We start from the raw sequence: 57345 nt of genomic DNA on the forward strand, positions 1-57345 counted from the left end.
GCGGGCCTGCGCCTCGTGGTGCACGATCGTGTTGTAGAGCGCCCCGTGCGGCTTGAGGTAGCGGACGCGCGTCCCGGCCACCTCCGCGAACTGCCGCAACGCGCCGAGCTGGTACAGCACGTCGTCGGTGAGGACGTTCGGCGGCACGTCGATGAAGCGCCGCCCGAAGCCCGTCAGGTCGCGGTAGCCGGTGTGCGCGCCGATCGCCACACCGCGTCGGGCGGCGTTCTCGCAGGTGCGGCGCAGCACCGTCGGGTCGCCCGCGTGGAAGCCGCAGGCCACGTTCGCGCTGGTCACCACCTGGAGCAGGGCCTCGTCGTCGCCCAGTTCCCAGCGGCCGAAGCTCTCGCCGAGGTCGGCGTTCAGGTCGATGCGCATGTCACTTCCACAGCTGGTCGAGGGTGGTCAGCAGGTGCCAGCTCAGGTAGAGGGTGAACGCCCAGGCCAGCACGCCGAGGCTCAGCAGCCACACCGGGTAGCGGTAGCCGCCGAGCATGTCGCGGCGGCGGGCCGCCACCCACAGCAGCACGCCGAGGCCGAACGGCAGGATCAGCCCGTTCAGCGCGCCCGCCGCCACCAGCAGCTTCGCCGGGGCCGTGCCGATCAGCAGGTAGATCGCCGTCGCCACCACGATGAACGCGACCACCAGCCGGTTGCGGTGGCGCTCGATCCACGGCGAGAACGACACGGTGAACGAGATCGAGGTGTAGGACGCCCCGATGACGGAGGTGATCGCCGCCGACCACAGGATCAGTCCGAACAGCCGCTGCCCGACGTCCCCGGCCGCGTGCTGGAACGCCGACGCCGCCGGGTTGTCCGCCGCCAGCTTCGCGCCGCCCGCGACCACGCCGAGCACGGCCAGGAACAGCAGCACCCGCATCAGCGCGGTGATCAGGATGCCCGACACCGAGCTGCGGGTGATGCCCGGGACGTTCTCCGGCCCGGTCAGCCCCGACTCGATCATGCGGTGCGCGCCCGCGTAGACGATGTAGCCGCCGACGGTGCCGCCGATCAGCGTGATGATGGTGAGCAGGTCCACCCGCTCGGGCAGCACGCTCTGCTTCAGGGCGTCGCCGACCGGCGGCCCGGAGATCACCGCCACGTACAGCGTCAGCAGGATCATGACGGCGCCGAGCACCACCACGATCCGGTCCATCGCGACCCCGGCCCGCTTCACCAGGAAGATCGCGATGGCGACCAGCGCCGACACCGCGCCGCCGATCTTGACGTCCAGGCCGAACAGCGCGTTCAGACCCAGGGCGCATCCGGCGACGTTGCCGATGTTGAAGATCATGCCGCCGAGCAGGTCGAGCCCGGCCAGCACGTAGCCGCCGCCGGGCACCACGTCGTTGGCCAGGTCCTGGGCGCGCCGCCCGGCGACGCCGATGACGCGCCACACGTTGAGCTGGATCGCGATGTCCACCAGCACCGACACCAGGATCGCGAACGCGAACGCGGCGCCGAGCTTGGCGGTGAAGGTCGTCGTCTGGGTGATGAAGCCGGGTCCGATGGCGCTGGTCGCCATCAGGAACATGGCGCCGACGAGCACGCCGCGGCCCGCCGGGGGTCGGGCGGGCCGGGCCGGCTCGGCCAGGGTCTGGTCGGTCATGACAGCCCCTCGGGGGTGTGGTGGCTTTCCCTGAGAGTAGGGATTGTTCAACAATCGGGCAATAGCTCAGTTGAACTCCGCTTGCACTACGCTTGACCCGGCCGGGCCTCGGCGCCGCATTCCCACGGGGAGAACAGGGTGACGACGCAGGACGACTGGATCGCCAACCTCAAGGCCGCGAGCGGGGATCTGGCCCGCTCCAGCACCGTCACCCGCGTCGCCGACCTGCTGCGCCAGCAGATCACCGACGGGCACCTGGTGCCCGGCGCGGCGCTCCCGGAGAAGCTCCTGAGCGAGGCCGCCAACGTGTCGCGCAACACGATGCGCGAGGCGTTCCGGCTGCTGGCCCAGGAGGGGCTGGTCGTGCACGAGTTCAACAGGGGCGTGTTCGTGCGCAGCCTCACCCTCGCCGACGTCGCCGACGTCTACCGGGTGCGCCGCATCCTGGAGGGCGCCGGGGTCCGCAACGCCGCCGAGGCGGGCCCGGAGCCGGTGGCCCGCGTCGGCGCGGTGGTCGCCGAGGGCGAGCGCGCCGCCGCCGAGGGCCGCTGGGCCGACGTCGGCACCGCCGACATCCGCTTCCACCAGGCCGTCGCCGCGTTGTGCGGCAGCCCCCGGGTGGACGACATGATGCGCCACCTGCTGGCCGAGCTGCGCCTGGTCTTCCACGTGATGGGCTCGGCGGAGCGTTTCCACGGCCCCTACCTGCCCCGCAACCGCAGGCTGGCCGACCTGCTGGCCGCCGGTGACCTGACGACCGCCGACCAGGAGTTGCGCGCCTATTTGTACGACGCCGAGGCCCAGCTCACCGCCGCCTACACGGCCGTCGAGCCCGCCTGACCTATTTCGGGGCCGAACCGGCGCCGGTACGCCGACGGGGTGATGCCGGTCTCGCGGCGCATCAGCGTCCGCAGGTTGGCGGCCGTGCCGAGCCCGCTGCGTCGCGCGACCATCTCGAAGCGGGCCTCGCCTCGCTCGATCAGGCGGCAGGCCAGGCCGAGGCGTTCGCCGGTGAGCCACGCCAGCGGCGTCGTGCCCAGTTGCGCCTGGAAGCGGCGGTGCAGCGTCGCCGGGCTGACCGCCGCGCGTGCCGCGAGGTCGGCGACGGTGAGCGGCGTGTCCAGCCGCTCCTGTGCCCAGGCCAGGACGGGTGCCAGGGATTCGTCCGGCACGTCGGGCATGGGACGTTCCACGAACTGCCGCTGCCCGCCGTCCCGATGCGCGGCGAACACCAGCCGCCGGCTCACCGAGTTGGCAACCTCCGCTCCGTGGTCGCGGCGGACCACGTGCAGGCCGAGGTCGAGCGCGGCGGCGCTTCCGGCGGCGGTGAGAATGTCGCCGTCGTCCACGAACAGCACGTCCTCCTCGAACTGGACGGACGGGAAGCGCGCCCGGAAGGAGGGTGCCCACTGCCAGTGCGCGGTGGCCCGTCGCCCGTCGAGAACTCCGGCTTCGGCCAGGGTGAACGCGCCGCTACAGAAGCCGACCAGACGCGCGCCGCGCGCGTGCGCACGTCGGATGGCGTCGAGCACGGCCGGACGGCGGGGGACCTCGACGTCGGGACGGTTGGGGACGATGAGGGTGTCCGCGCTGTCGGCCGCCTCCAGGCCGGTGACGCCGGTGAGCGTGAAGAACCCGTCCCGCATCAGCGTGCGGGGCTCGGGAGAGCAGAGCCGGAAGTCGTAGAGGTCGCGGCCCAGCTCGGGGCGACGCAGGCCGAAGACCTCGGTCGCGCAGCCCAGCTCGAAGGGGTTGGAGTTCGCGTCCACGATCACGACGACCCGGTGCGAGGATTCTTGCGCCATATGCGATTCCTAGCACTCACACCGCCCGCGCGGAACCGCCCAGGATGGCCCCATGAGCAACGACCCCGTCTCCCTCGACAAGGCCCTGGCCTCCTTCGACGCGCTGTGGAGCCCCCGCATCGTCAACCGTGTCAACGACTACGACGTCCGTATCGCCAAGGTGGAAGGCGAGCACATCTGGCACGCCCACGACGACACCGACGAGTTCTTCCTCGTGCTCGACGGTGAGCTGCACATCTCCCTCCGCGAGCCCGCCGGGGAGCGCACGGTGACGCTCCCCCAGGGCGCGGTCTTCACCGTCCCCAAGGGCACCGAGCACCGGCCGTACGCCCCGTCCGGCGCGTCCATCCTGATGTTCGAGCCCGCCGGGACGCCCACGGTCGGCGACCGGCACGACGAGGTCCCCGACCACGTGGACGCGACCACTGGCCACGCCCTCGACCTCTGATCCGGCCTCACGCGACGGCGGCGTCCCAGTCGATGTGGTGGCCGTAGGTCTCGCGCGTCTGCCTGCCGTCGGCGGTCATCCTGAGGACCACCGGCAGCAGCAGGTCGCGGAGGACGCGGCCGACCGGCCCCGCCGCCTTGTTGTTGTTCACCCGCGCGGCCTGCTTCACGATGCGCGCGACGCGGGGGCGGCGCAGCGCGTCGTAGGCCGCGAACGCCCGCGCGACGTCGCCGTGGTCGCGCAGCGCGCGGGCCAGCTCCACCCCGTCCTCGATGGCCAGCGACGCGCCCTGGCCCGAGGACGGGGACGGGGCGTGCGCGGCGTCCCCGATGACGATCATCCGGCCGTCGTGCCAGGCGGGCAGCTTCACCATCGCGTGCATGGGGCTCGCGGGCATGATCTCGTGGGCTTGCTCGACCAGCCGGACGGCGGGCCCGCCGTCGCCCTCGAACAGCCGCGCCAGCCGCGCGCGCCACTCCTCCGCGCCGATCGCCTCCACCTCGCCCCGCGCGGGCTCGTCGCGGCGCGGCACGTTCGCGAACCACCACACCTCGCCACCGGGCGCGAGGGCGTAGCCGAAGAACCCGCGCTTGCCGAAGACCATCGAGTAGTCGCCCGGCGCGACGTCCACGGGCACGCCCCGCGTGTACCCGCCGAGCCCGATCAGGCCCGTGTAGGCGGGGGCGGGCGCGCCGGGGTCGATCAGCCCTCGGACGGTCGAGTGCACGCCGTCGCAGCCGACCAGCAGGTCACCGTGTGCCCGTGTGCCGTCGGCGAACGTCGCGGTCACGCCGTCGCCGGTGTCCTCGGCGGTCACCAGGCGCTTGCCCGGCTCGATGCGGACGCCCTGGGCCACGGCCTCGTCGCGCACCGCCCGGTAGAGGTCGGCGCGGCGCAGGGTGCGGCTGACGGTGCCCGCCTCGTCCGGGCCGGTGGTGCTCACCCGGCCCAGCGGCTTGCCGGTGGTGCTGACCATGGCGATGCCCGGCGTCGGGAAGCCGGATGCCAGGGCGGGCGCGTCGGCGCCGATGGCGCGTAGCGCGTCGATGCCGTTGGAGCCGAGGGTGAGGAAGACGCCGACGCCGTCCGCGCCGGACGGGTGCGCCTCGTAGACGGTGGCCTCGACGCCCGCCCGCCGCAGCGCCATCGCCGCGACCGGCCCGGCGATGCCGCCGCCGATGATCAGAGCTCGCATGGTGGTGCTCCTTCCGTGGGATTTATTTAGTTAGATCGAACTAAACACTAGCGCTAGACTACGCCCATGCCAAGTCGTCCCGAACTGGTGGAAGAGGTCCTGCTCGCCGGCCGCAAGTTGTCCACCGCCGCCGTGCTCTTCCACACCGCCCTCTCCGCCCGCCAGGGCCTGAGCGCCACCGAGGAGAAGGCCCTGGACGTGCTGGCGCGGCGCGGCCCCATGACCGCGGGCGACCTGGCCCGGCACACCGGGCTGACCCCGGCCTCGGTCACCGCGCTGATCGGCCGCCTGGAGCGCAAGGAGGCCGCGCGGCGCGTCCCGCACCCCGAGGACGGGCGCAAGGTGCTGATCGAGTTCCGGCAGGACTGGGTGGCCAAGGTGGCCCCGCTGTTCGAGGACCTGGTGCGGTCGCTGCGCGAGTTGTGCGAGGGCTACGAGGACGACGAGCTGGCCACCGTCGCGCAGTTCATGACCGACGCGGCCTGGCGACAGGAGGAGGCCATGCGGCGGTTGTGACCACGGCCGGACTGCCTGGAGCGTCCGGTTTCGCCGCGCGGCAAAGCGAGCATGATGCAAGGAGTCCGATCGACGATCTTGGGGGGAGAGCGCGCCCATGGGCAAGCCCGTCCTGGAAGAACTCGACCGTGCCGAGTGCCTGCGGCTGGTGGCCGGCAGCGCGGTGGGCCGGGTCGCCTTCGACGACGGCGAGGGACCGGCGATCATCCCCGTCAACTACGTCCTGGACGGCGACACGCTGGTGTTCCGCACCACCGTGGGCGGGCGGCTGACCAAGAACCTGTCCACCCACCTGGCCGGAGCCGAGATGCGGATCGCCTTCGAGGTGGACCGTCTCGACACCGATGACCGCACGGGCTGGAGCGTGCTGCTGCGCGGCGGCGCGCGGCCGATGACCGAGCAGGAGGCCGCCGCGGCCCCCGACCCCGACCCGTGGCCCGCCGGGGAGCGCGAGTCCCTGATCGTCTTCACGCCGAACGAGGTCAGCGGCCGCCGCCTGCACCGGGACTAGCCCTTGATCGCCTCCTGGTACCAGGAGGCGCTGTCCTTCCACGTGCGGCGGCCGGTGGGGTAGTCCACGTGGATGAGACCGAAGCGCTTGCTGTAGCCGTGCGACCATTCGAAGTTGTCGAGCAGCGACCAGGCGAAGTAGCCCCGTAGATCGACGCCCGCGGCGATCGCCCCGGCGGCCGCCGCCAGGTGGTCGCGCAGGTAGGCGATCCGGTCCTCGTCGTGGACGCGGCCGTCGGGGGCCACCTCGTCGGCGAACGCCGCGCCGTTCTCGGTGATCATCAGGGGGACGCCCGGGTGCTCGCGGTGCAGCAGCAGCAGCAGCTCGGTCAGGCCGGTGGCGTCGACGGGCCAGCCCATCTCGGTGTACGGGCCCGGCTGCTCGGCGAACACAACGTCCGCGCAGCCCACGAACGGCGTCGCCGCGCCCTCGGCGTGGCCGTGCGCGGCGGCCGGGGCGCCGTCGTCGCGGACCAGCGTGGGGCTGTAGTAGTTGACGCCGAGCACGTCCAGCGGCGCGGCGATGGTCGTCTCGTCGCCGCCGCGCACGAAGGACCAGTCGGTGACGGCGGCGGTGTCGGCCAGCAGGTCGGCGGGGTAGCCGCCGCCCAGCATCGGCCCGGTGAAGATCCGGTTGGCGACCGCGTCCACCCGCCGCACCGCCTCGGCGTCGCCGCGCAGGTGGTGCAGGTTGAGCGTGACCGAGTGCCGGGCCGAGGCGGCGACGACGCCGCGCAGCGCGCCGTTGGCCATGCCGTGCGCGAGGTTGAGGTGGTGGGCGGCGGCGAGCGCGGCGGCGGCGTCGGCGCGGCCGGGCGCGTGCACGCCGGAGGCGTAGCCGAGGAAGGCCGAGCACCAGGGCTCGTTCAGCGTCGTCCAGGTGTGCACGCGGTCGCCGAGCACCTGGCCGACGTGCTCGGCGTACTCGGCGAACCGGAAGGCGGTGTCGCGGGCGGGCCAGCCTCCAGCGTCCTCCAGGTCCTGGGGCAGGTCCCAGTGGTAGAGGGTCGCGACGGGCGCGATGCCCGCCTCCAGCAGGGCGTCCACCAGGCGCGAGTAGAAGTCGAGGCCCGCCCGGTTGGGGCGGCCGTCGGGCAGCACCCGGGACCAGGAGATCGAGAAGCGGTAGGCGTCCAGGCCCAGCGCGGCCATCGACGCGACGTCCTCGGCCCAGCGGTGGTAATGGTCGGTGGCCACGTCGCCGGTGTCGCCGTCGCGGGTGCGGCCGGGGGTGCGGCTGAAGGTGTCCCAGATGGAGGGGGCGCGCCCGTCCTCGTCCGCCGCGCCCTCGATCTGGTAGGCCGCGGTGGCGGCGCCCCACAGGAAGCCTTCGGGGAAGGGGGTCATCGGTGCTCCAGCATGTCGTTTCGGGTGGGGCGGACACGGGGTCGGGCGCAGTCTATGGGAGCGCTCCCACTTGCCGACAGCCCTTGATGCCTTCGGAAGATCAGCCGGACGTGCAGTCGCCGCCGTTGAGGGTGAAGCGTTGCGGTGGGTCGCCCGCGCCGCCTTGGCCCAGGAAGCCGAAGCGGGCCGTCCCGCCGGGTGGCAGGGACAGGTTGTAGCCGGGCGCGGTCACCGTCACCTGCGCTCCGGACTGCGCCAGGCCGCCGTCCCAGAGCTGGGTGACGCGCTGGCCGCCGGTGAACTCCCAGGCCAGCCGCCAGCCGGTCAGCGCTTGGTCACCCTGATTGGTGATCTGCACCTGGACCTGGAAGCCGCCCGGCCAGCGGTTGGTCACCTGGTAGGCGACCGCGCAGCCGGTCGGGCCGGAGGGCGACGCGGACGCGGATGGGGTCGGCGTTGGGGACGGCGAGGGTGCTGCGGCCAGCGGTGGGGCGGGTTGTTTCTTGTCGGAGGAGTCCGGGGCGAGCAGGGCGAACAGTCCGGCGAGCAGGACGAGGCCGCCTATGGCTGCGGCGATCAGCAGAGGGCGGCGGTCCTTGGCGGGGGCCGGGTCGTCGATCAGGATCTTGGTTAGGTGCGGCGGCGGGACGGCGGCTGCTTGTGGCGTGGCCGGGGTGGGAGGTTGCGCGGCCTTTCCTACCGGGACGCCTGACGCGCGTCCCAGGGTCGCGGCGACTTCGCCTGCGTCTGGCCTGGCTTCGGGGCGTTCGTCCAGGCACCTGCGGCATATCTCGATGACTTCGGTTGGAATTTCTGGTCCGACGTCTCCCAGCATTTCTCGCAGCACGATGCCGAGCGAGTACACGTCGGCTGACGGGGCGGGCTCCTCCCCCGTCGCCAACTCGGGGGCTGCGTAGGCGGGGGTTCCCCATACGGGTCCTGTCAGGGACGTGCGCGTGGTGAAGGCGATGCCGAAGTCCAGCACCTTCACGCCGCCGGGTGTCAGGAACACGTTCGCGGGCTTGACGTCCCGGTGCACGATCCCGGCCGCGTGTGCGGCGGCCAAGGCGTCGGCCAGGTGTGCGCCGATGCCCGCCGCCTCCCGCCACGGCAGCGGGCCGCGCGCCAGCCGGGACGCCAGGCTCTCGCCCCGCAGCAGCTCCATCACCACGTACGGCAGCGCGCCGCCGTCCGGCAGCACGGCTTCGCCGTAGTCGTACACGGCGGTGACGCGCGGATGCTCCAGCCCGGCGGCGGCTGCGGCCTCCCGGCGCAGTCCTCCGGCGGCGCGCCGGGGCAGTTTGACCGCCACGGCGCGTTCCAGCACCAGGTCCGTGGCGCGCCACACGGTGGCCATGCCGCCCGCGCCCACCTGCTCCTCCAGCCGGTAGCGCCCGCCGAGCACGGTTCCTGGCGCGGGCTCGGCGGGTGCGGTCATGCCGGAAGTATGCCGAACTGTCAGCGCACCCCGTATAGGTGCTCCAGCGCGAGCTGGTCGAGGCGCTCGAACGCCGCGCCCCGCGCCGCCAGCTCGGCGATGCCGGGGGTGAAGTCGCGGACCGCGCGCCAGTCCTCGCCCTCGGCGAGGGTGGGCCGGGCCAGCTCGTCCACCCGCGCGGCGGCCAGGGCGTCGCGCACCTCGGGATCGGCGCGGAAGGCGCGGACCTTCTCCCGAAGGATCAGCCAGTTGCGCATGCAGGCCCGCGCCGACTCCCACACGCCCGCGTCGTCCTCGGTGCGCGGCGGCTTGAAGTCGAAGTGGACCGGGCCGTCGTAGTCGCTGTTCTCGATCAGGTCCACCACCCAGAACGCGCCGCGCGCGTTGCCCGCGCCGAAGCGCAGGTCCTGGTCGTAGCGGGGGCCGTGCTGCCCGTTGAGGTCGATGTGGAACAGCTTGCCATGCCACAACGCCTGCGCCAGGCCGTGCGCGTAGTTGAGCCCGGCCATCTCCTCGTGGCCGACCTCGGGGTTCACGCCGACCAGCTCGGGGTGCTCCAGCTCCTGGATGAAGGCCAGGGCGTGGCCGACGGTGGGGAGCAGGATGTCGCCGCGCGGCTCGTTGGGCTTGGGCTCGATGGCGAAGCGCAGGTCGTGGCCCTGGTCCAGGACGTAGGAGCCGAGCACGTCGAACGCCTCTTTGTAACGGTCCAACGCGGTGCGCACGTCCTTGGCCGCGCCCGACTCCGCGCCCTCCCGGCCGCCCCAGGCCACGTACACCTGCGCGCCCAGCTCGGCGGCGAGGTCGATGTTGTCCATGGTCTTGCGCAGGGCGAAGCGCCGCACGTCGCGGTCGTTGGCGGTGAACGCGCCGTCCTTGAAGATCGGATGGGCGAACAGGTTGGTCGTCGCGGTCGTGACCACCAGGCCGGTCTCGTCCAGGGCCTTGCGGAACGCGCCGACGCGTTCGGCCCGTTCGGCGGGGGTGGCGTCGAAGTCGAACACGTCGTTGTCGTGGAAGTTGACGCCGTGGGCGCCGAGCGCGGCCAGCTCGCGCACGGCCCGTTCGGCGGGCATCGGCGGGCGGGTGGCGGGGCCGAACACGTCCACGCCCTGCCAGCCGACGGTCCAGATGCCGAACGAGAACTTGTCCTCGGGCCGGGGCGTGAAGCGGTCCTCGCTCATGGGCTCTCCTCGGGGGTCAGGCGTCGCGCAGCGCGGCGTAGCGTGCTCTGATCTCGGTGGTATCGGTGCCGCCGGGCTCGTGCTCGGTGGCGGGCGGGGCGGGCCAGGCCGGGGGTTCGGGGGTTCCGGCGAGGGCCCAGGCGGCCTGGCGGGCCGCGCCGAGCGCCACGTACTCGGCGGGTTCGGGGACGGTGACGGGCGCGCCGAACAGGTCGGGGGCCAGGGCGCGCACGGCCGCCGAGCGGGCCCCGCCGCCGATCAGCAGGACGCGCCGGGGGCGCACGCCCTGCGCGGCCAGGTGCGCGACGGCGTCGGCCAGCGAGCACAGCAGCGCTTCGACGGCGGCGCGCGCCAGGTTCTCGGGGGTGGTGTTGGCGCTGGTCAGGCCGGTCAGCACGCCGGTCGCGCCGGGCCGGTCGGGGGTGCGTTCGCCGTCGAGGTAGGGCAGCAGGGTGAGGCCGCCCGCGCCGGGTTGGGCGGCGAGGGCCAGGCGTGACAGCCCGTCCAGGTCGGAGCCGGTCATGCGGGCGGCGGAGGTCAGCACGCGCGCGGCGTTGAGGGTGCAGACGAGCGGCAGGTAGCGGCCGGTCGCGTCGGCGAATCCGGCGACCGCGCCGGTGGCGTCGGCGGCGGGTGCGGAGGAGACGGCGAAGGCGGTGCCGGAGGTGCCGATGGACACCGCGACGTCGCCCTCGCCCAGCCCGAGGCCGAGCGCCGCGCCCATGTTGTCGCCGGTGCCGGGGGCGAGGCGCGCGCCCCAGGACGTCTCCCCCACCGTCTCGCCGGGGGCGGCCACGCGGGGCACGGCGGGCTGGTGGCCGAGGGCGGCGGTGAGCAGGTCGGGCAGGTAGCGGCCTTCGGCGGGCGACCAGTAGCCGGTGCCGGAGGCGTCGCCGCGGTCGGTGACGTGGCCGTCGGAGCCGAGCTTCCAGGTCAGCCAGTCGTGCGGGAGCAGGACGGCGGCGGTGCGGGCGGCGTTGGCGGGCTCGTGCTCGGCCATCCAGCGGAGCTTGGCGACGGTGAAGGAGGCCAGGGGCACGCTGCCGGTGCGGTCGGCCCACGTCTTCGGGCCGCCGTGCTCGGCGACCAGGGCGCGGGCCTGCGGGGCCGAGCGCACGTCGTTCCACAGCAGGGCGGGGCGGACGGGCGCGCCGTCCTCGCCGAGGGCGACCATGCCGTGCTGCTGGGCGGCCACGGCCACCGCGTCGGCGCGTTCGAGCAGGTCACGGACCTGGCCGAGGGCGTTCCACCAGTGTTCGGGGGCGCACTCGGTGCCGTCGGGATGCGGGGCGGCGGCCTCGGCGACCACGCGGCCGTCCTCGGCCCGGCACAACACGGCCTTGACGGACTGGGTCGAGGAGTCGACCCCGGCGACCAGCATGATCCTCCCTAGGTGCGTTCGTGATCTAGCCGGTGTTCATTGAAGTCCCGGCTCAGGAGGGCTCGCCTGGCGGCTCGCCCTCCTGACCGTGCCTTGACGAGTGCCACATCGCTTCGCGATCTGGCCCGGTGGGACTCGCCTTCGGCTTCGCCCCACCGGGCCAGTTAGGCACTCGCGCGACGGCTGAGGTCTTGGAGACAGGCCCTAGCCCACAACGGCGGGCCGTCCGGCGTCAAGCCGCGGGGAGGACCAGCTCGGCGGCGATCGCGCGGTGGTCGGTGGCCGGCAGGACATGGGTGGTGAAGCGGCGCACCGCCACCCGCCGGTCGGCCAGCACGTGGTCGAGCGCCACGCCCGGCAGCGGGTCGTGGTAGGGGCCGCTCTCGGGCCAGGTGGTGCTGAGGCCGACGCCTGCGACGTCGGCGGCGTCGCGGTAGCCGGTGCCGACGACGCGGCGCAGCCCCGCGTGGTCGAGGGTGGCGTTGAAGTCCCCGGCCAGCACGCGCACCGTCCCACCGGGGTCGGCGGAGGGCAGGGCGCGCAGCCCGGCCTTCCAGCAGCGGGCCGCAGCCGGGATGGAGGGTGCGCACGGGTGGACCGACACCACTTCCACCGGCGGCGCGCCGGGAACGGTCATGGTCGCGCGGGTCTGGGTGAACCCGATCCGGATGGGCGGCTGCTCGCGCAGTGGGTGGCGGGCGTAGACGCCCGTGCCGCTCGCGCCGCGCTCGTCGTGGAGGACGCGGTGCGGCAGTTCCTTGGCGATCCCTGCCTTCTCCAGCGCGGCGACGGCGTCGGGCGTGAGTTCCTGGAGGGTCAGGACGTCGGCCTTGGTGGAGCGCACCAGGTTCAGCAGGTCGGCGGCCGGGACCTGCCCGTAGGCCAGGTTGGACGCGAGCACGCGCAACTCCGGGCCGCGCGCGTCGGGGTTGCCGCCGGTCATGGCGCGCGGCAGGACGGCGGCGGCGAGCAGGGTCGCGGCCAGCGCGGCGACGAGCGCGGCGGGCCAACGGCGCAGCAGCAGCGCGAGCACCGGCGCGGCGAGCGAGGCCATGGCGACGTACGGGGTGAACGCCACGAGCTGGCCCCAGCGGAAGCCCGGCTCCCAGCCGGTGGTGCGCAACGCCGCCCACACCGCGAACGGCGCGACGGCCGTCCAGACCAGGACGTCCACCCAGCGGCGGCGTGCCCGGCGGGGCGGATCGCTCTGCTTCGTCTCCTCGGCCTGCGGTGTCTCGGCGCGCACCCGTCCCCCGTCCGCTCGTCCTCTCAGTAGCAGACGATCACCGGGGCGGCCGGGTTCACGCGGGGCGGTCGATCCGGAACAGTTCCTCGTCGACCAGGTCCAGCGCGAGCCGCAGCGCGCCCAGCGCCACGGCGTCCTCGCCCAGCGTGGACGCCTCGATGCGCACGGGCGTCAGGCACAGCGGCGGCACCGCGCGGCGCAGCGCCTCCACCAGGCGGTCGCCGGGGCGCACGAGACGGCCGCCGACCACGATCATCTCGGGGTCCAGGGCCAGCGCCATGGCCGCGATGCCGCGCGCCATGCGGGCCGCGAGCCGGTCCACCAGCTCGGCCGCTGCCGAGTCGCCGCGCTGGGCGGCGGCGAGGACGCGCTCGGCCGCGCGCTCCACCGGCCCGGCGGTGCCGTCGGAGTCTTCGGCGGGCAGTGTTCCCGAGGGCGCGGCCTCGGCCAGGACGGCGGCGGTGTCGCGCAGGCCCAGCTCGGGCAGCAGCCCGACCTCCCCGGCCGCGCCCCAGCGGCCCCGGTGCAGCCGCCCGCCGATGATCGCGCCCATGCCGGTGTGCGGCCCGGCCAGCACGCACACCATGTCGTCGGAGTCGCGGGCCGCGCCGCGCCAGCGTTCGGCGAGCGCGGCGAGGTTCGCGTCGTTGTCCACCAGGACGGGGCAGGGGAACATGCGGCCCAGCTCGCGCGCCAGCGCCACCCCCTCCCAGTCCGGCACCACCGTGCACAGCGCGATCCTGCCCTCGGGCGACACCACGCCGGGCGTCCCGGCCGCCACCGCCCACAACGCGCCGCGCTCCACGCCCACCGTGGCCAGCAGCTCCGACACCGCCACGCGCACGGCGGCCAGCCGCTCGGTCGCGGAGGCGTTGAGCGCGACGGCGGCGTGGTGCCCGGCGACGACCTCGCCGTCCAGGTCGGCCAGGAAGAGCCGGACGTGGTGGGCGTCGATGTCGAGGCCCAGCGCGTACCCGGCGTCGGCGCGGAACCGGTAGCGGCGGGCCGGGCGGCCGAGGCCCCGGCCCGAGCGCGGCGCGACCTCGGTGACCAGACCCCGGTCGGCCAGCTCGCTCAGCACCCCTTCGGTGGTGGGCCGGGACAGGCCGACCTCGCGGGCCAGCTCGCTCAGCGTGGGCTCGCCGCCGCCGCGCAGGGCGCGCAGGGTGGCGGCGGCGTTGATGCGGCGCAGCACCGAGGGATCGCCGCCGTGCAGGGAGAGTTCGGACACGGCACCTCTTGGGGTCGGCTGGTGCGGCCCATTATTGCCAATCTACTTATGGAACAAGGGTGCGTAATGCCTGGTCGCCGCGGCCGGTTCCGGTCGCGCGGCCACTCCGGACCGGGTGCGCCCGGCATTCCGGCACGGTCGCGGGGCCCGTGGGGACGGCGGATGAGGAGGCGGAGATCACAGAGGCGGGCGGTGGGGGCCTGGCGGGCATCGTCCGGAAGCCCATTGTCCGGTGGATCGCGCTTCTGGACGAGAAGGCGCGGCCGGTCGAGCTGTCCGAGGGCGGCCACCAGAGCTGTTGACTGCTCGTCTAGGAACTCGTTGCCAGAGGGAACGACGCGCGCCCGAGCGCGAGGAGGCGGCTGGTCGATTTGCCCGAGGACGGCTGCCAGACCCGTCGGCCGCTCGTCCGGAACGCGGGCGTCAGGCGGCTCCCGGCTCGGCTACGACGCGCTCGGCGTTTTCGCGCGCGCCCGGTAGGCGCTGGGCGTCAGCCCCCTCCGGCGGACCAGGTGCTGCCGCAGCGAGTCGGCGCTGCCGAGGCCGCTGCGGCGTGCCACCTGGTCCATCGGCAGGTCGGTCGTCTCCAGCAGCTCGCAGGCCCGGTCCAGGCGCTGGTGCAGCAACCATTGCAGCGGGCTCTGGCCGGTCTCGTCCTGGAAGCGGCGGGCCAGCGTCCGGGTGCTGACGCGGGCGTGCATCGCCAGGACGGTCAGCGTCAGCGGTTCGTCGAGCCGTTCCAGCGCCCACGCCCGGGTCGGCGCGAGCGAGACGGTCCGGGGCGCGGGCAGCGGCGTCCGGACGGCCTGCGCCTGGTCGGCCGGGCGCGGCGGCGCGACCACGGCCAGGCGCGCCGCCTGCGCGGCCGCCGCCGCGCCGTGGTCCTCGCGGATCAGGTGCAGGCACAGTTCGACGCAGGCGGCGGCCCCGGCCGACGTCACCACCGGGCCGTCCACGACGTACAGCACGTCCGGCACGACCCGCACCGCCGGGAAGCGGCGGGCCAGGTCGCCGGCCAGTCCCCAGTGCGTGGTGGCGCGGCGGCCGTCCAGCACCTCGGCCTGCGCCAGGACGAACGTGCCGGTGCAGATCGCCGCCATGCGCTTCCCTGCGGCGTGCGCGTCCCGGACGGCCGCCAGCACGCGCGGATCGACGTCGGTCAGGCCGCCCCCGCCGATCACGATGACGGTGTCCGCCCCGGCCACCGCGTCCAGGCCGTGCGCGGCCGGGACCGACAGGCCGTCCACCGTCGCGACCGGCCCCGGTTCGGCCGCGCAGACCAGCACCTCGTAGCCGGGCGCGCCGCCGATCTCGGCCGCGCCGAGCACCATCTGCGCGATGGCCAGGTCGAACAACATCACCGGCGGCACGGCGACGAACGCGATGCGCGGCATGGCGGGAACCTCCGGTCGGTTGGCGATCGTCCCCCTGCCGGTCCCGGTCGCCGGGCCGCAGAGTTGGGGTCATGACCTTCCATGTGATTATCGGCCGGGGCGGCACCGCCTCGGCGACCGCATTGCTGCTGGCCGAGTCGGGCGACCGGGTGCGGATGGTGTCGCGCAGCGGCGGCGGCCCCGCGCACCCGCTCGTCGAGACGGTCGCGCTGGACGCCATCGAAGCCGACGCGCTCACCGAGGCCGCCCAGGGCGCGGCGACCATCTTCAACGCGGCCATGCCCGCCTACCACACCTGGCCGGAGACGGTCCCGCCGCTGTTCGGCGCGATTTTGACCGCCGTCCGGCGCACCGGCGCCAACTACGTGATGCTCGGCAACCACTACGGCTACGCGCCGACCGACGGCACCCCCATCACCGAGGACCACCCGCTCACCGCGACCGGCCCGAAGGGCGCGGTCCGCGCCCGGATGTGGCGGGAGGCCCTGGAGAGCGGGGTCCCCGTGACCGAGGTGCGGGCCGGGCAGTTCTACGGTGCCGGGGCGGTGTCGGTGTTCACCCTGATGGTGCAGCCGAAGGTGCTGGCCGGGCTGCCCGCGCTCCTGCCCGGGGAGCCGGACCTGCCGCACGCCTACTCCGCCATCGGCGACACCGCGGCGGCGCTCGTCGCGGTCGCCCGCGACGAGCGCGCCTGGGGCCGGGCCTGGCACGCGCCGGTCACCAACATCACCACCCGGGAGCTGGCGTCCCGGCTGGCCGAGCTGGCCGGGGCCCCCGAACCCCGGCTGGAGGCCATGTCGGACCGGGAGCTGACCGTGCTCGGCCTCACCGACCCGTTCTGGAACGAGCTGTGGGAGACCACGCACATGTCGCACCGCCCGTTCACCGTGGACGCCTCCCGGCTGGAGGAGACGTTCGGGGTGAAGGCGACCGCGCCCGGCGAGGTGCTCGCCGGGGCGGTCGCCGGACCGGTCAGCGCCGGTAGCTGAGGCCGTAGCCGAAGGGGAACAGGGGGCGCTTGCCGTCGCCCACGTTGATGGGCTGCTGGTCGGCGCTGCGCATCCAGGTCACCGGGAGCTTCCCGGTCGGCCTGGTGACGCCGAACAGCACGTCGGCGACGCCCCTGCCCTCGGTCCCGGGCAGCCACGACGCGAGCAGCGCGTTCCAGCCCGGGAGCTGCGGCGCGATGTCGAGCGGGCGGCCCGACACCAGCACCACGACGACCGGCACGCCGGAGGCGCGCAGCTTGGCCAGGGTGGCGAGATCCTCGGCGTCCAGGCCCATCCCGGCGGGCCGGTCGCCCAGGAACTCGGCGTAGGGCAGCTCGCCGACGACGGCGACGGCGGCCTTGTAGGAGCGGTCGATGCCGTCGCCCTCCTTGTCATAGGTGACGGTGGAGCCCTTGCCCGCGGTCTGCCTGATGCCTTGCAGGATCGTGGTGCCGGGGGTGATGTTGCCCGGCGAACCCTGCCAGGTGATGGTCCAGCCGCCGCTCTGGACGCCGATGTCGTCGGCGCTCTTGCCCGCCACGAAGATCTTGCCGCCGCGCCGGTCGAGCGGCAGCGCGCCGTCGTTCTTCAGCAGGACCTGCGACTTCGCCACCGCCTGGCGGGCGAGGGCGCGGTGCTCGGCGCTGCCGACGGTCGGGGTGTAGCGGCGGTCGGTGAAGGGGCGCTCGAACAGGCCGAGCCGCACCTTCTGGGTGAGGATGCGGCGGTTGGCGTCGTCGATGCGCGCCATCGGGACGCGCCCGGCCTGCACCTCGGCGCGCAACGTCTCGATGAACCGCTTCCACTCGGCGGGCACCATGAACATGTCGATGCCCGCGTTGACGGCGGTGCGGACCTCGGCGGGGGTGAAGCCGGGCTGCCCGTCGATCTGGTCGATGCCGTTGTAGTCGGAGACGACCAGGCCGGAGAAGCGCAACTCCTTCTTGAGCACGTCGGTGATCAGGTACTTGTGGCCGTGCAGCTTGACGCCGTTCCAGGAGCTGTAGGACACCATGACCGAGCCGACGCCCCGGCGCACGGCGGCGCGGAACGGGGCCAGGTGGATGCGGCGCAGCTCGGCCTCGGAGAGCTGGGTGTCGCCCTGGTCCTTGCCGCCGGTGGTGCCGCCGTCGCCGACGTAGTGCTTGGCGGTGGCGAGGATGGAGGGGCGGCCGTCCTGGAGGCCGTCGATGACCGTGGACATCTGGGCGGGCAGCTCGGGCACCTCGCCGAACGACTCGTAGGTGCGGCCCCACCGGTCGTTGCGGGCCACGCACAGGCAGGGCGCGAAGTTCCAGTCCACGCCGGTGCCCGCGACCTCCTCGGCGGTGGCGCGGCCGATGTCGCGGACCAGGCGGGGATCGCGGGTCGCGCCGAGCCCGATGTTGTGCGGGAAGATCGTCGCGCCGTACACGTTGTTGTGGCCGTGCACGGCGTCCACGCCGTAGATGAGCGGGATGCGCCGCGGCGTGGCGAGCGCGGCGCGCTGGTAGCCGTCGTACATGTCGGCCCAGGACGCGGCGGTGTTGGGCGTGGGCACCGACCCGCCGCCCGACAGCAGCGAGCCGAGCCGGTAGCGGGTGATGTCGTCGGCGGTGACGTTCTGGCGCTCGGCCTGGGTCATCTGGCCGATCTTCTCGTCCAGCGTCATGCGCTTGAGCAGGGCCTCCACGCGCGCGGCGGCGGGATCGCGGCCGCCGGAGGCGTCCGCCCGGACGGCGGCTCCGGAGACCAGGAGCAGGGACGCCGCCGCGGCGGCCAGGGATCGGGACGGTCTGGGGCGCATCATCCGCCTCCGGGGTGGGAGCTGGGACACGGACCTGTCGAATACGTTGCCCCCGCCAACAAATGCACCGTAAGACGATCTCGCCGCCCCGGCAAGGGGCGGCTCCGAGACCACGCAGGGCGACCGCCCGGGATCGAACCGTGAACCTCCAGGACCACAACCTGGCGTGCAGACCACCACACCACGGTCGCCGCGTCTCCGGCAGGAGTCGAACCTGCAATCTTCGGATTCGTAGTCCGACGCGATTTCCATTACGCCACGGAGACTTGTGCACTGCGTTTATCGCATTGCGTAGCGAGAGTGAGAATCGAACTCACCTGAAGTGGTTTATGAGGCCACCGAACACACCAGTGTTCCTTCTCGCCGGAGCGGAGGGTGCGAGATTCGAACTCGCGCAGGGATGACCCTGACCACGGCTTAGCGGGCCGCTGCCTTACCGCTCGGCCAACCCTCCCGGAAACGAGAAAACCGCCCGTCCGAACCTCCGGGTCCGCGGGCGGTGGGCGTCAGCCATGTGCAGGTCACACGGGCTGGCGACTCCAGGCGAGACCGGAGCGGCGGCTACTTGCGTGCATTCGGTGATGGCGTCGCATTGCCCTGCCCCTTCCGTGTGGCCTCGTTCGGTATGACGCCTACTCTCGCCCATGGGTTCCCGTTGGCGCAACCTTATTTACGGATGTTTTTCCGGCGCACTCTTGTGGGCTGCGTACCGGTGAAACCGGCTCCCGAGTCCGTGGCCTCTGGGCTATCCCCAATGGCGATTCCGGTAGGCAGCTCTGGGCGCCTCTCCCCTGAGATGCGCCGTCGCTGGCTCTCCGTCGGCGCTCCACGTCGTCGGCTCCGGTAGACGGGGTTCGTCGGCGTTCCCCGTAGGCGGGCCCGTCGCCGGCTTCGGTAGGTGGGTTCCCTCGGCGCTTCCTGTGGGCGGCTCCCGTAGGAGTGCGTCTCGCGGTGCCAGCGCGTGTCTCGGTGCCTGAGCGGGTGCCGGGAGTGGCGCGGCGGCTTCCTCGCGGGGCCCGCACGCCCCTCACAAGGCGCGTTTTCGCCCTCCGCACGGCCTTCCAGAGGGCCTTCCACGAGCCTGAGCGCCGGTGGGCAGGCGGTGCCGTGACGGACGCACCACGCCGATGATGCAGAGTGCACATATGAGTGCTGCACTTTTGACTAGCGCAATTCGGCGGCAATCCGGAATTCTCTTGCCTGTAGCCAGCGAGGGGAACCGAGATGGATCAGTACGAGCCATACTGTCTCGCCGATCTGATGTTTTATGACAAGCTCGGCCGGCAGCAGAACGACCTGTCGGACTTCTCGCTGGTGGCCCGTCCCGTTCCCGCCGGCTGGGAGCGGCACGAGTCCGACACCTGGATGTACTACGGCCCCGCCGAGGGCCCCTCGGTGCCGGCCCAGGGCTGGAAGGTGCACGTGTCGGCGCGGCTGGACGACGCCGAGCGCGCCCTGGCCGTGACGTGGGACTACTGCGTGGAGCGGGGCATCGCGTTCAAGTACCTGCGCGGCCAGTCCACGCTGATGATGTACAACGCCAAGACGGCCTCGCGCGGCGCCAGCGGCAAGCTGGTCACCATTTACCCGCGTGACGAGAATGAGCTGGAATCCATTCTCAAAGAGCTGAACGAATTGCTCGAAGGCGTCGAGGGCCCCTACATCCTGAGCGACCTGCGCTACGCCGACGGCCCGCTTTTCGTCCGCTACGGCGGGTTCGCCGAACGCAAATGCGTCGGCAAGGACGGCGACCTGGTGCTGGCCATCGAGAACGGGGACGGCGAGCTGGTGCCCGACGTGCGCGGCTCCACGTTCTCGGCCCCCGAGTGGGCGCCCCTTCCGGAGTTCCTGGAACCGCACCTGGCGGCGCGCAACTCCGTCACCACCACCGGCCTGTTCTACGACATCGAGAGCGTGCTCCACTTCTCCAACGGCGGCGGCGTCTACCTCGGCCGCGACCAGCGCTCCGGCGAGCGGGTGGTGCTGAAGGAGGCCCGGCCGCACGCGGGACTCGACGCCGCCGGGCGCGACGCGGTGACGCGGCTCCGGCACGAGCGCGACATCCTGGAGCGGCTGGCCGGGCTCGACGTGGTCCCGGTGCTGCACGACTACTTCACCCTCGGCGAGCACCACTTCCTGGTCGAGGAGTTCATCGACGGCAACCCGTTGCAGCGCAAGCTCGTGCAGCGCTACCCGCTGACCCGCGCGACCTGCGACGAGCAGGCCATCGCCGAGTACACCGAGTGGGCGCTGGACACCCTGGCCAGGGTGGAGGAGGCGGTCGCCCGCATCCACGAGCGCGGGGTGGTGTTCGGCGACCTGCATCCCAACAACATCCTGCTCACCGACTCCGGGCGGTTGTCGCTGATCGACTTCGAGGTGGCGATGCTCGCCTCCGACGAGGCCCGCGCCGCCCTGGCGAACCCGGCCTTCTTCGCGCCGGCCGACCGGACCGGCACGGCCGTGGACCACTACGCGCTCGCCTGCCTGCGCATCGGGATGTTCGCGCCGCAGACGACCATCACCCTGCTGATGCACCGGCCCAAGATCCGGCAGCTCGCCGCGCTGGTCGCCGAGGTCTTCCCGGTGCCGCGCGAGTTCCTGGACGAGACGTGCGCGGTCATCCTCGGCCCCGAGCCGGACCCCGACCCCGGTCCACCGCCGTCGGAACCAGTCCTGCTCACCGAGCAGGCCGAGCCCGAACCGCCCGACCTCAACGACCTTCCGCTACCCGGCACGGCCCCCTGGCCGCACCTGCGCGAGGCGCTGCACCGCGCCATCCTGGCCAGCGCCACGCCCGAACGTGACGACCGCCTGTTCCCCGGCGACGTCGCGCAGTTCGAGCCCGGCGGCGGCCTCAACATCGCCACCGGCGCGGCCGGGGTGTTGTACGCGCTGGCCGAGACCGGGTCGGGCTCGATGCCCGACTACGAGGAATGGCTCGCCAAGCGCGCGCTGAACCCCGTCTCCGGCACACCGCTCGGCTTCTACGACGGCCTGCACGGGGCGGCCTACGTCCTCGACCGGCTGGGCAGGCGCCAGGACGCGCTCGACGTCATGGACATCTGCCTGCGCGAGGACTGGGAACGGCTGAGCGGCAACCTGCACTCCGGCCTGGCCGGCGTCGGGCTGAACCTGCTGCACCTGGCCGACACCACCGGCGAGAGCACGTTCGCCGACGCGGGCAACCGCGCGGTGGAGCTGTGCGCCGAACGGCTCGGCGGCCCCGACGACGTGCCCGAGATCAGCGGCGGCGAACATCCGCGCGCCGGGCTGCTGCACGGCTCGTGCGGCCCCGCCCTGCTGTTCCTGCACGCCTACGAGCGCACCGGCGACACCGCGCTGCTCGACCGCGCCGCCGACGCGATCCGCCAGGACCTGCGCCGCTGCCTGCGCTCCGACGACGGCTCGCTCCAGATCAACCAGGGGTGGCGGCTGCTGCCCTACCTCGACGAGGGCTCGGTGGGCGTCGGCCTGGCCGTGGCCCGCTACCTCGACCACCGGGAGGACGAGGACTTCGCACGCGCCCGGCGCGAGCTGAGCCTGGCCGCCCGGTCCCGCTACTTCGTCCAGTCGGGCCTGTTCACCGGCCGCGCGGGCATCGTCGCCGCGCTCGCCATGGGACTGCGCCCCGGCCAGGACGACGGCCCCGATCCGCTGCTGGCCGAGCAGATCCGGGGACTCCGCTGGCACGCCCTGCCCTACGGGGACGGGCTGGCCTTCACCGGCGACCAGCTGCTGCGCCTGTCGATGGACTTCGCCACCGGCACGGCGGGCGTGCTGTTCGCCCTCGGCGCCGCGCTCGACGCGCGACGCCCGTTCCTCCCCTTTGTCGGACCGTTCGGTGGCGCGGGAGCCCTGGCCAAGGCGACTCCCGCGTGACCACGCCGGACGGCCGTTCGATGTCCACCCACGTGAGAGGAAGGAGGTGAACCCACCACCATGGTACTCCTCGACCTGCAGGGCCTCCAGGCCCCGACCGCCTCTGGCGGCGCGAGCGGCGGCAGTGGCCTTACGGTCCTGACCTGCCAGTCGCACAAGCCGAGCAACCTGAGTGTCGCCCTCTGCCACTGAGCAGGGACGATCCAGGTGGCTCGACCACCCCGATGAAGTAGGTAGTTCGGGACCCCGGGCGGCCGCCCCGTAAGGGCCGCCCGGGGTCCCCTACGTCAGACCCCTACGTCAGGAGGACCCGATGCGGGCAGCGGACCGGCTCGCCGCGCGGACCGTCCGGCACGCCGGGCCCTGGCCCGCCGTGCTCGTGGTCGGCGTGGTCGGCGGCGCGGTCCTGCAACTGATCCTGCCGTACGCGCTGGGCAAGGCGATCGAGACGCTGGCGGCGGGCGGCGCGGCGGCCGCTTCGACGGGCGGCGCGGCGGCCGCGGGCGATCGCTGGTTGCCGATCTGCGGCCTGCTGGTCGCGGGCGTGGTCGCCTGCGAGGCCCTCGGCGTCTGGGCGAGCGGCGTCACCGGCGCGCAGGCGTCGGCGCGGCTGCGCCGCACGGTCGTCGCCCAGGTGCTCGGCGTCGGCCCGGCGATGACGCGCCACCACACCGAGGGCGACCTCATCACCCGCGCCGGGTTGAACGCCGAGGAGGTCGGCCGCGCCCCGGCGGCGGCGGTGACCGCCGCCGGACTGCTGGTGCCCACCGTCGGCGGGCTGATAGCGCTGGCGCTGATCGACCCGTGGCTGCCGTGCGCGCTGGCCGCCGGGCTGGTGCTGATCACGTGGGTGCTGCGCACGTTCCTGCGCGACACCACCGAGGTCGTGGGCGACTACCAGCGCGCGCAGGGCGACATCGCGGCCCGGCTGACCGACACGCTGGCCGGAGCCCGCACGATCGCCGCCGCAGGCACCGCCGACCGCGAGACCGGCCGGGTGCTCGCGCCGCTGCCGCGGCTGCGTCGCCACGGGATGCGCCTGTGGCGCGCCAACGCCCGCGCGGGCGTGCGAGCGGGCCTGGTCGTGCCACTGCTGGAAGTCGTGGTGCTCGGCGTGGGCGGGTGGCGGCTCTCCCAAGGCGACATGACGATCGGCGAACTGTACGCGGCGGCCCGCTACGTCGTGCTGGGCGCCGGGCTGTCGGGCGCGCTCGGGCAGGTGGGGCAGCTCGGACGGGCCCGCGCGGCGGCCGACCGGCTCGCCGGCCTGCTGTCCGAGCACCCGGTCGGCCACGGCGACCGCGCCCTCCCGACCGGTCCCGGAGCCCTGGAGTTCCGGGGCGTCGGCGTCGACCTCGCGGACCGCACCGGCCTCAACGACATCAGCGTCACGATCCCCGGCGGCTCGGCGACGGCGGTGGTCGGGCGGTCGGGCACCGGCAAGTCGCTGCTGGCGGCGCTGGCCGGGCGGCTGCTCGACCCCGAGCGCGGCACGATCCTGCTCGACGGCGTGCCGCTGCGCGAGCTGTCGCGCGCCGAGCTGCGCCGGGCCGTCGGGTACGCCTTCGAGCGGCCCGTCCTCTACAGCGGCGCCGACGGCACCCTCGCCGACACCATCTCCCTCGGCCGCCCCGACGACCCCGGCCTCGACGCCGTGCGGGCGGCGGCGCGCGCGGCCTGCGCCGACGACTTCGTCCGGCGGCTGCCCGACGGCTACGACACCCCGCCTGCCAACGCCCCGATGTCGGGCGGCGAGCGCCAGCGCCTCGGCCTGGCCCGCGCGATCCTCCAAGGCGAGCGGCTCCTGATCCTGGACGACGCGACCTCCAGCCTCGACACCGTCACCGAGCAGCAGGTGAGCGCGGCGCTGACGGGCGAGCTGGGCGGGCGCACCCGGATCATCGTGGCGCACCGCGTCACCACGGCGCTGCGCGCCGACCAGGTGCTCTGGATCGACGACGGCCGGATCCGCGCGTGCGGCCGTCACGACGAGCTGTGGCGCGACCCCGAGTACCGGGCCGTCTTCCAGACGGCCTCCGTCCCGGCCGCCGGGCAGCCCGCCGGTTCCTTCCCCGGCCAGGAGGCGGTGTGAGCAAACACGGCGCGAGCAAGAACGGCGCGCACAAGAGCGGCCCGCACAAGCACGGCGAGGGCAGGCACCGCGCGGGCGGAACGCCGCCCGGCGCAGGCGGAGCAGCCGGCGCAGGCGGAGCAGCCCGCGCGGGCCGAGTGCCCGGCGCGGGCCGTGAGTCCGTTCGGCTGGTCGTCCAGACGTTGCTGAGCAGGCCGCGCCTGCTGCTGCGCATCGCCGCCTGGTCGGCGGTGGAGGCCGCCCCGGCGTTCGTCATCGGCCTGGCGGTCGCGCACGCCATCGAGGACGGTTTCGCCGCCGGGGCGCTCCGCACCGGCCTCGCCTGGCTCGCGCTGCTGGCCGGGGCGTGGCTGCTGGCGGCGGTCGGGGCCCGGCAGGTGGTGCTGGCGGTGGCGGCCGTGGTGGAGCCGTTCCGGGACCACCTGCTGACCCGCGTCGTCGCCGGATCGGTCCGGCGCGCGGCGGCCGAGGGGCGGCCGCCCGGCACGGCGGCGGTGGCGCGCGCCAACCTCCAGGTCGAGCTGGCCCGGGACGCGCTGGCCGCCGTCGTCACGGTGGTGCGGTCGTTCGTGTTCACGCTGGCCGGGGTCGTGCTCGGCATGCTGGCGCTGGCCCCGCAGGTGCTGGTGCTGGTGTTGCCGCCGTTCCTGGCCGGGCTGGTGCTGTTCCTGTTCTCGCTGCCCGCGCTGGCCCGCCGCCAGCGCGCGTTCCTGCTGGCCGACGAGGAGACCGCCGAGGCGACCGGCGCGCTGGTCGGCGGCCTGCGCGACATCGCCGCCTGCGGCGCCGAGGACCGGGCCGCCGCCGACGCCGGGCGGCGCATCGACGCGCAGGCCGCGGCGGGCCGCAAGCTGGCCCTGGTCACCGCGGTGCGCACGGTCGCGCTGTCGGCGGGCGGCTGGGCCCCCGTCGTCGCGGTGCTGGCCGGGCTGCCCTGGCTGGCGGGGCAGGGCGTGGGCCCCGCCGTGGTGATCGGGACGCTGACCTACCTCACCCAGTCGCTCATCCCGGCCTTCAGCGGCTTCGTGGAGGGGCTCGGCGTCAGCGCGGTCCGGCTGGGCGTCGCGCTGAACCGCGCGCTGGAGGCCGCCGGGCCCGAGCCGTCGCCGGACGCGGTCGCTGGACCGGTCCCGGCGCTCGCGCCGCCCGCGACCGGCGGCGTGGAGGTGCGGCTGAGCGGCGTCACCGCCGCCTACGGCCCGCACGCCGCCCCCGTGATCGACGACCTCGACCTGACCGTCCGGCCCGGCGACCACCTGGCGGTGGTGGGGCCGAGCGGCATCGGCAAGTCCACGCTGGCCGCCCTCATCGCCGGGATGCTGACGCCGCGCGCCGGGACGGTCCTGGTCGGCGGGGTGCCCGCCGCCGACGTCGCCCCGGCCGCGCGCGTGCTGATCCCGCAGGAGGCGTACGTCTTCCGCGGCACCGTGCTGGAGAACCTGTGCTACCTCGCCGACGCCCCCGAACCGGTGATCGCGGAGGCGATGGCGGCGGTCGGAACGGCCGATCTGGTGCGGCGGCTCGGCGGGCTGCGCGCCGAACTGGACCCCGCCGCGCTGTCGGCCGGGGAGCGCCAGCTCGTCGCGCTGACCCGCGCCTACCTCGCGCCCGCGGGCCTGACCGTGCTGGACGAGGCGACCTGCCATCTGGACCCCGCCGCCGAGGCCCGTGCCGAGGAGGCGTTCGCCCGCCGCGGCGGCACCCTGATCGTCATCGCGCACCGGGTCAGCTCGGCCGTGCGCGCCCGGCGCGTCCTGCTCATGGACGGCACCCGGGTGCGGCTCGGCACGCACGAGGAGCTGGCGCGCACCGCACCGCTGTACGCCGACCTGGTGGGCCGCTGGAAGCCGCCGGGCCGAGACCCCGAACGGGAGTTCGTGCCATGAATCCCCCTGCCGTGACCCCTCCCCCGGCCGACCGCGAGCCGACCGTCGATCTCCTGCACGGGGAACGTGTCCCCGACCCCTACCGGTGGCTGGAGGACGCGGAGCTGCCGCGCACGCGGGCCTGGCTCGCCGCCCAGGACGAGCTGTGGCGCGCCCACGCCGCCGGGTTCACCACGCGCGACCGGTTCCGCGAGCGCGGCGCGGCGCTCGCCGACACCGGCAATATCAGCGCGCCCGTCTGGCGGGGCGACCGCTCGTTCTTCACCCGCCGCGCGGCCGGGCAGGAGCACGCCGTCCTCTACACCGTCCGCGACGGCGAGCCCGAACGCGCGCTGGTGGACCCCGTCGCGCTGGACCCGTCCGGGCTGACGACGCTGGACGCCTGGCACGCCGACCCCGCCGGGCGGCTGCTGGCCTACCAGGTGTCGCGCGGCGGCACCGAGCGCGCCGAGCTGCGCGTCCTGGAGGTCGCGACCGGCCGGACGGTGGACGGGCCCGTCGACCGGTGCCGCTACTCCCCCGTGGCCTGGCTGCCCGACGGCTCCGGCTTCTACTACGTGCGCGCCACCCCGGACGGCTCGGCCCGCCGCGTCCTGCTGCACCGCGTCGGCGACGCGCCCGACGGCGACGCCGAGGTGTTCGGCACGGGCCGGGCCCGCACCGACACCTACGGCCTGGGCGTCAGCCACGACGGGCGCTGGCTCGCGGTCTCGGTGACGCCCGGCATCGCGCCGTCCAACGAGCTGTGGCTGGCCGACCTCGCCGAGGGCGACCCCGCCGCGCCGCGCTTCCGCGCCGTCCGGCAGGACCGGGACGCCCGCAGCGTGCTGCTGGTGGGCCGCGACGACCGGATGTACGTCGTCACCGACCACCAGGCCCCGCGCGTGCGGCTGTGCACCGCCCACCCGGACCGGCCGGGCGACTGGACCGACCTGGTCCCCCAGGACCCCGAGGCGGTCTTCGCCGACTTCACCGTCCTGGACGGCCCGGAGCTGGCGCGGCCCGTCCTGCTGGTCACCCGCATCCGCGCCGCGCTGAGCGAGGTCACCGTGCACGACCTGGCCACCGGCGAGCGGATCGCCGACGTGCCGCTGCCGGGCGCGGGCTCGGTCGGCGCGCTGTCGGCGCGGCCGGAGGGCGGCCACGAGGCGTGGTTCACCTACACCGACATGGTGACGCCGGAGGCGGTGTGGCGGTACGACGCGCGCACCGGCGAGACGACGCCGTGGGCGCCGTGCCCGGGGCGCGCCGACGTCCCCGACGTGGAGTCGTGGGAGGTGCAGTGCGTCTCGGCCGACGGGGAGCCGGTGTCGATGACGGTGGTCGGCCGCGCCGGGGACGAGGGGCCGCGGCCCGCGATCCTGTACGGGTACGGCGGGTTCGGCGTGCCGCTCGTGCCGTCCTACGCCGCCGACGCGCTGGCGTGGGTGGAGGCGGGCGGGGTGCTGGCCATCGCGCGGTTGCGCGGCGGCGGCGAGGCGGGGTTGTCCTCGCACCGCGCCGGGATGCTGGGGCGCAAGCAGAACGTGTTCGACGACTTCGTGGCCGCCGCCGAGAAGCTGGTGTCGGGCGGCTGGACGTCTCCGGAGCAGCTGGCGATCTGGGGCGAGTCCAACGGGGGCCTGCTGGTGGGCGCGGCGCTGACGCAACGTCCCGACCTGTTCGCCGCCGCCGTCTGCATGGCGCCGCTGTTGGACATGGTGCGGTACGAGCGTTCGGGGCTCGGCGCGTCGTGGCGCGGCGAGTACGGCTCGGTGGAGGTGGCCGAGCAGTTCCGCTGGCTGCACGCCTACTCGCCGTACCACCGCGTCCGGCCCGGCGTGAACTACCCGGCGACGCTGTTCGCGGTGTTCGGCGGCGACACCCGGGTCGACCCGCTGCACGCCCGCAAGATGTGCGCGGCCATGCAGTGGGCGGCGACCGGCGACCGGCCGGTGCTGCTGCGGCACGAGGGCGAGGTGGGGCACGGGCCGCGCGCGGCGGGGCGCGCGCTGGACCTGGCGGCCGACCTGCTGGCTTTTGCCGCCGCGCACACCGGGCTGGAGGTGCCCGCCGCCGCGCGCGAACGCGCGGCGGCGACCGAGTGACAGGCCGCGTGACACAGGCCGCGTGACGTCGGCCGAATGACACCGGCTGCGTGACCCGGGCCGGGCCGGACGGCACCGGCCGGGGTCATGGCGAGCCGGGCAGGTTCCGGGGCCGCGCAGGAGGGGCGCGGCCCCGGTCGCCTCACCGTCCCAGGGGGTGCCGGGAGCGGCCGGAGTCGTCGAGACCGCCGGCCTCGTCGCCGTCGCGCCACAACCAGCCGCGCTGGCGGGCCAGGGTGACCGCCTCCACGCGGGTGCGCGCCCCGATCTTGTGCATGACGCGGGCCAGGTAGTTGCGCACCGTGCCCGCCGACAGGTAGAGCTGCTCGGCGATCTCGTCGACGGTCGCGCCGTCGGCCATCGCCTCCAGCACGTCCAGCTCGCGCGGGGTCAGCGGGTTGCGCGCGGCGCCGATCTCGGCGAAGGCCAGCTCGGCGTCGATGACGCGCTCGCCGCGCGCGACCCGGCGGATGGCGTCCACCAGCTCGGCGGGCGAGGTGTCCTTCAGGACGAAGCCGAGCGCGCCGCCGGTGACGGCGCGGCGCAGGTCGCCCGGCCGCCGCCGCGCGGCCATGATGATGGCCGCGCACTGCGGGGCGGCCGCGTGCAGTAATCCCATGGCGGTGACGCCGTCCACGTCGGCGAGGTCGGTGCCGATCAGCGCCACCTCGGGCAGCGCGCGGCCGGCCTCGCTGAGGCCGCTGCCGCGTTCCACGGTGCCGGCGACGGTGATGTCCGGCTCGTCCTCCAGCAGCGCGACCAGGCCGCTGCGGAACAGGTGCACGCTCTCGGCGATGACAACGCGAATCACGTTCGCCTTCCTGGTGATCAATTCTGCGTCATTTATCAGGGGATGCCGCAGCGAAAGGGGGTGATCTCTGGAAGGCGCACTCCACAGGGCGGGTGAACAGGGTTTTGACGTCTGCATGATGCCGCCTTAACTGGGCTGAGTTGAAGGGGCGATACTCAGAGTGAAGGAATTTCACCTGGACGTCAAACGGGACATAGATCGCATATCAGCAAGCCCGCGCCGGGCCGCCGCGAGCCCGCTGCTTGTCGGACGGCAAGGAGCGCAGGTGGCCGCCCGCCCCGTACGGACATTCCGCCCATCCCGCCATCGGGCCCGGCAAAGGCAGGGCAAAGGCGGCTAGGCCGATATAGGCCAACCCCCGACGATCATGAACTTTCCCAGGTACACGCCGTCGTCGGGCGCTCCGGAGCCGCGCTGGGCGCTTCCTGAAGGCCAGCCGAAAGTCGGCGCCGACCACCTGGTCACCCCGCCTCCGGACGGGCAATTCCGGGCCCCGGCGCCTTTCGATTCCCGCCTCCCGCGACCACGGCCCGCCGCGAATTCCACCCCGCCGCCATGACTTCACCAAAACGGTAGGAAAACTAGAGAACCATCGGGCACGACCGAAGGGAACCATTCACCGTCACGACGCATTCCGTTCGGCGAAAAATTCCACGCGCCGATCATTGACCTCTTTTCAGACATCCACCCCGACCGATTGCGACCGTCCGAACGCCACCGCCCCCGCACCGCACCGCCACCCGCCCCCGATGCGACATAAGCCGCATAAAGTACATTTACCGCCAACCGGTCGGCCCGTTCCCCACCCACCCGCGCCCACCCGGCCGCCCGGCTCTTCATCCGCCCGGCCTTCCGCCGAAGCCGAACTAGTGGTCGGGGGTGTCCAGGGCAACCCGTAGCGCGCGCAGCGCGTGGTAGACGCGGACCTTAACCGTCTCGACCGGGACGCCCAACACGGCGGCGGCCTGGTCCACCGTCCGCTCGCGGAACAACGTCTCGGTGAGGATCTCGCGGTGCGCCGCAGGCAGCGCCCGGAAGGCCCGGACCACCACCGTCCGCTCGCCCGCGGATCGGGGGACGAGGATCCGGGGTACGGGGAGCTCGCTGTTCTTGCCGTGTCGCAGTGCCACGTCACGAACCTCGCACCGGTCCCCGCCCGCCGACAGTCGCTTATGCCGCGTTTAAGGTCGGCTTGAGGGCCGCGGGGCGGGAGGCGGACACGCATGCCTCGCGAATGATTCAATTCCGGCTTATGTGGCCATCGTCACAGAGACCGCTGCCCTGGCGGCGCTGGTACCCCCCGCAGGTGCCGGTCGCGCCGGAGATCCCCGACGTCCCGGTCACCCGGCTGCTCGACGACGCCGCCGAACGTTTCCCCCGCCGCGTCGCGCTGCACTACGCCGGCCGCCGCGTCACCTACGCCCAGCTCCACGAGGCCGCCGACCGGTTCGCCGCCGGGCTGCACCGGCTCGGCGTGCAGCCCGGCGACCGCGTCGCGCTCGTGCTGCCCAACTGCCCGCAACTGTTCGCCGCCTTCTTCGGGACGCTCCGGCGCGGGGCGATCGCGGTCGCCCACAACCCCCTCTACACCGAGGACGAGATGCGCCACCAGCTCGCCGACTGCGGGGCGCGGGTCGCGGTCGTGCTGGATCGTTCCTACGCCACCGTCGCCGCCGCCCGGGGCGGGCTGGAGCACGTGATCGTCACCTCGCTGGCCGACGAGCTGCCCTGGCTCCGCCGCCAGGCGTTGCGGCTGCCCCTGGTGCAGGTCCAGCGGCGGCGCGCCGCCCTGACCGCCGAGGTGCCGGACGATCCCTGGGTCGTGCCGTTCGCCGAGATGCGGCGGCCCTCGCACCGGCGCGTGCGCCAGCACCGGCTGGTCCCCCGCGAGCACCTCGCCGCCATCCAGTACACCGGCGGCACCGAGGGCCGTCCCAAGGGCGCGATGCTCACCCATCGCAACCTGGTCGCCAACGCCTGCCAGCAGCACGCCTGGGACTTCGGGGCGCGCGAGGGCCGCGAGGTCACGCTCGCCGTGCTGCCGATCTTCCACGCGTTCGGGCTCACCAGCAGCCTGGTCGCGCCGGTGATGCGGGCCGGGGCGGTCGTGCTGCTGCCGCGCTTCGACCGCGCGCGGGTGCTGGCCGCGCTGCGCAGGCACCGGCCCACGGTGTTCCCGGGCGTCCCGACGTTGTACGAGCAGGTCCTCGACACCCCGGGCCTGCGTCCCCGCGACCTGGACTCGGTGCGCGTGTTCGTCTCCGGCGCCATGGCCATGCCGCCGTCCACGGCCGAACGCCTGGAGGCGCTCGGCGGCCACCGGCTGATCCAGTGCTACGGCCTCACCGAGGCGTCCCCCGCCGTCACCGCCAACCCGCTGACCGGCGACGCCCGCAACACGACCGTGGGCGTGCCGCTGCCGCTGACCGACGTGGTCGTGGTGGACCGGGACGAGCCCACCCGCGTCCTGCCGCCCGGCGAGGCGGGCGAACTCGTCGTACGGGGCCCGCAGGTGTTCGCCGGGTACTGGAACCAGCCGCTGGCCACCGCGCGGGCGCTGTCCAAGGGATGGTTGCGCACCGCCGACATCGGCGTGATCTCGGCCGACGGGTTCGTCAGCGTCCTCGACCGCTGGGACGACACGATCAAGGTGAGCGGGTTCAGCGTCTTCCCCGGCGAGGTCGAGGAGGTGTTGCGGCGGCACCCGGCGGTGCTGGACTGCGCGGTCGTCGGCGCGCCCGACCGGCGGCGCGGCGAGCGCGTGGTGGCGCACGTGGTGGAGCACCCCGCCTACCCGTTCTCCGCCGACGAGCTGCGCCGCCACTGCGAGCGCTCGCTGACCCACTACAAGGTGCCCGCCGAGTTCCGGCCGCGCGCCGACCTGCCCCGCAACGCGATCGGCAAGGTCGTGCGGCGGCGGTTGCGCGCCGGGGACACCCCGGCCCCCTGACCGCCGGAAGATCCTTAACAAGACTCCGACGCCGTATGTCCGGCATCGGTTGTCGTTCTGGCCGCTTACGGTCCAAGCCGTTCACAAACGCTCAGAGTCATTCATTGTTCGCACAGGTGGAGCCCTCGCCCGGCTCCGCAAGGGGATCGAGCAAAGAGGTGACCATGGGGGTTCGTACTTCGGTTACTGGACAACCGCGACGTTCGGTCGCGGTCGTGACGGCGCTCACGCTGGCGGCCACGCTGCTGGCGGCGGTGGCCTGGCCCGGCAGCGCGGCGGCGGCACTGCCCGCCAACTTCCAGGAGAAGGTGGTCCTCAGCGGCCTGACGATGCCGACCAACGTCGAGTTCTCGCCCGACGGCCGGGTCTTCGTCGCCGAGAAGAGCGGCCTGATCAAAGAGTTCGACTCGCTGACCGACACCACGCCGACGATCTACGCCGACCTGCGGCCCCAGGTGTTCAACAACTGGGACCGGGGCCTGCTCGGCCTGGCGCTGCACCCGAACTTCCCCGCCGACCCGCGCGTGTACGTGATGTACACCTACAACGGCCTCCTCGGCGGCACGTTCCCCAAGTGGCCCTCCCCCGACGGCTCCAACGACCAGTGCCCCGACCCGCCCGGCCCCAACAACGCCGGATGCGTCGTCGCCGGACGGATCTCGGTGTTGTCGCAGGCCACCCCGGCGAGCGGCGCGCTGGCCTCCCGCGCCGCCGCCGGGCCGACCTCCGAGCGGGTGCTGCTGGAGGACTGGTGCCAGCAGTTCCCGAGCCACTCGGTGGGCACGCTGGCGTTCGGCAAGGACGGCATGCTCTACGCGGGCGGCGGTGACGGCGCCAGCTTCCAGTACGCCGACTACGGCCAGAAGGACAACGCCTGCGGCGACCCCGACAAGCCCGCCGGGACGCCCCTGACGGCCCCCACCGCCGAGGGCGGCGCGCTGCGCGCCCAGGACCGCCGCACCCCCGCCGACCCGACCACCCTGGACGGCACGATCGTGCGGCTCGACCCCGAGACCGGCAAGGCCGCCGCGGGCAACCCCACCACCAGCGGCGACGACAACGCCAAGCGCATCGTCGCCTACGGGCTGCGCAACCCCTACCGGTTCACCGTGCGGCCCGGCACCAACGACATCTGGCTCGGCGACGTCGGCTACACCACCTGGGAGGAGATCTCCCGCGTCCCCAACCCGACCGGCGAGGTCCGCAACTTCGGCTGGCCCTGCTACGAGAGCGCCGGGCGCACCCCCGGCTACGACGCCGCCAACGTGAACATCTGCGAGAACCTGTACGCCGCCGGGACCGCCGCGCACATCCTGCCGCGCTACGCCTACAAGCACAGCGACAAGATCGTGGCGGGCGAGGCGTGCGGCACCGGCAGCTCCTCCATCAGCGGCATGTCCTTCTACGCGGGCACCACCTACCCGGCGCAGTACCGGGGCGCGCTGTTCTTCACCGACTACGCGCGCAAGTGCGTGTGGGCGATGAAGCCCGGCACCGACGGGCTGCCGGACAAGACGAAGATCGAGACGTTCGCCACCGCCAGCGGCAGCATCGTCGAACTCCAGGCCGGCCCCAACGGCGACGTGTTCGCCGTGGACATCGCCGGCGGCCGCGTCGTCCGGTACGTCTACAACGGCGTCAACAACCCGCCGGTCGCCGCCATCAAGTCGGACGTGACCAGCGGCCCGGTGCCGCTGACGGTCACGTTCGACGGCACCACCTCCAGCGACGCCGACGGCAACGTGCCGCTCACCTACGCCTGGGACCTGGACGGCGACGGCGCCTACGACGACTCCACCGCCGCCGCGCCCACCTACACCTACGAGACCAAGGGCCGCTACGCCGTGGGCCTCCAGGTGACCGACACGCGCGGCGCGACCGACACCGTCAGCACCGTCATCACCGCCGGGTCCACCCCGCCGGTCGCGCGCATCACCGCGCCGACCGCCGACACCACCTGGAAGGTCGGCGACCGCATCGCGTTCTCGGGCGGCGCGACCGACGCCGAGGACGGCGAGCTGACCGGCACGGCGCTGAACTGGCAGATCATCATGCACCACTGCCCCAGCAACTGCCACACCCACACCATCACCGGGCAGAACGGCGCGACCGGCGACTTCGTCGCGCCCGACCACGAGCACCCGTCGTGGATCGAGCTGAAACTGACCGCCACCGACGCCGACGGGCTCAGCGACACCAAGAGCGTGGAGCTGCACCCCAAGACCAGCACGGTGACGCTGGCCAGCAACCCGCCCGGCGTGCAGCTCACGCTGGGCGAGACCACCAAGGCCGCGCCGTTCACCAGCACGGTCATCACCGGATCGACGGTGTCGGTGTCGGCGCCGACCGCGACGCAGTGGCTCAACAACGGGGCCTACGAGTTCGCGGGCTGGTCCGATGGCGGCGCGTCCGCGCACAACATCACCCCCGGCGGCAACGTCACGCTGACCGCCAACTACCGGGCCAAGACCAACCTCGCCAAGGGCAAGGCGGTCAAGGTGTCCAGCGTCGAGAAGGCCGGGCTGGAGGGCCCCAAGGGCGTGGACGGCAACCTGACGACCCGCTGGAGCAGCGCCCGCTCGGACCCGCAGTGGTTCGAGGTGAACCTGGGCGCGACCATCAAGGTCGGCTACGCGGTGATCCGCTGGGAGGCCGCCTACGGCAAGGACTGGGTGCTCCAGACCTCGACCGGCGGCGGCGTGTGGACCACCGTGCACACGCGCACCAACGGCGACGGGAAGGTGGACGTCGTGCAGTTCACCCCGCGCGACGCCCGCTACGTCCGGGTGTACGGCACCAAGCGCGGCACCACCTGGGGTTACTCCCTCTACGAGATGGAGGTCTTCGACAGGTGATTGACTGTCCCGATGCGTCCGGACACCACCCAGCCTGAGCTGTTCGACCGGCTCGCCGGGATCGGCCGCGACCACGCGGCCGGTCCCGGCGAGCCGAAGCTCCTGTACGACCGGCACGGCGTACTGGTCGTGCGGATCGGCGAGATCGTGGTGAAGGCGCACCAGCCCGACCGCGCGGAAACGGACGGGTCACTGGAGCGCCGCGTGCGGATCGCGCAGGACCTGCCTGAACTGTTCCTGGCACCCCTGGCCCCGCCGCTGCACGTGGCCGGACGGACGGTGACCGTCACCCCGTACGGGGAACCGGCCCGCCCGGACGCCCTGCCGTGGGTCGAGTCCGCGCGCCTGCTGGCGCGGCTGCACCGGTCGCCGGTCCCCGACGGCGCGCCGCCGCTCGGCCGCCCCGAACGCGTCGCCCGCCAGGTGTCGCGCCTGCCCGGCGGTCCGGCCGCCGACGTGGTGCGCCGGGCGTTCGCGACCCTTCCCCCGGCGGCAGAGTTCCCTCACCCCGGCCGCCTGCTGCACGGCGACTGGCACATGGGCCAGATGGTGCGGAACGGGGACGGATGGCGGTTCATCGACATCGAGGACCTGGGGCGCGGCGATCCGGTCTGGGACCTCGCGCGGCCCGCCGCGCTGTTCACGGCGGGCGTGCTGCACCCCGACGACTGGGCCGACTTCCTCACCGCCTACCGCGCCGCCGGAGGTCCCGCCGTCCCGGCGTTCGGCACCCCGTGGACGGTCCTGGACGTCCCGGCGCGAACCCTGGTGATCCAGATCGCCGCCACGTGCGTCATATCCGCACGGGACGCCGACCGACCGCTCGACCCGGCCGAACAGGCCGTGATCGACACCTGCGGCCGGATTTCCCGTGCGGGGGACCCGGCGTGACGTGACGGGGAGCCTGTCCTACATTTAGCCTCTGCCTGGGGATTCTTACCGGAAGGACGACAAAGCGATGCACTGTCCTAAGTGTCGTGGCGTCATGCGGACCTACACCCGCAACGGCGTCCACATCGAGCAATGCGACAACTGCCGGGGGATCTTCCTCGACTACGGCGAGCTGGAGGCGCTGAGCCGCCTGGAGGCCCAGCACGCCCCGGGCTGGGCGGCCCCCGCCCCGCCACCGCCCGCGGCCCCGGTGCAGGTGCACCACCACCACGGCGCGCCGGTGCACCACCACCGCCCGCACCACGGCGGCATGTTCCACATGCTCTTCTCGACGTGACCGGCCCGCCGCGATCCGGACCCCCAACGGGCCCCGGATCGCGGCGGAACGCCCGGCGCGCGCCGGTGCCGCGTCACAGGCGCGGGTCCACCGGCTCCGACTCCAGCGCCAGCACCGCGAACACCGCCTGGTGCACGCGCCACAGCGGCTCGCCGCCCGCCAGCCGCTCCAGCGCCTCCGCGCCGAGCGCGTGCTCGCGCATCGCCAGCGAGCGCTTGCGGCCCAGCGAGCGGCCGCGCAGCCGGTCCAGGTTGGCGGGCTCCAGGTAGTCCGGGCCGTAGATGATCCGCAGGTACTCGCGGCCCCGGCACTTGACGCCCGGCTGCACCTTGCGGTCCGGCGGCGGCGGGCCGAGCGGCTTGACGACCATGCCCTCGCCCCCGGCCCCGGTGTGCTCCTCCCACCACGCCGTCACGGCGGCCTCCGACTCCGGCGAGTCCAGCTCCACCGTCATCGACGCCGTCGGCCTGATCAGCCCCGACACGTCGGCGACGGCCAGCCGCGCCGCGACCGCCATGTGCCAGTCGTGCTCGCGGGCGGCGGCCCAGGACACGCCCTCCCCCGCCAGGATCTGGAACGGGGCCAGCTCGACGCCGTCCAGCCCGTCCACCGGCCAGCAGTAGCGCGCGTAGGCGTCGCGGAACAGCTCGGCGTTGGCGGCGCGGCGGCCCGTCCGGTCGCGCAGCCCGGCCAGGTCCAGGCCCCGCGCGGCGGCCTGCTCCAGCACCCGCGACGCCACCGGCAGCGCGGCGTGCGCGGCGGCCCCCGTCGCGGCGTACTGGGTGCGGATCAGGTCCAGGGCCTTGGCCGACCACGGCAGCAGCTCCGCGTCCAGCGCCAGCCAGCCGGTGTCCAACTCCTCCCACAACCCGGCGGCGGAGATCGCGGCGCGCAGCCGGTCCAGGACGCGCGCGGTCAGCGCCGGGTCGCGGAAGAACGCGCGGCCGGTGCGGGTGTAGAGCGCGCCGGTCGTGCCGTCGTCCACGCCGAAGCGCTTGGCGGCGGTCTCCTCGTCGCGGCACACCACCGCCACCGCGCGCGACCCCATGTGCTTCTCCTGGCAGACCACCCGCGCCAGGCCCGCCGACCGGTACGCCTCCAGCGCCTCGGCGGGGTGCTCCAGGTAGCCGGGCAGCGCGGACGTCGCGGCCGGGGCCATGGTGGGCGGCAGGTAGAGCAGCCAGCGCGGGTCGATCGCGAAGCGGCTCATCACCTCCAGCGCGGCGAGCGCGTTCTCCGAGTGCACGGTGACGCGGCCCATCAGCGCGGTCTCCACGCCGCCGACGTCGAGCACGTCGCCGATCCGCAACACGTCGCTCTCGCGGTGCGCGCCCTCCACCGCCGCCGCCTCGGCGGCCAGCGGCCGGACCGGCTCGTACCAGACCCGCTGCGCCGGGACCGACGCCAGCTCGCGCTCGGGGTAGCGCAGCGCGGTCAGCCTCCCGCCGAACACCACGCCGGTGTCCAGGCAGATCGTGTTGTTGATCCACTCGGCGGCGGGGGTCGGCGTGTGGCCGTAGACGACCGTCGCGCGGCCCCGGTACTCGCGCGCCCACGGGTAGCGGACCGGCAGCCCGTACTCGTCGGTCTCGCCGGTGGTGTCGCCGTACAGCGCGAACGAGCGCACCCGCCCCGACGCGCGGCCGTGGTACTCCTCCTTCAGCCCGGCGTGCGCGACCACCAGGCGGCCGCCGTCCAGCACGTAGTGCGCGAGCAGGCCGTCCATGAACTCCAGCGCCGCCGCGCGGAACCCCTCGTCCTGCCCGGCGAGCTGCTCCAGCGACTCGGCCAGGCCGTGCGCCACGCGCACCTTGCGGCCGCGCATCGCCCGGACGAGCTTGGCCTCGTGGTTGCCCGACACGCACAACGCGTTCCCGGCCGCGACCATGCCCATGACCAGGCGCAACACGCCGGGCGTGTCCGGCCCCCGGTCCACCAGGTCGCCGACGAACACCGCCGTGCGGCCGCCGGGGTGGTTCGCCCCGGCGGCGCGGCCGAGCGCGTCGTGCTCGATCTCGTAGCCTAACCCGCGCAGCAGGTCCTCCAGCTCGGCGCGGCAACCGTGCACGTCGCCGACGATGTCGAACGGGCCGGTCAGCTCGCGCCGGTCGTTCCACGCCTTCTCGTACACGACCGTGGCGGCGTCGATCTCCTCGACGCCGTCCAGCGTGTACACCCGCTTGAACTCGCGCGACAACCCGCGCCGACCGCGCCGCAGCTCCGCGAGCTGCCGGGGGATCACGTGGTCGGGCAGGTCGCGGTCGGGCCGGGCGGCGGTGCGCTCGGCGGCGACCTGCTTCGGCACCTCCAGCACGATCGCGACCGACAACACGTCGTGCTCCTTGGCGATCGCGATCAGCGACTGGCGGGCCTTGACCTGCACGTTGGTGGCGTCCACGACCGTCAGCAGGCCGCGCCGCAGCCGCTTGCGCACGATGTAGTGCAGCAGGTCGAACGCGTCGCCGGTGGCCGACTGGTCGTTCTCGTCGTCGGCGACCACCGCGCGGCAGAAGTCGGACGACACGACCTGGCTCGGCTTGAAGTGTTTGCGCGCGAAGTGCGACTTGCCCGACCCGGACACGCCGACCAGCACGACCAGCCCCATCTCGGGCAACCTCAGGACCTGGCTCATCGGGTGAAAACCCCCATCTGCGTCGGCGGGCCGACCTCGGGATCGTCGTCGCCGACCGGCAGGTAGCGGACGGTGTAGCCGTGGGCGGCGGCCACGCGGTCGGCCCAGGCGCGGAACTCCGTGCGCGTCCACTCGAAGCGGTGGTCGGGGTGGCGCATCGCACCCGGGGCCAGGCCCTCGTAGCGGACGTTGTGCTCGGCGTTGGGGGTGGTGACCACCACCACGCGCGGGTGCGCGTCGCCGAACACCACGTTTTCGAGCGCGGTCAGGCGCGGCGGGTCCACGTGCTCGACGACCTCCATCAGCACGGCGGCGTCGTGGTCGTGGAAGCGCGGGTCGGCGTAGGTCAGCGCGCCCTGGAAGACCTCCAGGCGCTCGGCGTCTCCGCGCGGCTGCACGTCGCGGCGCAGGCGGCGCTCCGCCATCTCGACGGCGCGGTGCGACACGTCCACACCGGTGATCCGGGTGAAGGAGTCGTCGCGCACCATGCGACCCAGCAGCTTGCCAGAGCCGCAACCGAGGTCGATGACGCGGCGCGCGTCCTCCTCGCGCAGCACCGCGAGGACGGCCTCGGCGCGGCGCTCGGCCAGCGGCACCGGCGGCGCGGCGTCGGTCTCAGCGGTGGCCTCCTCTTTGGCGGGCGGCTCCTCCTCCACCTCGACCGGGTCCAGGGCGTCCTCGGGCAGGCCGTCGGCGTCGGCGAGGCGGCTCAGCGCGGTCCGCACCAGGAAGCGGCGGTCGGCCAGGTAGCGGCGGACGATCGCGGTGCGGTGCGGGTGCTCGGCCAGCCAGCCCTCGCCCGAGCGCAGCAGCTTGTCGACCTCGTCGGGCGCCAGCCAGTAGTGCTTGGCGTCGTCCAGCGCCGGGATCAGGACGTAGAGCTGGTTGAGGGCGTCGGCCAGCCGCATCTCCCCGGTGAGGGTGAGCGTGACGTAGCGGGAGTCGCCCCAGCCGGGGAACCGCTCGTCCAGCGGCACGGGTGCGGCCGCGACCCGCCAGCCGAGCGGCGCGAAGAACCGTTCGGCCCCGGCGACGCCGCCGGGGCACGGCAGCGCGGGCAGCGTGATCTCCAGCGGGATCGGCGCGGCCGCCAGCTCCGGCCGGGCCTCGCAGCGGCCGCGCATCGCGGTGCGGAACACCCCGGCCATCGCCGAGGCCAGCAACGACGAGGCGGCGTAGGGCCGGTCGTTGACGTACTGGCCCAGCGAGAAGTCGGGCGTGCGCCTGGCGCGCGTGCGCACGAGGCCGACGGGGTCGACCTCCAGCAGCAGCGCGGCGGTGCAGCGGGCCTCGCCCGCCTCGGGATAGAAGACGTGCGCCGTGCCGGCCGCCTGGTCGAACCGCTGCACGCGGTCAGGGTGCTTGTGCAGCAGGAAGCCCAGGTCGGTGGCGGGCGTCAGGGTGGTCGTGATGGTCAGGAGCACCCGTCAAGTGTTACCGGACGCCGCGCCCGTCCCCCACTTGTTTTCTCACGGCACCACGGGGCCGCTGAGGAAACGTCCGCGCTGGTCGTAGGGCCAGCCGTTGATCCGGCAGCCCTTCAGCCCGAAGATCTGCTGCTGCATCACCGGCGCGGGGCGGCCCGCCCCCGGGCAGGTCATGTGCTTGACGCCGAGCCGGTGCCCGACCTCGTGGTTGATCACCAGCGCGTGGTACAGGTCGGACTGGCCCCGGTAGTAGGTGGTCAGCAGCAGCCAGCGCTTGAGGTTGACCACGACCTGCTTGCCCGCGCTGCAGTTGACCTTGCCCTCGGTGGTCAGCCCGTACGCGCCGCACAACTTGTCGGTGGTGCCCGGGGAGGCGAGCTTCACCACGAAGTCGTAGGGGCCGGAGGCGACCCGCTGGAACGCCCACTTGCCGCCCGCCGTCCAGCCGCGCGGGTCGGCGAGCACGCGGTCGACCGCCAGCGTGAACTGCACCGAGCTCTGCCTGAGGCCGCCCTCGACCTGCACCATGTAGCGCAGCGGCTTGCCCCGGCCGTAGACGCGCTTGCCGGGGATCGGACGCGAGAACGTTCCAGTGCCCCGGGTGGGGATGTAGACGGACTTCCGGGGCGGGACCACCGCCGGTTCGGAGGGCAGCTTGTCGGCGTGCCCGGACGGCCGCGCCTCCGGGGCCTCGGCGGGGACCTCCTGGTCGGCGGGCGTCTTGGCGTCGAGCGTGGCCCACGCCACGAACCCGCCCGCGCCGACCGCCACGACCACGGCCACCGCGACCACGCTGAAGATCACCTGCCGGGCGCGCTCCCGGCGCGCGCCCTCGAAGGCACGTTCGAGGTCGCCGCTGATGCCGTGCTCGGCGCCGACGCTGAACGCGTCCTCGACGACGGGACGGTCCTGCGGATAGCCGCCGCCCTCGTAGGGGCCGGGCTCGTAGCCGCCTTCGTAACCGCCTTCGTGGCCGCCGAACTCGGGCCCGCCGAACTCGTGGCCGCCCGGAGGCCGGCCGCCCGGTCCCTGGTTGCCAGGCCCGTGACCGCCGGGCCCCTGCCCGCCCGGCCCCTGCCCGCCGGGCCCCTGCCCGCCGGGACCGTAGCCGCCCGGTCCGTAACCGCCTGGTCCGTAGCCCCCGAGGGCCTGACCACCGCCCTGGCGCCCGCCGGGGCCCCGGGCCCCGGCGTCGGGTCCGTCGGCCGCGTGGCCGCCGGTGTCATGACCGGACGGCCGACGGCCGCCGGGCCGGTGGTCGGCCGGGTCGCGGGGAGGCGGGGCGCCCTGGGGGCCCGAAGAGGCCCTGCGGCGCCCGGCGCGGGGTCGTTGGGGCTGCATCGCGCACGCCAGCATGCCAGAAATCCTCGCCTTTATGATCAATACGGCGCATCAGGGCCGGGGACGGTGGCGTTCCATCCCCTTTCCAGGTGGATTCCGAGCGTCCGCCGACCGTGTTGCGGACAGCCCCCGAACGGCCGCCGGACGTCCGCTAATCCGTGCCGGGCGGGATCGCGTGCGAGGCGATGCCGCGCACCAGGACGTCCAGGCCGAACGCGAAGCGCTCCTCCCCGGTGCCCGAGGTCAGCTCGTCCGCCATCGCGATGATGTTGGGGAACCGGTCGGGCGGGAGCTTGCCGAAGTACTCGCGGACCTCCCCGATGCGCTGCGCGAAGTGCTCCTGCACGTCACCCTCCCCGACCCGGGCCTGGTAGGCGGTCTCCTCGATGGCGCTGGAGCTCACGAGCATGCCGAGCGCGTCCACCGCCAGGGCCGCGATGCGCGGCGGCACCCCGCCCGCGCGCATGGCGCCGAGCTGGGCGTCGGCGATCCGCAACAGGCCGGCGCCGGTGGGGATCAGGCCGAGATGGGCGCGCGCGATGTCGCGGTGCGCGGTCCACACCCGGCGGCCGGCGTGGGCGATCTCCTTGAGCTGCTCCTGCCAGCGCGCCGGGTCGGGCCGCTCGGGCAGCTCGACCTCCCCGGCGACGCGGTCGAGCATCAGCTCCACCAGCTCGTCCTTGCCGGAGACGTGCGCGTAGAGCGAGGCCGGGCCGGTGTCCAGCTCCTGGGCGACGCGGCGCATGCTGACCGCGTCCAGCCCCTCGGCGTCCAGGACGCCCAGCGCGGTGGTGACGATCAGGTCGGCGGTGAGCCGGCGGCGCGGCGGCGCGCCGCGGCGGGGACGGCGGCCCGGCGGGGTCGGCATCGGCGCGTCGGCACCGGTCACGGCGGCCCTCCTGAGGATCACGTTGCGAGCACGAACATCGTACTTGACACGAACACTGTTCTTCTTTAGAACTATGTTCGCCATAACGAACACTGTTCTTCCCGCATCCCCCCGGAGGCCCCGAATGAGCACGACCCCCTACCGATGGCGCTGGCCGGCGCTGGCGGTGATCCTCGCCGGCGAGGTCATGGACATGCTGGACACCGTCATCACCAACATCGCCGCGCCCACCATCCGCGCCGACCTCGGCGGCTCCCCCGCGACCGTGCAGTGGCTGGCGGCCGGGTACACCCTGGCCATGGCGGTCGGCCTGGTCACCGGCGGCCGGCTGGGCGACCTGTACGGGCGCCGCCGCATGTTCCTGGTCGGGGTGGCCGGGTTCACGCTGGCCTCGCTGCTGTGCGGGATCGCGTTCTCGCCCGGGACGCTGGTCGGCGCCCGGCTGCTCCAGGGCCTGTTCGGCGCGCTGATGTTGCCGCAGGGCCTCGGCATGATCAAGCAGATGTTCCCGCCCGCGCGGTTGGGAGCGGCGTTCGGGCTGTTCGGTCCGGTGCTGGGCCTGTCGTCGGTCGGCGGGCCGACGCTGGCCGGGGTGCTGGTGGACGCCGACCTGTTCGGCACCGGCTGGCGGATGATCTTCCTGATCAACCTGCCGCTGGGCCTGGCGGCGCTGCTGGCCGGCTGGCGGTTCCTGCCCGCCGGGCGGGAGGAGGGCGCGGCCCGGCTCGACCTGGGCGGCGCGCTGCTGGTGTCGGCCGGCGCGGGCCTGCTGGTCTACCCGCTGGTGCAGGGGCGCGAGCTCGGCTGGCCGTGGTGGACCTTCGCCATGATGGCCGCCGCCGTCGCGGTGTTCGCGGCGTTCGGCGTCCACCAGGTGCGGCGGCGGCGCGCGGGCGGCGACCCGCTGGTCGTGCCGAGCCTGTTCGGCAAGCGCGCCTTCACCGGCGGGCTGGTGCTGAGCCTGGCGTTCTTCGCCGCCGTCGCGGGCTTCGGCCTGGTGTTCTCGCTCTACCTCCAGACGGGCCTCGGCTACTCCCCCGTCAAGGCGGGCCTGGCGCAGATCCCGTGGTCGGCGGGGATCATCGCCGGGTTCGGCCTGGCGCAGGCGGGGCGGCGGCTCGGCCGGGGCCTGCTGCACGTCGGGCTGGTCGTCATGACCGCCGGGACGGGCGTGACGCTGGCCGTCCTCCAGCTGGCCGGGACCGGCGTCGGGCCCTGGCGGCTCGCCCCGGGGCTGGTCGTGCTGGGGATCGGCATGGGCATGGCGATGGCCCCGCTCTTCGACATCGTGCTGGGCGGCGTCGAACTCGCCGAGACCGGCTCGGCGGGCGGCACGCTCACCGCCGTGCAGCAGCTCGGCGGCGCGCTCGGCGCGGCGGTGCTGGGCACGGTGTTCTTCGCGCGGGCCGGTGACGCGGCCGGGCCCGGAGCGGCGGGGACGATGCTGGAGACCGCGATGCGGGCCACGTTGTGGGTCGAGATCGCGCTGTTCGCGCTGGCGTTCGCGCTGGTGTTCCTGCTGCCCCGGCACGCCCGCCCGGAGCAGGACGCCGAGACCGGCGCCGGGGTGCCCGTCGCGGTGTGACGGGCACCCCGGCAACGGCGGGCGGGCACGGGGCTGCGCGCCCCGTGCCCGTCCGTCGTCACAACTTGGACTGGACCTCGGCGGCCAGCAGCTCCAGGTGGCCCAGGTCGTGCAGGTCCAGGACCTGGAGGTAGAGGCAGTCCGCGCCCAGCTCGGCGAACTTGCCGATCTTGTCCACCAGCTCGGCGGGCGTGCCGGCCAGGCCGTTCTCGCGCAGCTCGGCCACGTCGCGGCCGATGGCGTCGGCGCGGCGCTTGATCTCGGCCTCGTCGCGGCCGCAGCACACCACCTGGGCGGCGGAGTAGGCCATCGGCCGGGTGCGGTCCTGGGCCTCGCAGGCGGCGCGGACGCGGCCGAACGCGACGGCGGTGTCGTCCGGCTTGTGGAACGGCACGTTGTACTCGTCGGCGTAGGTGGCCGCCAGGCGCGGCGTGCGCTTGGCCCCGAAGCCGCCGATGAGCACCGGCGGGCCCTCGGGGCGGGCGGGCTTGGGCAGCGCCGGGGAGTCCTTCAGCGTGTAGTGCGCGCCGTCGAAGTCGAAGGTCTCGCCCTGCGGGGTGCGCCACAGCCCGGTGATGATCTGGAGCTGCTCCTCCAGCCGCTCGAACCGCTCGTTCAGGCTCGGGAACGGGATGCCGTAGGCGGTGTGCTCCTGCTCGAACCAGCCGGTGCCGACGCCGAAGTCGACCCGGCCGCCGCTCATCCGGTCCACCTGCGCGACCGAGATCGCGAGCGGGCCGGGCAGCCGGAAGGTCGCCGCGGTCATCAGGGTGCCCAGCCGGATGCGGCTGGTCTCGCGGGCGAGCCCGGCGAGGGTGATCCAGGCGTCGGTGGGGCCGGGCTCGCCGGACACCTCGCCCATCTTCAGGTAGTGGTCGGAGCGGTAGAAGGCGTCGAAGTCCAGGTCCTCGGTGGCCTTCGCGACCGCCAGAAGGGTCTCGTAGCCGGCCCCCTGCTGGGGCTCGGTGAAGATGCGGAGTCGCATGGCCCCATCCTGCTACCTACCGCGAGGCGGGGGCGACGCGGGGCCCGGACGCCGCTTCCGTTCTCCGGGCCCCGCGTCGCGGATCGGTCAGTCCTGCGGCCTGCGGCGCGCCCGCGCAAGCCGGGACAGGATGAGGCCGCCGCCCACCAGGGCGAGCGACGCGTCGACCATGGCGCTGCTCTCGACGCCGGTACGTGGCAGCTCGCGCAACTGTTGTCCCGGCACGGCCGGGGCGGTCACGGCGGGCCGTTCGGCGGGCTTGCGGGGGCGCAGGGCGGGCGCGGCGGCGGCACGCGCCGTGCGGACCTTCCGCATCCGGTGCGCGGCCGGGGCGACGGCCGCCGGGCGGGCGATCCGGGTGCGGACGCTGGCCCGGTTGTTGGCGGTGTTGACCTCGTAGGTCTTGGTGGTCGCCGCCGAGGGGGCGAGGACGGCCGTGCCGGGCTTGTTCTTGGGCATGACGCGGGTGTGGATGGTCTTGCTCTTCCCCGCCGGGAGCGAGCCGACCTCGCACAGGTACACGCTGGACTTGTACGGGCTCTTGGCGTCGGACGTCTCCGTGCGGGTGCAGGCGCTGTCGTTCTCCAGGACCTCGGCGGGCACCGAGGAGGTGACCACCACCTCCTCGGCGACGCCCGGACCGGTGTTGCGCACGGTCGTGGTGTAGGAGACGACCTCGCCGGGACGGACGGTGCCCGGCCCCTTCTTGGCCAGCGACACGTCGGCCACGTCGGCGACGATGGACGCCGGGAACTCCTCGGTCGTCTGCGTCCGGCCCGACGTCACCACCGCCGTGCTCGTCACGTGCTCGCGCGGCTTCGCGCTGGTCGCCACCTTGGCGGTGAACACGCCCGCGACGGTCTCGCCGGACCCGACCTCGCCGAGCTGGCAGACCGCCCGGCCGCCCTTGCCGGAACCCGCGCTGGAGAAGGAGCAGTTCTGGGAGCCGGAGACGAACTCCAGCGACTCGGGCAGGGTCGTGGTGAACACCGTGGGCCCCGCGTCCAGCGGGCCCTTGCCCGTCACGGCGAACGGCCAGTTGTAGGTGCGGCCGGGCACCAGCGGCACGCCGGGCGCGGCGGTGTGGACGTCGAACGTGCCGGGCTTGGCGCGGGCGGCGGTCGCGAGCTGCTGCCGCTGCTTGCGGTGGTGCCGGTGCTTGTGGACCCGGTGCTTGACGGTCGTGGTGACCGTTGCGGCCGCCCGCCGCTCGCGCGGCTGCGCCTGCACCGGCCCGTCGGCCGCCGCCGTCCCCGCGACGCCGGGCAACGGGACCAGCCCGAGCAGCGGGGCCGCGGTCACCACGGCCAGGCCGACGACGGCGCGGCCCTTCCCTCTCCGGAGCATGATGGTCCCCCTGACCTGGCCGGACAGCTTGATCGACTCCGTTTCTAGCCCGGTCCCGATGATCTACCTAGCGCTGTGTCGGCGTGTCGTCACCGGGGGTGCCGTCAACCTTCGGTCAAGCCGCCGGAACGCCCCGCCCCGCTGGCCGCGAAGGTCAGAGATAGGGCGCTTTTGCCAATATTTGTCGCGGAAGGCGCGGGCGGAACGGTTGAATCGGCGGGACCCGTCCGCGACCCGTGGAGCTGACCGACATGGCCGTGTTCGGCGTGGACTACGCCTGGGGACGTCCCGGCCCGGCCGCGCTCAAGCGCGCCGGAGTCAAGTTCGTCTGCCGCTACCTCTCCCACGACACCACCGGCAAGAACCTGACCAGGGCCGAGGCCGAGCAGCTGTCGGACGCCGGGCTGTGGCTGGTGGTGGTGTGGGAGACGACCGCCAGCCGCGCGCTGTCGGGCCGGGCGGGCGGCGTCGCCGACGCGCGCGACGCCGACCGGCAGGCCCGCGCGCTCGGGATGCCGTCCGGGCGGCCCGTCTACTTCGCCGTCGACTTCGACGCCACGTCCGGGCAGCAGGCCGCCATCAGCGCCTACCTGGACGGCGCGGCCAGCGTGATCGGCCGGGCGCGCGTCGGGCTGTACGGCGGGTACGGGCCGGTGAAGCGCGCGCTGGACGCGGGCAAGGCCGCCTGGGCGTGGCAGACCTACGCGTGGTCGGGCGGCCGCTGGGACCAGCGCGCCCAGTTGCAGCAGTACTCCAACGACCACGTCATCAACGGCGTGGGCGTGGACTACGACCGCGCCGTCGCGGCCGACTACGGGCAGTGGCGCGTGGGCGTCGCGCCGGGAGGAGACGAGGACGTGCCCGACTACGTCTCGGTGGGGGCCACCGCCGAACAGCCGCTGCCGCCGGGGGTGTGGACCACCGTCACCTGGGACGTCGAGTACGCCGACGCGACCGGCCAGCATCCCGACCGGGGCGGCGCGGACGTGCTGGGCGGCCCGGCGCACTACTCGCTGACGGCGTCGGTGCGGCTGCGCGGCGTCCCGGCGGGCACGCGCGTGCAGGCCCGCGCGATCGAGGCCGACCCCGCCGACGCGGCGAAGTTCGACACCGGGGCGGTGCAGGACTTCGCGTCGGCGGGCGAGGAGACGAACGTGCTGTACGGGGTGGCGGCCGACAACGTCGGTAAGGACCGGCGGGTGCGTTTCCAGGTCGTGCAGCACGGCACGGCTCCGGCGCGCATCGCGGGCGGCACGGCCAAGCTGCTCTTCTGGCGGAGTTGAGGCGCGGCGTCAGATATCGTCGTCGCGCTCGGCGACGACGCGGGCGGCATTGTGCACGACGCGCGTCTGCGTCTCGATGTGCTCCAGGATGCGGCGCTGCCGTTCGCGCAGGTCACGGAAGGCCCAGACGGCCGCCAGCGCGGCCCCGGCCAGCGCCGCGGCGAGCGCGGCGCGCACCGCCGGGGCGGGGGCGAGGACGGCGACCGCGGCGGCCCCCGCGCAGGCCGCCGCGGTGCCGAGCGCCCACCGGACACGGGCCGCGCGTGCGCGCATCGCTGACACTCCTTCGCCCCGGGGAGCGGAGCTCCTGACCTGGTCCGGCCACCCCAGTCTGCGCCTCTGTCAAGGCCGCAACAACCGGTCAGATCTGGAAATCTTTTCAGATTGCGAGAATCCCAACCCCTTGTGAGAATTCCCTTTCCGGGTGAGAATCTCAGCGCCCGTCCGGTTCCCCGTACAGCGCACGCAGAAAGGCCAGCGCCATGCGCCGCTTGTCGCCGGCGTCGGTGCGCAGGTCGGCGAAGTAGGCGTTCAGCTCCTCCAGCTCGCGCAGCGCCTCGCCCAGCGGGGCCGCGCCCGCCGGCTCCCGGCCCTCGCCCACCCGCACCAGATCGCCCGCGCGCCATTGCAGGGCCGCCTCGACCGCGGCGCGGGTGCGCGCCTGCGGCCAGCGCTCGCCGGTCTCCAGGTTGTAGATCGTCTTGACCGTCACCCCGGCGCGCTCGGCCAGCCGCTCCTGGGTGAGGCCGAGCGAGCCGCGCCGCGCCACCACGTACTTGGCGACCCGCTCCCGGTCCAGCTCTCCGGCCATGTGCTCAGCATGACGGAAACATTAAGGAACATCCAGTAACCGCCAGTTGAATATTTCCTACGAGCCGGTTTCCGGTTATTACCAGACAGTCCTTGTTTTCTTACCGGTAGGTTCCTACGCTGGACCGCGGGGCACCGATCCCCGGGCCCCGACACGAAGGGGCGGAACCGTGATTGAGGAAGGACCGATCACCGTCGAGCTGGCCCTGGCCGAACTGCGCCGCGGCGTCGACGTCCGGCTGGCGAACCTGGAGGGCCAGCTCGCGCTGCTGTTCCAGCGCAACGAACTGCACGAACGCCAGATGGCCGACCAGACGCGCCTGGTCGCCGAGCTGGAGGACCGGCTCAGCGCCAGCGAGCGCGAGCAGGTGACCCGCGGCCACCTGGACAACCGTTTCCGGCACACCGTCTCGCTGCTGTCGATGCTGGCCGCCGCCGCGTCGGTGGCGGTCGCCCTGTTCGCCACCGTCCTGGGGCCCTGACCCCGGTCCGGTACGGACCGGTTTGGCCGAGATCGGCAGCACAGGTTTGACGATCTCCACGGTCGAGCATGGAGTCGGGCAGGCGGCACCGCGGCCCGTTGCCGCGTGCCTCCTGCCCCCTCAGCGCAGCGCCGCGCTCGGATCTCGTTCGGGGAGCTGATCAGCGTGGCCATCGACGGCGGGCCGGGCGGCCCCGCGGCCGGAACGGCGGCCGAGTGGCCGCTGGACCTCGACGTGGGCGCCCTTCTGGAGAGCGGCTGGCGGCCCACGCCGTTCCGGCAGTTCATCCTGAAGGTGCACAGCCGCTGCAACCTGGCCTGCGACTACTGCTACATGTACGAGATGGCCGACCAGGGCTGGCGGCGGCAGCCCCGGCGCATGTCCCGGCCGATCGTGGAGCGGGCCGCGCGGCGCGTCGCCGAGCACGTCCGCGCGCACGGCCTGACCGGGATCGACGTCATCCTGCACGGCGGCGAACCGCTGCTGGCGGGCGTCGAGCACCTGCGCCACACGTTGACGACCCTGCGCGCCGAACTGCCCGCCGACGTCGCCTGCCGTACCCGGGTGCAGACCAACGGCACGCTGCTCGGCCCGGCCTTCCTGCGCCTGTTCGAGGAGTTCGACGTGCAGGTCGGCGTCAGCCTCGACGGCGACGCCACGGGGCACGACCGGCACCGGCGGCACGCCGACGACCGGGGCAGCCACGCCGAGGTGCGGGCCGGACTGCAACGGTTGACCGAGCCGCGCTACCGCCACCTGTTCGACGGTCTGCTGTGCACCATCGACCTGCGCAACGACCCGATCGCCACCTACGAAGCGCTGCTGGAGTCCGGGCCGCCCACCGTCGACTTCCACCTGCCCTATGGCTCCTGGGACGAACCGCCCCCGGGCCGCGTGCCCGGCGACCCGGCCGCACCCTACGGCGAGTGGCTGGTGGCGGTGTTCGACCGCTGGTACGGCGCGCCGGTCCAGGAGACGCGGGTGCGCCTGTTCGGCGAGATCATGCGGCTGGTGCTGGGCCGCCCGTCGCGGACCGAGGCGGTAGGGCTGTCGCCCGCCGCGATGGTGGTCGTGGAGACCAACGGGGCGCTGGAGCAGGTGGACACGCTCAAGTCCGCCTACGAGGGGGCCTCCGCGACCCCGCTGCACGTGCTGCGCGACCCGTTCGACGCCGCGCTGCTGCTGCCGCCGGTGGCGGCCCGCCAGATCGGCGACCGCGCGCTGGCCGACCAGTGCAAAACCTGCACGGTCGGCCGGATCTGCGGCGGCGGCCACTACCCGAGCCGCTACCGGGCGGGCAGCGGCTTCCGCAACCCCTCGGTGTTCTGCCCGGACCTGTTCCGGCTCATCACCCACATCCGCCAGGTGGTGGCCCGGGACGTCGTCGCGATGCGGAAAGGCGGGCGATGAGCCTGAGACGGCACACCCTTTCGGACAAGCTGTTCTTCGAACTGGCGGCGGGAGGAGGCGGGCCCGCCGCCGCCGAGTTCCTGCGGGCCGCGCAGTACAGCAAGCACCTGCTGCTGATCCGCGGCGTGCGCGACGCCGCCGCTGGCCATCCGGAGGCGGCGCGGACGGCCGAGGCGTTCGAGCTACTGGCGCGCATCCAGCAAGCCGACGGCCGCGCCGTAGACGCAGTGCTGCGCCATCCAACCGTCGGAGTGTGGGCACGCCGCACCGTGCTGGCGCTGGAGGGAAAACGCACCGCCCCCGCCCGCCCAGAAGGATTAACAGCGCTAGCAGCGGCAGCCGCAATCCGCGCCGGATTCCCCACCGAAACCGAAATCCCAGCCTACGACGGCATAGTGCGCCTGCCGTCCCTGGGCCGAGCCGTCTTCAACACAACCGCCGACCGCGCACTAATACGCACCGGCCCCGAACCAGCGACCGTGACGCTAGGCGAAACCACAGTCGCCCTCCCCGCGAACCCCCACCAGGACGCCCCCGGCTGGGAGGGCCTGCGCCGACTCATCGCCGAACACCAGGGCCGCCGCATCGACCTGCTCCTCGACGACCAGGACCCCGACCGGATGCCCGGCTCCCCCGTCATCGCCCACCGCCTCTCCCCCGCCGAGGTCGCGCGCTGGCAGGAGCACCTGCACGCCGCGTGGGAGATGCTCGTCCGCCAGCACTGGACCATCGCCGAAGAAACGGCCGGAACGTTGCGGACGCTGACCCCGCTGCCCGCGCCGCGCGGCGGCCAGACCAGCGCGACCGCCCCGCACTGCTTCGGCGGCATCGGCCTGTCGGAGCCACCCAACCCGCACTCGATGGCCGTGACGTTCGCGCACGAGGTGCAGCACACGAAACTGACCGCCCTGCTGGACCTGGAGCGCCTGACCAACCCCGACGACGGCACGCGCTACTACGCCCCTTGGCGCGACGACCCGCGCCCGGCCGCCGGACTGCTGCAAGGCGTGTACGCGCACCTGGGCATCGCGGGCTTCTGGCGGCGGCAGCGACAGCACGAGAGCGGCGATCAGGCAACGCGGGCGCACACGTCGTTCGCCCGCTGGCGCGACGCCGCCGCCGGAGGCGCCCGCACGCTGCTGGAAAGCGCCGCGCTGACCCCGCCGGGCGAACGCTTCGTCCTCGAACTGACCCGCACCCTGGACGACTGGCGCACCGAACCGGTCCCACACGAGGCCGCCGCACAGGCCGCCGCCCAGAACGCCCAACACCGAACAGACTGGCAACACCGCAACGGCCCGGTGCGGTAGCCGGGCTCAGATCGGGGAGGGGTCGAAGTCGGCGTCCAGGTGCCTGCCTTCGAGGAACACCTGGGCGTCGCGGTGGGACAGGCCCAGCGTGGCCGTGTAGAGCGCCTCGGTCTCGGCGCGCAGTTCCGCCGCCTCCTTGGCCTCGCCGACGCGGGGCAGCTCGGCCGACAGGTTGGCCGCGCACGCCAGCGTCATCGGGTGCCGATCGCCCAGCGCCTCGCGCAGCCGCCGCAGCGTGCCGCGTCCGAGCGCGACCGCGTCCTCGACCTCGCCCAGTTCCGCGAGGTCGCTGGCCAGGTTGGTGGCGACCGCCAGCGAGTAGTGGTGGTCGCGGGTGAGCTTCTTCTCCAGCCCCTTCAGCGCCTCCTCGTTCTGGACGCGGGCCTTGGCGACGTCGCCCTGCACCCGGTACAGGATCGCCACGTTGCCCGCGCAGCCGTACTGGTAGGGGTGGTCGGGGCCGTAGATGCGGGGGTAGCGGTGCAGGGTGTCGCTGGCGAGCTTGAACGCCTCGTCGATCTCGCCCATGGAGCGCAGCACGTTGGACAGGCAGATCGCGGCGGCGAGGGTGTCGGGGTTGTCGAGCCCGAACAGCCGGACGCAGCGCGCGTGCACGTCCAGCGCCAGCTCGTGCGCCTCCTCGTACTCGCCCGACCGCAGCCGCGCGATGGCGAGGTCCTTGGCGGTGCGCAGCGTCCAGGGGTGCTCGACGCCGAGCTGCTCGACGCTGTAGGCGTGCGCGTCGTCGCCGATGTCGCAGGCGTCGGAGTAGTCGCCGCACAGGCGCACCACGCGGGCGAGGCCACTCCAGAACGCCATGGTGGTGATCTTGTTGTGGTCCAGGCCGAGCAGCTGGAGCTGCTTGAACGCGCGTTCGTGGAGGCGGCGCGAGGTGCGGTAGTCGCTGATGAAGCCGTGGTCGAGCGCCAGGCCGTTCACCACGCGCAACGTTCGGATGTGCTCTGCGCCCAGCAGCGCTTCGTGCATCCGCAACGTCTCCTCGTCGTACCCGAGCGCCTGGGCGAACTCCCCGTGGGCACGCAGGTCGGCGCCGATGCTGTTACGCAGGACCAGCACCTCGTCCTGGTCGGGCTCCGGCAGCCGGGACATCGTGTCCAGCGTCTTCCGGTCGAGTTCGTAGGCGTCGCCGTACCGGCCCATCTCGCGCAGCAGGTTGGCGCTCAGGCGCTGCACCTTGAGGACGTCGACGCTCTCGCCGCCGGAGTCGGCCGCCCACCGCTCGCTCAGGAGCTGCGCGTACCGGCGGGTCGAGCGGTAGTTGCCGGAGGCGAACAGGTACTCCAGCGTGCGCAGCGCGAAGGCCCGCACGTCGGCCCGCCGGTTGTGGTGCACCTCGCCGGGGATCACGTGCGCCAGCAGCTCGCTGTAGCGCACCCAGGTCTCGGGGTCGGGGGGCGACTCCGGCGCGGCGGCCGCGAGCAGCGTGTGCACCTCCTCACGGATCCGCGCGCGGGTCGGATCGTCGAGCGCCTCGCGCAGCAGCGCCTGGATCAGCCGGTGGACCTGGACGGTGCGGCTGCCCTTGTCGATGCGCACCAGCGCGTACCGGCCCAGGCGGCTGAGGGCCGCGCTGAGCCGGATCGGGTCGGACAACAACTGCGCCATCTCGGGCCGCACGTGCTCGTCGGCGGTGGGAGCGAACACGTCGCGCGGGATCGGCTCGGGACCGAAGAAGGCGCACGAGCGCAGCAGCTCGATCGCCTCGGGCATGTGGGCCTGCAACGTGGCGACCGACAGGTCCCAGGCCGCGGTCATGGAGCGGGGGTACTCGGTCGGCCGGCCCTCGTCCAGGATCTGCCGGGTGCGCTCCGACAGCAGCCGCAGGTACTCCTCCACCGACATGCCGGTCTCGGCCTGGAGCGCGCCGGCCTGCTCCAGCGCCAGCGGCAGGTCGCCCAGCGCCTCGGCCAGGCGGTCGGCGTCCTGCTCGCCGATGGTCTGGCGGACCCGCTTGCGGAGGAACTCCACGCTCTCGGCGCGCGGGAACACGTCCACCTGGACGGTCTCGACCACGCCCTCCCAGCGGTGGTTGCGCGAGGTGATCAGCACGTGCCCGGGGCCGCGCGGCAGGATGTCGTTGATGTCCTCGGGCTCGTCGGCGTTGTCGAAGATCAGCAGCCAGCGCCGGTAGGGGTCGCCCCGGCGCAGGGCGTCCAGCACGTTCTCGGCCGCCTCCTCGATGCCGGTCATCGCCGGGCTCGGCAGTCCCAGGCGCGGCGCGAGCTGCGCCAGCGTGGACTGCACCAGGGCGGGCTGGTCGGCGGGGATCCACCAGACCAGGTCGTACTCGCCCCGGTAGCGGTGGGCGTACTCCACCGCCATCTGCGTCTTGCCGACGCCGCCCAGGCCGTGCAGCGCGTGCGGGGTGTGCGAGACCACGGCGGTGGGCCGGTCGGCGACGCCGCCGCGCAGGCTGGCCAGCAGGTCCACGCGGCCGGTGAAGTTCTTGTTGCGCGGTGGCACCCGGCCCCAGACCTGGGGGATGTGCTGCGCCGACGAACCCATGCCGCCCGATACCGAATCCGTCACGCGCTCCGCCTCCGCGTTCGCCCGATGTTCGCCCGATCCGCGGCAGGCCGCGCCGGTCCGGGACGCGCCTCAGCACCCGGCGCACCGGATCGGCCGTGCCATGGAAGCCATTGCAGGACATCGACGATAACGCCGGTTCCACCCCCGCCGATAGTGAGCGGACCGCCCCGGAAAATATCGATCATGACTATCCCTTTTTCGGCTTGCCCGAAAAAGGGAGAGCCGCTCTCCCATGGGACCGCTTCCGGCGTTTCCCTCGCCGTCTCCGCGCATGCGTGATATACCGCCGACGGAAAGGACCGCGGGCGAACCAGCAACGGCACGCGTCCCCTTCCCGGACTTGCCAACCGGCGACAACGGAAGAGACCATTGCGGTCAGTTCATCGCGCGACGGGAGTCGGCATGCCAGAGCAGACGATGCCCCAGCAGAGCGGGATCGTGGACGTTTCCGACCTCTCCCTCCAGGTCCTGGACGAGCTGGACGGGTCGGCGATCATGCACGCGCTGCGCGACGTGCTCGACCCCGGCCAGGCCGACACCGAGGTGGTCGCCGGTTTCGAGAGCGGAGCGTTCAGTGACGGCCGCATTCGGCCGGGACCGTCGGTCGCGACATGACCGGAAAGAGGGCAGGATGGTCGTCCGGAGAACGGCGGCGCGCGTTCTGATCACGGGCGGCCCGAGGAACGATCACCACCGCGCCCCGCACCCGTTCCGGACCAACGACAAAAGCCATTTCGGGTGACCGAGAGCCGTCCATGACCTCAGCCTTCGCAGACCATCGGCAACGGCCGCATCCCTTCGTCGGCACGCGCCCTTTCGGCGCGCGCGACGAGGCCCGTTTCTTCGGCCGCGACGACGAGACCGCGAAGCTCGCCGAGCTGTGGCAGGCCCACCGCGTCACGGTCCTGCACGGCGAGGCCGGGGTCGGCAAGACCTCGCTGCTGCGCGCGGGCGTCATCCCCCGGATGCGCTCCGGCGGCCTGCGCGTGCTGCCGCCGGGAGAGGCGTCGGCCGCCTGTCCCCTGGCGATGCTCCCCAAGCAGAACCCCTACGTGTTCAGCCTGCTGTCGTCCTGGGCGCCCGACGAATCCCCGGCGCGGCTGGCGGGCTGGTCCGTCGGCACCTTCCTGCACGGCCGCGAGGGCGCCGACCGGTACGGCGCGCCGGCCCTGATGCTCGCCTCCATCGACCAGGCCGAACGCCTGCTGCGCGGCTCGGGGCCGCTGCGCCAGTGCCGGCACCGCTTCATCGAGGACGTGCTGACCGTCCTCGCCCAGCGCCCCCGCGTCCACCTGCTGGTGAGCGTGCGCTCGGAGTACCTGGACGACGTCCGGCGCGTCCTCAAGCGCCTCAAGGACGTCTCCTACGCCGAGCTGCCGCTGGAGCCGCCGTCCGCGTCGGCCGCCGTGGAGATCGTCGCCCGGTCGCTGGGCCGCTCCGGACGCCGCTTCGACGAGCGCGGCGTCCACCGCCTGGTCGGCGCGCTCGCCCCGCTCCCCTCGGCCCCCGTCGACCCGGTGCTCCTCCAGGCGGTGGCCGCCGCCGTCTGGAACCGGTGGGACGAGCCCGCCGAACCCGCCGACGGCGTCGACCCCGCGCTGCGCGGCTTCTGCGCCGACGCCCTGGCCACCACCGCCGCCGAATACGGCGTGCCGCCCGACGACCTGGACGGCTGGACGCGCGGCCTCCCCGACCGCGTCCCCGCCCCGGACGAGGGCCGCCGGGTCACCGGCACCGTCGCGCACGCCCTGGAGGACCGCTACCTGATCCGCAGGCCGCGCCGCGACGGCGACGGACTGTTCGAGCTGCGCCATCCCCGCCTCGCCGCCGTCCAGCGACGGCTGGACACCGGCCAGTGGCCGCGCACCGCGATCCCGGCGACCGACGCCGTGCGCGCCGCGGCCGCCGTGCTGGCCGAGGGCGACACCGACCTGGCGCACCGGCTGGCCGAGCGCGCCGCGCGCCTGCCCGACGCCCGGGGCCGCGTCCGCGCCGAGATCGAGACGCTGTTCGGCGACATCGCCTACCGCCGCCGCCGACACGGGGACGCGCTCCGGCACTTCTCCGCCGCCGCCGCCCTGTTCGACGCGCTGCCCGACCGCGCCCGCGTCGGCCTGCTGCTGGCGGCGGCCGGGTGGGCGGCGCTGGCGCTGGGCCGTCCCGACGAGGCGGTGTCGTGGATGCACCGGGCCGCCGACCGCGACCCGCACAACGACACCGTGCAGACCTGGCTCGGCACGATCCTGGGCGAGGCGGGGCACCGGCAGGCCGCGCTGACCGTGCTGGACGGCGCGGTCCGCCGCGCCGACGACCCGTCCGAGGCCAAGCGGGCGCGCGCCGAGATCCTGGCCGAGGTCGGCGCCGAGCGCGGCGACCGCCGCTCGGCCGAGCGGGCCGTCCGCGAGTTCGCGCTGCTGGACGAGGGCCGGATCCCGCCGTCCGCGCAGGCCGCCTACGCGCTGGCGCAGGCGGTCGCGGGCGACGCCGAGGCCGCCCGGCGCGAGTTCAAGGCGGCGGTGACCCGCGAGCCCGACAGCGGCGAGGTGCTGTTCCGGGGCGCCCGCACGCACCGCCAGCTCGGCGAGCCGGGCGAGGCGGCGGGCCTGGCGACGCGCGCGGTGACCGCCGACGACCCGCCGCTGCCGCCGCACCGCCGGGAGGACGCGCGGCGGTTGCTGGAGGAACTGCCGGCCCGGGAGCGGCACGGGTGACCACGGCCGTCGTCGCGGTGCTGGTCAGCCTGATCACCACCGTGGGCACCATCACCGCGGCCCAGCTCGCCGTGTCGGCCGAGCGCTGGCGCGTCCGCAACGAGCGGGAGCGGGCCGCCGCCGAGCAGGCCGCCCAGCGGCACCGCGAACGCCACCAGCGCCTCGCCGACGGGCTCGCCGCGGCGCAGGGCGAGGTGATCGACTTCGGCATCGTCGCCCGAGCCCTGCTGGAGTCCCGGCGCGACGGGCTCGCGCCGCTGGACGGCCAGACCCGCTCCGACCTGCTGAACCGGGCGCGCACCGGCTACGGCACGGCCTCGACGACGATCGCGCGGCTGCGCGCGGCCGGACCGCCGTCCGCGCGGGAGGCGATCGACGCCCTGGACGCCACCGCAGGCCGACTTTTCGGATACATCGGGGCGGTGTCGGTCCGCGACATCGACCCGGCCAGCGCGGAACAAGAGCTGCGGGCCGCCCTGCGCACCGTGGAGGACGCCCTGCACGAGGGACTCCACGAGGAGCCGCCGCCGACCGAACCGGAGATCGCGCCGACGCCGCGCCGGGCACTGCCATGGCGGCGCCCGGCGGACCCGCGCTGATCTTCACACCGTGGGCAGTGAAGTCGCCGCCGCGCCCGGCGGGCCGGGCGGCGGCGACCGGGGACAGCGGCCCGGCGGCCGGAACCGCCACGATTCCCGGTGTTCGCATCGTGG

Annotated in this window: 47 protein-coding genes and 4 tRNA genes (2 of these 51 cut by a window edge); 23 read left to right on the top strand and 28 right to left on the bottom strand. The window is 73.8% G+C overall.

What is annotated here, in order from left to right; all coding sequences use genetic code 11:
• Positions 1 to 378 carry the start of a LamB/YcsF family protein gene (locus AH6_RS21255; RefSeq protein ID WP_067482528.1) on the bottom strand. Its footprint begins 390 nt before the window's first position, so 378 of the gene's 768 nt are visible here — the first part of the coding sequence; its start codon is at positions 376 to 378; its stop codon lies beyond the left edge, outside the window.
• A gap of 1 nt (position 379) precedes the next feature.
• Entirely contained in the window at positions 380 to 1609 is a 1230-nt protein-coding gene (locus tag AH6_RS21260; protein WP_067482530.1) for an NRAMP family divalent metal transporter, read from the bottom strand.
• Between the two features lie 138 nt (positions 1610 to 1747).
• Here AH6_RS21260 and AH6_RS21265 point away from each other — a divergent pair, with 138 nt between their 5' ends.
• Entirely contained in the window at positions 1748 to 2449 is a 702-nt protein-coding gene (locus AH6_RS21265) for a GntR family transcriptional regulator (RefSeq protein ID WP_067482532.1), read from the top strand.
• On the opposite strand, the gene AH6_RS21270 is transcribed toward AH6_RS21265, so the two are convergent.
• The gene (locus AH6_RS21270) at positions 2425 to 3414 is read right to left on the bottom strand and encodes a GlxA family transcriptional regulator (protein WP_067482534.1); all 990 of its coding nucleotides are present in this window, start codon (positions 3412 to 3414) and stop codon (positions 2425 to 2427) included. The genes AH6_RS21265 and AH6_RS21270 overlap by 25 nt on opposite strands.
• A gap of 52 nt (positions 3415 to 3466) precedes the next feature.
• Between AH6_RS21270 and AH6_RS21275 the strand changes: the two genes are divergently transcribed.
• Entirely contained in the window at positions 3467 to 3862 is a 396-nt protein-coding gene (locus AH6_RS21275; RefSeq protein ID WP_067482536.1) for a cupin domain-containing protein, read from the top strand.
• Positions 3863 to 3869: 7 nt separating this feature from the next.
• On the opposite strand, the gene AH6_RS21280 is transcribed toward AH6_RS21275, so the two are convergent.
• Entirely contained in the window at positions 3870 to 5057 is a 1188-nt protein-coding gene (locus tag AH6_RS21280) for an FAD-dependent monooxygenase (protein ID WP_067482538.1), read from the bottom strand.
• A 66-nt stretch (positions 5058 to 5123) separates the two neighbouring features.
• On the opposite strand from AH6_RS21280, the gene AH6_RS21285 reads away from it, so the two are divergent.
• A complete protein-coding gene (locus AH6_RS21285; protein WP_067482540.1) occupies positions 5124 to 5573 on the top strand; it encodes a MarR family transcriptional regulator in 450 nt (149 codons plus the stop codon).
• Positions 5574 to 5670: 97 nt separating this feature from the next.
• Positions 5671 to 6084 carry a pyridoxamine 5'-phosphate oxidase family protein gene (locus tag AH6_RS21290; protein ID WP_067482542.1) on the top strand — a complete coding sequence of 138 codons (414 nt, stop codon included), beginning with the start codon at positions 5671 to 5673 and terminating at the stop codon, positions 6082 to 6084.
• Here AH6_RS21290 and AH6_RS21295 read toward each other — a convergent pair.
• From AH6_RS21295 to AH6_RS21320, 6 genes are all read right to left on the bottom strand, one after another.
• The gene (locus AH6_RS21295) at positions 6081 to 7430 is read right to left on the bottom strand and encodes a GH1 family beta-glucosidase (protein WP_067482544.1); all 1350 of its coding nucleotides are present in this window, start codon (positions 7428 to 7430) and stop codon (positions 6081 to 6083) included. The genes AH6_RS21290 and AH6_RS21295 overlap by 4 nt on opposite strands.
• A gap of 100 nt (positions 7431 to 7530) precedes the next feature.
• The gene (locus AH6_RS21300; RefSeq protein ID WP_083983299.1) at positions 7531 to 8868 is read right to left on the bottom strand and encodes a protein kinase domain-containing protein; all 1338 of its coding nucleotides are present in this window, start codon (positions 8866 to 8868) and stop codon (positions 7531 to 7533) included.
• 20 nt (positions 8869 to 8888) lie between these two features.
• Positions 8889 to 10052: a xylose isomerase gene (xylA, locus tag AH6_RS21305; RefSeq protein ID WP_067482548.1), complete on the bottom strand. Its 1164-nt coding sequence runs from the start codon at positions 10050 to 10052 to the stop codon at positions 8889 to 8891.
• Between the two features lie 16 nt (positions 10053 to 10068).
• On the bottom strand, positions 10069 to 11433 hold the full coding sequence (gene xylB / locus AH6_RS21310) for a xylulokinase (RefSeq protein WP_067482550.1): 1365 nt from the start codon (positions 11431 to 11433) through the stop codon (positions 10069 to 10071).
• Positions 11434 to 11665: 232 nt separating this feature from the next.
• Entirely contained in the window at positions 11666 to 12679 is a 1014-nt protein-coding gene (locus tag AH6_RS21315; protein WP_218005896.1) for an endonuclease/exonuclease/phosphatase family protein, read from the bottom strand.
• A 55-nt stretch (positions 12680 to 12734) separates the two neighbouring features.
• Positions 12735 to 13910, bottom strand: coding sequence for an ROK family transcriptional regulator (locus tag AH6_RS21320; protein WP_067482552.1), 1176 nt, complete (start codon positions 13908 to 13910; stop codon positions 12735 to 12737).
• A gap of 149 nt (positions 13911 to 14059) precedes the next feature.
• Between AH6_RS21320 and AH6_RS43910 the strand changes: the two genes are divergently transcribed.
• A complete protein-coding gene (locus tag AH6_RS43910) occupies positions 14060 to 14212 on the top strand; it encodes a hypothetical protein (protein ID WP_157431613.1) in 153 nt (50 codons plus the stop codon).
• 141 nt (positions 14213 to 14353) lie between these two features.
• On the opposite strand, the gene AH6_RS21325 is transcribed toward AH6_RS43910, so the two are convergent.
• Positions 14354 to 15304: a GlxA family transcriptional regulator gene (locus tag AH6_RS21325; RefSeq protein WP_067482554.1), complete on the bottom strand. Its 951-nt coding sequence runs from the start codon at positions 15302 to 15304 to the stop codon at positions 14354 to 14356.
• Positions 15305 to 15375: 71 nt separating this feature from the next.
• Between AH6_RS21325 and AH6_RS21330 the strand changes: the two genes are divergently transcribed.
• Positions 15376 to 16293, top strand: coding sequence for a Rossmann-fold NAD(P)-binding domain-containing protein (locus AH6_RS21330; RefSeq protein ID WP_169807887.1), 918 nt, complete (start codon positions 15376 to 15378; stop codon positions 16291 to 16293).
• Here the strand turns inward: AH6_RS21330 and AH6_RS21335 are convergent.
• From AH6_RS21335 to AH6_RS21350, 5 genes are all read right to left on the bottom strand, one after another.
• Complete coding sequence (locus AH6_RS21335) at positions 16277 to 18082, bottom strand: glycoside hydrolase family 3 protein (protein WP_218005897.1); 1806 nt, start codon at positions 18080 to 18082, stop codon at positions 16277 to 16279. The genes AH6_RS21330 and AH6_RS21335 overlap by 17 nt on opposite strands.
• Before the next feature lie 115 nt (positions 18083 to 18197).
• Positions 18198 to 18270, bottom strand: a tRNA-His gene (locus AH6_RS21340).
• Positions 18271 to 18272: 2 nt separating this feature from the next.
• Positions 18273 to 18345, bottom strand: a tRNA-Arg gene (locus AH6_RS21345).
• A gap of 26 nt (positions 18346 to 18371) precedes the next feature.
• Positions 18372 to 18444 (bottom strand) — tRNA-Met (locus AH6_RS43915).
• Between the two features lie 4 nt (positions 18445 to 18448).
• Positions 18449 to 18533 (bottom strand) — tRNA-Ser (locus AH6_RS21350).
• A gap of 806 nt (positions 18534 to 19339) precedes the next feature.
• Here AH6_RS21350 and lanKC point away from each other — a divergent pair.
• The 5 genes from lanKC (at position 19340) to AH6_RS21370 (ending at position 28026) form a co-directional block, all read left to right on the top strand.
• Positions 19340 to 21961, top strand: a complete 2622-nt coding sequence (gene lanKC, locus AH6_RS21355; RefSeq protein ID WP_245679397.1) for a class III lanthionine synthetase LanKC — start codon at positions 19340 to 19342, stop codon at positions 21959 to 21961.
• A gap of 60 nt (positions 21962 to 22021) precedes the next feature.
• Positions 22022 to 22153, top strand: a complete 132-nt coding sequence (locus AH6_RS43920) for a SapB/AmfS family lanthipeptide (RefSeq protein ID WP_157431614.1) — start codon at positions 22022 to 22024, stop codon at positions 22151 to 22153.
• A gap of 121 nt (positions 22154 to 22274) precedes the next feature.
• Complete coding sequence (locus AH6_RS21360) at positions 22275 to 24053, top strand: ABC transporter ATP-binding protein (protein WP_067482560.1); 1779 nt, start codon at positions 22275 to 22277, stop codon at positions 24051 to 24053.
• Positions 24050 to 25939, top strand: coding sequence for an ATP-binding cassette domain-containing protein (locus AH6_RS21365; RefSeq protein WP_083983301.1), 1890 nt, complete (start codon positions 24050 to 24052; stop codon positions 25937 to 25939). Before AH6_RS21360 ends, AH6_RS21365 begins: the two co-directional genes overlap by 4 nt.
• The gene (locus AH6_RS21370) at positions 25936 to 28026 is read left to right on the top strand and encodes a prolyl oligopeptidase family serine peptidase (RefSeq protein ID WP_067482564.1); all 2091 of its coding nucleotides are present in this window, start codon (positions 25936 to 25938) and stop codon (positions 28024 to 28026) included. Before AH6_RS21365 ends, AH6_RS21370 begins: the two co-directional genes overlap by 4 nt.
• A gap of 142 nt (positions 28027 to 28168) precedes the next feature.
• Here AH6_RS21370 and AH6_RS21375 read toward each other — a convergent pair whose 3' ends face one another.
• Both AH6_RS21375 and AH6_RS21380 read right to left on the bottom strand, forming a co-directional pair.
• Entirely contained in the window at positions 28169 to 28837 is a 669-nt protein-coding gene (locus AH6_RS21375; RefSeq protein ID WP_083983305.1) for a response regulator transcription factor, read from the bottom strand.
• Between the two features lie 866 nt (positions 28838 to 29703).
• Positions 29704 to 29967 (bottom strand): sigma factor-like helix-turn-helix DNA-binding protein, encoded by a 264-nt coding sequence (locus AH6_RS21380; protein ID WP_067482566.1) that lies wholly within the window; start codon positions 29965 to 29967, stop codon positions 29704 to 29706.
• A 176-nt stretch (positions 29968 to 30143) separates the two neighbouring features.
• Here AH6_RS21380 and AH6_RS21385 point away from each other — a divergent pair, with 176 nt between their 5' ends.
• The 4 genes from AH6_RS21385 to AH6_RS21400 all read left to right on the top strand — a co-directional run bounded on the left by AH6_RS21385 (position 30144) and on the right by AH6_RS21400 (position 35870).
• Positions 30144 to 31787 carry an AMP-binding protein gene (locus tag AH6_RS21385; protein ID WP_245679398.1) on the top strand — a complete coding sequence of 548 codons (1644 nt, stop codon included), beginning with the start codon at positions 30144 to 30146 and terminating at the stop codon, positions 31785 to 31787.
• Between the two features lie 215 nt (positions 31788 to 32002).
• Positions 32003 to 34642, top strand: a complete 2640-nt coding sequence (locus tag AH6_RS21390; RefSeq protein WP_067482570.1) for a PQQ-dependent sugar dehydrogenase — start codon at positions 32003 to 32005, stop codon at positions 34640 to 34642.
• A 12-nt stretch (positions 34643 to 34654) separates the two neighbouring features.
• Positions 34655 to 35533, top strand: a complete 879-nt coding sequence (locus AH6_RS21395) for a phosphotransferase family protein (protein WP_067482572.1) — start codon at positions 34655 to 34657, stop codon at positions 35531 to 35533.
• 67 nt (positions 35534 to 35600) lie between these two features.
• A complete protein-coding gene (locus tag AH6_RS21400) occupies positions 35601 to 35870 on the top strand; it encodes a TFIIB-type zinc ribbon-containing protein (RefSeq protein ID WP_067482574.1) in 270 nt (89 codons plus the stop codon).
• 73 nt (positions 35871 to 35943) lie between these two features.
• Here the strand turns inward: AH6_RS21400 and AH6_RS21405 are convergent, their stop codons facing one another.
• The 4 genes from AH6_RS21405 to AH6_RS21420 all read right to left on the bottom strand — a co-directional run bounded on the left by AH6_RS21405 (position 35944) and on the right by AH6_RS21420 (position 42159).
• Positions 35944 to 38502: a polynucleotide kinase-phosphatase gene (locus AH6_RS21405; RefSeq protein WP_067482576.1), complete on the bottom strand. Its 2559-nt coding sequence runs from the start codon at positions 38500 to 38502 to the stop codon at positions 35944 to 35946.
• Complete coding sequence (locus AH6_RS21410) at positions 38499 to 39926, bottom strand: 3' terminal RNA ribose 2'-O-methyltransferase Hen1 (protein WP_067482578.1); 1428 nt, start codon at positions 39924 to 39926, stop codon at positions 38499 to 38501. The genes AH6_RS21405 and AH6_RS21410 overlap by 4 nt, the downstream gene beginning before the upstream one ends.
• 45 nt (positions 39927 to 39971) lie before the next feature.
• Positions 39972 to 41285 carry a DUF3152 domain-containing protein gene (locus tag AH6_RS46005; RefSeq protein WP_245679400.1) on the bottom strand — a complete coding sequence of 438 codons (1314 nt, stop codon included), beginning with the start codon at positions 41283 to 41285 and terminating at the stop codon, positions 39972 to 39974.
• 136 nt (positions 41286 to 41421) lie between these two features.
• Positions 41422 to 42159 carry a TetR/AcrR family transcriptional regulator gene (locus AH6_RS21420; RefSeq protein WP_245679401.1) on the bottom strand — a complete coding sequence of 246 codons (738 nt, stop codon included), beginning with the start codon at positions 42157 to 42159 and terminating at the stop codon, positions 41422 to 41424.
• A 124-nt stretch (positions 42160 to 42283) separates the two neighbouring features.
• Between AH6_RS21420 and AH6_RS21425 the strand changes: the two genes are divergently transcribed.
• Complete coding sequence (locus tag AH6_RS21425; RefSeq protein WP_067482580.1) at positions 42284 to 43744, top strand: MFS transporter; 1461 nt, start codon at positions 42284 to 42286, stop codon at positions 43742 to 43744.
• 58 nt (positions 43745 to 43802) lie between these two features.
• On the opposite strand, the gene AH6_RS21430 is transcribed toward AH6_RS21425, so the two are convergent.
• Positions 43803 to 44729 carry an LLM class F420-dependent oxidoreductase gene (locus AH6_RS21430; RefSeq protein WP_067482582.1) on the bottom strand — a complete coding sequence of 309 codons (927 nt, stop codon included), beginning with the start codon at positions 44727 to 44729 and terminating at the stop codon, positions 43803 to 43805.
• A gap of 87 nt (positions 44730 to 44816) precedes the next feature.
• Positions 44817 to 46076, bottom strand: a complete 1260-nt coding sequence (locus tag AH6_RS21435) for a DUF11 domain-containing protein (RefSeq protein ID WP_067482584.1) — start codon at positions 46074 to 46076, stop codon at positions 44817 to 44819.
• A 236-nt stretch (positions 46077 to 46312) separates the two neighbouring features.
• Here AH6_RS21435 and AH6_RS21440 point away from each other — a divergent pair, with 236 nt between their 5' ends.
• On the top strand, positions 46313 to 47359 hold the full coding sequence (locus tag AH6_RS21440; protein ID WP_067482586.1) for a DUF1906 domain-containing protein: 1047 nt from the start codon (positions 46313 to 46315) through the stop codon (positions 47357 to 47359).
• 9 nt (positions 47360 to 47368) lie between these two features.
• Here the strand turns inward: AH6_RS21440 and AH6_RS21445 are convergent, their stop codons facing one another.
• Both AH6_RS21445 and AH6_RS21450 read right to left on the bottom strand, forming a co-directional pair.
• A complete protein-coding gene (locus tag AH6_RS21445; protein WP_067482588.1) occupies positions 47369 to 47632 on the bottom strand; it encodes a hypothetical protein in 264 nt (87 codons plus the stop codon).
• Between the two features lie 160 nt (positions 47633 to 47792).
• Positions 47793 to 48170, bottom strand: coding sequence for a helix-turn-helix domain-containing protein (locus AH6_RS21450; RefSeq protein WP_067482590.1), 378 nt, complete (start codon positions 48168 to 48170; stop codon positions 47793 to 47795).
• Between the two features lie 169 nt (positions 48171 to 48339).
• Between AH6_RS21450 and AH6_RS21455 the strand changes: the two genes are divergently transcribed.
• The 3 genes from AH6_RS21455 (at position 48340) to AH6_RS21465 (ending at position 51371) form a co-directional block, all read left to right on the top strand.
• On the top strand, positions 48340 to 48651 hold the full coding sequence (locus tag AH6_RS21455; RefSeq protein WP_067482592.1) for a hypothetical protein: 312 nt from the start codon (positions 48340 to 48342) through the stop codon (positions 48649 to 48651).
• Between the two features lie 165 nt (positions 48652 to 48816).
• The gene (locus tag AH6_RS21460) at positions 48817 to 50061 is read left to right on the top strand and encodes an FxsB family cyclophane-forming radical SAM/SPASM peptide maturase (RefSeq protein WP_307190393.1); all 1245 of its coding nucleotides are present in this window, start codon (positions 48817 to 48819) and stop codon (positions 50059 to 50061) included.
• Positions 50058 to 51371: an HEXXH motif domain-containing protein gene (locus AH6_RS21465; protein WP_067482594.1), complete on the top strand. Its 1314-nt coding sequence runs from the start codon at positions 50058 to 50060 to the stop codon at positions 51369 to 51371. Before AH6_RS21460 ends, AH6_RS21465 begins: the two co-directional genes overlap by 4 nt.
• Before the next feature lie 6 nt (positions 51372 to 51377).
• On the opposite strand, the gene fxsT is transcribed toward AH6_RS21465, so the two are convergent.
• On the bottom strand, positions 51378 to 53921 hold the full coding sequence (fxsT, locus tag AH6_RS21470; protein ID WP_245679402.1) for an FxSxx-COOH system tetratricopeptide repeat protein: 2544 nt from the start codon (positions 53919 to 53921) through the stop codon (positions 51378 to 51380).
• A 402-nt stretch (positions 53922 to 54323) separates the two neighbouring features.
• Here fxsT and fxsA point away from each other — a divergent pair, with 402 nt between their 5' ends.
• From fxsA to AH6_RS21485, 3 genes are all read left to right on the top strand, one after another.
• Complete coding sequence (fxsA, locus tag AH6_RS21475) at positions 54324 to 54536, top strand: FxSxx-COOH cyclophane-containing RiPP peptide (RefSeq protein WP_067482598.1); 213 nt, start codon at positions 54324 to 54326, stop codon at positions 54534 to 54536.
• A gap of 140 nt (positions 54537 to 54676) precedes the next feature.
• Positions 54677 to 56632, top strand: coding sequence for a tetratricopeptide repeat protein (locus tag AH6_RS21480; protein WP_067482600.1), 1956 nt, complete (start codon positions 54677 to 54679; stop codon positions 56630 to 56632).
• Positions 56629 to 57231 carry a hypothetical protein gene (locus tag AH6_RS21485; protein WP_067482602.1) on the top strand — a complete coding sequence of 201 codons (603 nt, stop codon included), beginning with the start codon at positions 56629 to 56631 and terminating at the stop codon, positions 57229 to 57231. The genes AH6_RS21480 and AH6_RS21485 overlap by 4 nt, the downstream gene beginning before the upstream one ends.
• Before the next feature lie 3 nt (positions 57232 to 57234).
• Here the strand turns inward: AH6_RS21485 and AH6_RS21490 are convergent, their stop codons facing one another.
• On the bottom strand, positions 57235 to 57345 hold the 3' end of the coding sequence (locus tag AH6_RS21490) for an MFS transporter (RefSeq protein WP_083983303.1). Its footprint extends 1575 nt past the window's final position; the window shows 111 of its 1686 coding nt (coding positions 1576-1686); its start codon lies beyond the right edge, outside the window — the gene reads right to left on this strand; it ends in the stop codon at positions 57235 to 57237.

The organism is Actinomadura hibisca NBRC 15177 (assembly GCF_001552635.1).
Lineage (GTDB): Bacteria > Actinomycetota > Actinomycetes > Streptosporangiales > Streptosporangiaceae > Spirillospora > Spirillospora hibisca.

Coding starts and splice junctions, on each gene's coding strand:
- AH6_RS21260 (WP_067482530.1), bottom strand. CDS start 1,609: ATGACCGACCAGACCCTGGCCGAGCCGGCCCGGCCCGCCCGACCCCCG.
- AH6_RS21270 (WP_067482534.1), bottom strand. CDS start 3,414: ATGGCGCAAGAATCCTCGCACCGGGTCGTCGTGATCGTGGACGCGAAC.
- AH6_RS21275 (WP_067482536.1), top strand. CDS start 3,467: ATGAGCAACGACCCCGTCTCCCTCGACAAGGCCCTGGCCTCCTTCGAC.
- AH6_RS21280 (WP_067482538.1), bottom strand. CDS start 5,057: ATGCGAGCTCTGATCATCGGCGGCGGCATCGCCGGGCCGGTCGCGGCG.
- AH6_RS21285 (WP_067482540.1), top strand. CDS start 5,124: ATGCCAAGTCGTCCCGAACTGGTGGAAGAGGTCCTGCTCGCCGGCCGC.
- AH6_RS21290 (WP_067482542.1), top strand. CDS start 5,671: ATGGGCAAGCCCGTCCTGGAAGAACTCGACCGTGCCGAGTGCCTGCGG.
- AH6_RS21295 (WP_067482544.1), bottom strand. CDS start 7,430: ATGACCCCCTTCCCCGAAGGCTTCCTGTGGGGCGCCGCCACCGCGGCC.
- AH6_RS21300 (WP_083983299.1), bottom strand. CDS start 8,868: ATGACCGCACCCGCCGAGCCCGCGCCAGGAACCGTGCTCGGCGGGCGC.
- xylA (WP_067482548.1), bottom strand. CDS start 10,052: ATGAGCGAGGACCGCTTCACGCCCCGGCCCGAGGACAAGTTCTCGTTC.
- xylB (WP_067482550.1), bottom strand. CDS start 11,433: ATGCTGGTCGCCGGGGTCGACTCCTCGACCCAGTCCGTCAAGGCCGTG.
- AH6_RS21325 (WP_067482554.1), bottom strand. CDS start 15,304: ATGCCGCGCATCGCGTTCGTCGCCGTGCCGCCGGTGATGTTGTTCGAC.
- AH6_RS21330 (WP_169807887.1), top strand. CDS start 15,376: ATGACCTTCCATGTGATTATCGGCCGGGGCGGCACCGCCTCGGCGACC.
- AH6_RS21335 (WP_218005897.1), bottom strand. CDS start 18,082: ATGATGCGCCCCAGACCGTCCCGATCCCTGGCCGCCGCGGCGGCGTCC.
- lanKC (WP_245679397.1), top strand. CDS start 19,340: ATGTTTTATGACAAGCTCGGCCGGCAGCAGAACGACCTGTCGGACTTC.
- AH6_RS43920 (WP_157431614.1), top strand. CDS start 22,022: ATGGTACTCCTCGACCTGCAGGGCCTCCAGGCCCCGACCGCCTCTGGC.
- AH6_RS21360 (WP_067482560.1), top strand. CDS start 22,275: ATGCGGGCAGCGGACCGGCTCGCCGCGCGGACCGTCCGGCACGCCGGG.
- AH6_RS21370 (WP_067482564.1), top strand. CDS start 25,936: ATGAATCCCCCTGCCGTGACCCCTCCCCCGGCCGACCGCGAGCCGACC.
- AH6_RS21395 (WP_067482572.1), top strand. CDS start 34,655: ATGCGTCCGGACACCACCCAGCCTGAGCTGTTCGACCGGCTCGCCGGG.
- AH6_RS21400 (WP_067482574.1), top strand. CDS start 35,601: ATGCACTGTCCTAAGTGTCGTGGCGTCATGCGGACCTACACCCGCAAC.
- AH6_RS21405 (WP_067482576.1), bottom strand. CDS start 38,502: ATGAGCCAGGTCCTGAGGTTGCCCGAGATGGGGCTGGTCGTGCTGGTC.
- AH6_RS46005 (WP_245679400.1), bottom strand. CDS start 41,285: ATGCTGGCGTGCGCGATGCAGCCCCAACGACCCCGCGCCGGGCGCCGC.
- AH6_RS21425 (WP_067482580.1), top strand. CDS start 42,284: ATGAGCACGACCCCCTACCGATGGCGCTGGCCGGCGCTGGCGGTGATC.
- AH6_RS21430 (WP_067482582.1), bottom strand. CDS start 44,729: ATGCGACTCCGCATCTTCACCGAGCCCCAGCAGGGGGCCGGCTACGAG.
- AH6_RS21435 (WP_067482584.1), bottom strand. CDS start 46,076: ATGCTCCGGAGAGGGAAGGGCCGCGCCGTCGTCGGCCTGGCCGTGGTG.
- AH6_RS21445 (WP_067482588.1), bottom strand. CDS start 47,632: ATGCGCGCACGCGCGGCCCGTGTCCGGTGGGCGCTCGGCACCGCGGCG.
- AH6_RS21450 (WP_067482590.1), bottom strand. CDS start 48,170: ATGGCCGGAGAGCTGGACCGGGAGCGGGTCGCCAAGTACGTGGTGGCG.
- AH6_RS21465 (WP_067482594.1), top strand. CDS start 50,058: ATGAGCCTGAGACGGCACACCCTTTCGGACAAGCTGTTCTTCGAACTG.
- fxsA (WP_067482598.1), top strand. CDS start 54,324: ATGCCAGAGCAGACGATGCCCCAGCAGAGCGGGATCGTGGACGTTTCC.
- AH6_RS21480 (WP_067482600.1), top strand. CDS start 54,677: ATGACCTCAGCCTTCGCAGACCATCGGCAACGGCCGCATCCCTTCGTC.